46 protein-coding genes are annotated in these 43,258 nt (G+C 72.9%); 20 read left to right on the top strand and 26 right to left on the bottom strand.

What is annotated here, in order from left to right:
* Window positions 1-620: 620 nt before the first annotated feature.
* The gene (locus ABT369_RS54585) at window positions 621-1,712 is read right to left on the bottom strand and encodes a sensor histidine kinase (RefSeq protein WP_350626086.1); all 1,092 of its coding nucleotides are present in this window, start codon (window positions 1,710-1,712) and stop codon (window positions 621-623) included.
* Window positions 1,713-1,732: 20 nt separating this feature from the next.
* On the bottom strand, window positions 1,733-2,395 hold the full coding sequence (locus tag ABT369_RS54580) for a response regulator transcription factor (RefSeq protein WP_350626084.1): 663 nt from the start codon (window positions 2,393-2,395) through the stop codon (window positions 1,733-1,735).
* Between the two features lie 85 nt (window positions 2,396-2,480).
* Here ABT369_RS54580 and ABT369_RS54575 point away from each other — a divergent pair, with 85 nt between their 5' ends.
* Genes ABT369_RS54575 through ABT369_RS54565 form a run of 3 tightly spaced genes read left to right on the top strand, consistent with a single transcriptional unit; the run spans window position 2,481 to window position 5,667 of the window.
* Window positions 2,481-3,413, top strand: coding sequence for an ATP-binding cassette domain-containing protein (locus ABT369_RS54575; RefSeq protein ID WP_350626082.1), 933 nt, complete (start codon window positions 2,481-2,483; stop codon window positions 3,411-3,413).
* Window positions 3,410-4,942: an ABC transporter permease subunit gene (locus tag ABT369_RS54570; RefSeq protein WP_350626080.1), complete on the top strand. Its 1,533-nt coding sequence runs from the start codon at window positions 3,410-3,412 to the stop codon at window positions 4,940-4,942. Before ABT369_RS54575 ends, ABT369_RS54570 begins: the two co-directional genes overlap by 4 nt.
* Complete coding sequence (locus ABT369_RS54565) at window positions 4,939-5,667, top strand: ABC transporter permease (RefSeq protein ID WP_350626078.1); 729 nt, start codon at window positions 4,939-4,941, stop codon at window positions 5,665-5,667. The genes ABT369_RS54570 and ABT369_RS54565 overlap by 4 nt, the downstream gene beginning before the upstream one ends.
* Before the next feature lie 174 nt (window positions 5,668-5,841).
* Here the strand turns inward: ABT369_RS54565 and ABT369_RS54560 are convergent, their stop codons facing one another.
* On the bottom strand, window positions 5,842-6,753 hold the full coding sequence (locus ABT369_RS54560; RefSeq protein WP_502891952.1) for an alpha/beta hydrolase: 912 nt from the start codon (window positions 6,751-6,753) through the stop codon (window positions 5,842-5,844).
* 16 nt (window positions 6,754-6,769) lie between these two features.
* Between ABT369_RS54560 and ABT369_RS54555 the strand changes: the two genes are divergently transcribed.
* Window positions 6,770-7,114, top strand: a complete 345-nt coding sequence (locus tag ABT369_RS54555; RefSeq protein WP_350626074.1) for a winged helix-turn-helix transcriptional regulator — start codon at window positions 6,770-6,772, stop codon at window positions 7,112-7,114.
* Between the two features lie 70 nt (window positions 7,115-7,184).
* A complete protein-coding gene (locus ABT369_RS54550) occupies window positions 7,185-9,626 on the top strand; it encodes a glycoside hydrolase family 3 N-terminal domain-containing protein (RefSeq protein WP_350626072.1) in 2,442 nt (813 codons plus the stop codon).
* A gap of 201 nt (window positions 9,627-9,827) precedes the next feature.
* Here ABT369_RS54550 and ABT369_RS54545 read toward each other — a convergent pair whose 3' ends face one another.
* Window positions 9,828-9,977: a hypothetical protein gene (locus ABT369_RS54545; RefSeq protein ID WP_350626070.1), complete on the bottom strand. Its 150-nt coding sequence runs from the start codon at window positions 9,975-9,977 to the stop codon at window positions 9,828-9,830.
* Entirely contained in the window at window positions 9,944-10,363 is a 420-nt protein-coding gene (locus ABT369_RS54540) for a hypothetical protein (protein ID WP_350626068.1), read from the bottom strand. The genes ABT369_RS54545 and ABT369_RS54540 overlap by 34 nt, the downstream gene beginning before the upstream one ends.
* 122 nt (window positions 10,364-10,485) lie before the next feature.
* Between ABT369_RS54540 and ABT369_RS54535 the strand changes: the two genes are divergently transcribed.
* On the top strand, window positions 10,486-11,136 hold the full coding sequence (locus ABT369_RS54535; protein ID WP_350626066.1) for a TetR/AcrR family transcriptional regulator: 651 nt from the start codon (window positions 10,486-10,488) through the stop codon (window positions 11,134-11,136).
* Between the two features lie 152 nt (window positions 11,137-11,288).
* On the opposite strand, the gene ABT369_RS54530 is transcribed toward ABT369_RS54535, so the two are convergent.
* Both ABT369_RS54530 and ABT369_RS54525 read right to left on the bottom strand, forming a co-directional pair.
* Window positions 11,289-12,104, bottom strand: a complete 816-nt coding sequence (locus ABT369_RS54530) for a tyrosine-protein phosphatase (protein ID WP_350626064.1) — start codon at window positions 12,102-12,104, stop codon at window positions 11,289-11,291.
* A 63-nt stretch (window positions 12,105-12,167) separates the two neighbouring features.
* The gene (locus tag ABT369_RS54525; protein ID WP_350626062.1) at window positions 12,168-12,605 is read right to left on the bottom strand and encodes a VOC family protein; all 438 of its coding nucleotides are present in this window, start codon (window positions 12,603-12,605) and stop codon (window positions 12,168-12,170) included.
* 62 nt (window positions 12,606-12,667) lie between these two features.
* On the opposite strand from ABT369_RS54525, the gene ABT369_RS54520 reads away from it, so the two are divergent.
* Window positions 12,668-13,057: a VOC family protein gene (locus tag ABT369_RS54520; RefSeq protein WP_350626096.1), complete on the top strand. Its 390-nt coding sequence runs from the start codon at window positions 12,668-12,670 to the stop codon at window positions 13,055-13,057.
* A gap of 37 nt (window positions 13,058-13,094) precedes the next feature.
* Here the strand turns inward: ABT369_RS54520 and ABT369_RS54515 are convergent, their stop codons facing one another.
* From ABT369_RS54515 to ABT369_RS54495, 5 genes are read right to left on the bottom strand one after another with little or no spacing between them, the layout of a single operon-like run.
* Complete coding sequence (locus ABT369_RS54515; protein ID WP_350626060.1) at window positions 13,095-14,792, bottom strand: CBM35 domain-containing protein; 1,698 nt, start codon at window positions 14,790-14,792, stop codon at window positions 13,095-13,097.
* Between the two features lie 17 nt (window positions 14,793-14,809).
* A complete protein-coding gene (locus tag ABT369_RS54510) occupies window positions 14,810-16,627 on the bottom strand; it encodes a glycoside hydrolase family 127 protein (RefSeq protein ID WP_350626058.1) in 1,818 nt (605 codons plus the stop codon).
* A gap of 15 nt (window positions 16,628-16,642) precedes the next feature.
* Complete coding sequence (locus ABT369_RS54505) at window positions 16,643-17,446, bottom strand: carbohydrate ABC transporter permease (protein ID WP_350626056.1); 804 nt, start codon at window positions 17,444-17,446, stop codon at window positions 16,643-16,645.
* On the bottom strand, window positions 17,443-18,318 hold the full coding sequence (locus ABT369_RS54500; RefSeq protein WP_350626054.1) for a carbohydrate ABC transporter permease: 876 nt from the start codon (window positions 18,316-18,318) through the stop codon (window positions 17,443-17,445). Before ABT369_RS54500 ends, ABT369_RS54505 begins: the two co-directional genes overlap by 4 nt.
* Complete coding sequence (locus ABT369_RS54495; RefSeq protein WP_350626052.1) at window positions 18,319-19,542, bottom strand: sugar ABC transporter substrate-binding protein; 1,224 nt, start codon at window positions 19,540-19,542, stop codon at window positions 18,319-18,321. It lies immediately after the preceding gene.
* A 182-nt stretch (window positions 19,543-19,724) separates the two neighbouring features.
* Here ABT369_RS54495 and ABT369_RS54490 point away from each other — a divergent pair, with 182 nt between their 5' ends.
* Window positions 19,725-20,717 (top strand): LacI family DNA-binding transcriptional regulator, encoded by a 993-nt coding sequence (locus ABT369_RS54490; protein ID WP_350626050.1) that lies wholly within the window; start codon window positions 19,725-19,727, stop codon window positions 20,715-20,717.
* Here the strand turns inward: ABT369_RS54490 and ABT369_RS54485 are convergent.
* The 4 genes from ABT369_RS54485 to ABT369_RS54470 form a co-directional block, all read right to left on the bottom strand.
* Complete coding sequence (locus tag ABT369_RS54485; RefSeq protein ID WP_350626048.1) at window positions 20,667-22,193, bottom strand: WD40 repeat domain-containing protein; 1,527 nt, start codon at window positions 22,191-22,193, stop codon at window positions 20,667-20,669. The two genes, ABT369_RS54490 and ABT369_RS54485, sit on opposite strands and share 51 nt — an antisense overlap.
* Window positions 22,190-22,708, bottom strand: a complete 519-nt coding sequence (locus tag ABT369_RS54480) for a SigE family RNA polymerase sigma factor (RefSeq protein ID WP_350626094.1) — start codon at window positions 22,706-22,708, stop codon at window positions 22,190-22,192. Before ABT369_RS54480 ends, ABT369_RS54485 begins: the two co-directional genes overlap by 4 nt.
* A 72-nt stretch (window positions 22,709-22,780) precedes the next feature.
* Window positions 22,781-23,551, bottom strand: a complete 771-nt coding sequence (map, locus tag ABT369_RS54475; RefSeq protein ID WP_350626046.1) for a type I methionyl aminopeptidase — start codon at window positions 23,549-23,551, stop codon at window positions 22,781-22,783.
* A 43-nt stretch (window positions 23,552-23,594) separates the two neighbouring features.
* Entirely contained in the window at window positions 23,595-23,747 is a 153-nt protein-coding gene (locus ABT369_RS54470) for a hypothetical protein (RefSeq protein WP_350626044.1), read from the bottom strand.
* A gap of 81 nt (window positions 23,748-23,828) precedes the next feature.
* On the opposite strand from ABT369_RS54470, the gene ABT369_RS54465 reads away from it, so the two are divergent.
* Complete coding sequence (locus ABT369_RS54465; RefSeq protein WP_350626042.1) at window positions 23,829-24,554, top strand: laminin G domain-containing protein; 726 nt, start codon at window positions 23,829-23,831, stop codon at window positions 24,552-24,554.
* Window positions 24,555-24,564: 10 nt separating this feature from the next.
* The gene (locus ABT369_RS54460) at window positions 24,565-25,320 is read left to right on the top strand and encodes an arylamine N-acetyltransferase family protein (protein WP_350626040.1); all 756 of its coding nucleotides are present in this window, start codon (window positions 24,565-24,567) and stop codon (window positions 25,318-25,320) included.
* Here ABT369_RS54460 and ABT369_RS54455 read toward each other — a convergent pair.
* Together ABT369_RS54455 and ABT369_RS54450 are read right to left on the bottom strand one after the other, a co-directional pair.
* Window positions 25,286-25,972 (bottom strand): response regulator, encoded by a 687-nt coding sequence (locus ABT369_RS54455; RefSeq protein WP_350626038.1) that lies wholly within the window; start codon window positions 25,970-25,972, stop codon window positions 25,286-25,288. The two genes, ABT369_RS54460 and ABT369_RS54455, sit on opposite strands and share 35 nt — an antisense overlap.
* A complete protein-coding gene (locus tag ABT369_RS54450; RefSeq protein ID WP_350626036.1) occupies window positions 25,969-27,243 on the bottom strand; it encodes a sensor histidine kinase in 1,275 nt (424 codons plus the stop codon). Before ABT369_RS54450 ends, ABT369_RS54455 begins: the two co-directional genes overlap by 4 nt.
* Before the next feature lie 152 nt (window positions 27,244-27,395).
* Between ABT369_RS54450 and ABT369_RS54445 the strand changes: the two genes are divergently transcribed.
* From ABT369_RS54445 to ABT369_RS54420, 6 genes are read left to right on the top strand one after another with little or no spacing between them, the layout of a single operon-like run.
* Window positions 27,396-28,082 (top strand): ABC transporter ATP-binding protein, encoded by a 687-nt coding sequence (locus tag ABT369_RS54445; RefSeq protein ID WP_350626034.1) that lies wholly within the window; start codon window positions 27,396-27,398, stop codon window positions 28,080-28,082.
* Window positions 28,079-30,448, top strand: a complete 2,370-nt coding sequence (locus tag ABT369_RS54440; protein ID WP_350626032.1) for an ABC transporter permease — start codon at window positions 28,079-28,081, stop codon at window positions 30,446-30,448. Before ABT369_RS54445 ends, ABT369_RS54440 begins: the two co-directional genes overlap by 4 nt.
* 11 nt (window positions 30,449-30,459) lie before the next feature.
* Window positions 30,460-31,110 (top strand): hypothetical protein, encoded by a 651-nt coding sequence (locus ABT369_RS54435; RefSeq protein ID WP_350626030.1) that lies wholly within the window; start codon window positions 30,460-30,462, stop codon window positions 31,108-31,110.
* A 5-nt stretch (window positions 31,111-31,115) separates the two neighbouring features.
* On the top strand, window positions 31,116-33,248 hold the full coding sequence (locus ABT369_RS54430; RefSeq protein WP_350626028.1) for a DUF4132 domain-containing protein: 2,133 nt from the start codon (window positions 31,116-31,118) through the stop codon (window positions 33,246-33,248).
* A 34-nt stretch (window positions 33,249-33,282) separates the two neighbouring features.
* Window positions 33,283-34,056, top strand: coding sequence for an ArsR/SmtB family transcription factor (locus ABT369_RS54425; RefSeq protein ID WP_350626026.1), 774 nt, complete (start codon window positions 33,283-33,285; stop codon window positions 34,054-34,056).
* Window positions 34,049-34,492, top strand: coding sequence for a DinB family protein (locus ABT369_RS54420; protein ID WP_350626024.1), 444 nt, complete (start codon window positions 34,049-34,051; stop codon window positions 34,490-34,492). The genes ABT369_RS54425 and ABT369_RS54420 overlap by 8 nt, the downstream gene beginning before the upstream one ends.
* Here ABT369_RS54420 and ABT369_RS54415 read toward each other — a convergent pair.
* Window positions 34,489-34,767 carry an SCO0607 family lipoprotein gene (locus ABT369_RS54415; RefSeq protein ID WP_350626022.1) on the bottom strand — a complete coding sequence of 93 codons (279 nt, stop codon included), beginning with the start codon at window positions 34,765-34,767 and terminating at the stop codon, window positions 34,489-34,491. The two genes, ABT369_RS54420 and ABT369_RS54415, sit on opposite strands and share 4 nt — an antisense overlap.
* Before the next feature lie 19 nt (window positions 34,768-34,786).
* Between ABT369_RS54415 and ABT369_RS54410 the strand changes: the two genes are divergently transcribed.
* Window positions 34,787-36,376, top strand: a complete 1,590-nt coding sequence (locus tag ABT369_RS54410) for a HEAT repeat domain-containing protein (RefSeq protein WP_350626020.1) — start codon at window positions 34,787-34,789, stop codon at window positions 36,374-36,376.
* 163 nt (window positions 36,377-36,539) lie between these two features.
* On the opposite strand, the gene ABT369_RS54405 is transcribed toward ABT369_RS54410, so the two are convergent.
* Window positions 36,540-36,854 (bottom strand): hypothetical protein, encoded by a 315-nt coding sequence (locus ABT369_RS54405; RefSeq protein WP_350626018.1) that lies wholly within the window; start codon window positions 36,852-36,854, stop codon window positions 36,540-36,542.
* Between the two features lie 19 nt (window positions 36,855-36,873).
* The gene (locus ABT369_RS54400) at window positions 36,874-37,584 is read right to left on the bottom strand and encodes an HD domain-containing protein (RefSeq protein ID WP_350626017.1); all 711 of its coding nucleotides are present in this window, start codon (window positions 37,582-37,584) and stop codon (window positions 36,874-36,876) included.
* A gap of 33 nt (window positions 37,585-37,617) precedes the next feature.
* Between ABT369_RS54400 and ABT369_RS54395 the strand changes: the two genes are divergently transcribed.
* Complete coding sequence (locus ABT369_RS54395) at window positions 37,618-38,427, top strand: expansin EXLX1 family cellulose-binding protein (RefSeq protein ID WP_350626015.1); 810 nt, start codon at window positions 37,618-37,620, stop codon at window positions 38,425-38,427.
* Here ABT369_RS54395 and ABT369_RS54390 read toward each other — a convergent pair.
* The 4 genes from ABT369_RS54390 to ABT369_RS54375 form a co-directional block, all read right to left on the bottom strand.
* Window positions 38,424-38,774 (bottom strand): hypothetical protein, encoded by a 351-nt coding sequence (locus ABT369_RS54390; RefSeq protein WP_350626013.1) that lies wholly within the window; start codon window positions 38,772-38,774, stop codon window positions 38,424-38,426. The two genes, ABT369_RS54395 and ABT369_RS54390, sit on opposite strands and share 4 nt — an antisense overlap.
* Window positions 38,775-38,780: 6 nt before the next feature.
* Window positions 38,781-39,194, bottom strand: a complete 414-nt coding sequence (locus ABT369_RS54385; protein WP_350626011.1) for a TetR/AcrR family transcriptional regulator — start codon at window positions 39,192-39,194, stop codon at window positions 38,781-38,783.
* 773 nt (window positions 39,195-39,967) lie between these two features.
* On the bottom strand, window positions 39,968-40,438 hold the full coding sequence (locus ABT369_RS54380; RefSeq protein ID WP_350626009.1) for a DUF427 domain-containing protein: 471 nt from the start codon (window positions 40,436-40,438) through the stop codon (window positions 39,968-39,970).
* 147 nt (window positions 40,439-40,585) lie between these two features.
* Window positions 40,586-40,723 carry a hypothetical protein gene (locus ABT369_RS54375; RefSeq protein ID WP_350626007.1) on the bottom strand — a complete coding sequence of 46 codons (138 nt, stop codon included), beginning with the start codon at window positions 40,721-40,723 and terminating at the stop codon, window positions 40,586-40,588.
* A gap of 168 nt (window positions 40,724-40,891) precedes the next feature.
* On the opposite strand from ABT369_RS54375, the gene ABT369_RS54370 reads away from it, so the two are divergent.
* Both ABT369_RS54370 and ABT369_RS54365 read left to right on the top strand, forming a co-directional pair.
* Window positions 40,892-41,887, top strand: coding sequence for a TetR/AcrR family transcriptional regulator (locus ABT369_RS54370; protein WP_350626005.1), 996 nt, complete (start codon window positions 40,892-40,894; stop codon window positions 41,885-41,887).
* A complete protein-coding gene (locus tag ABT369_RS54365) occupies window positions 41,884-42,537 on the top strand; it encodes a lysophospholipid acyltransferase family protein (protein ID WP_350626003.1) in 654 nt (217 codons plus the stop codon). The genes ABT369_RS54370 and ABT369_RS54365 overlap by 4 nt, the downstream gene beginning before the upstream one ends.
* 199 nt (window positions 42,538-42,736) lie before the next feature.
* Here the strand turns inward: ABT369_RS54365 and ABT369_RS54360 are convergent, their stop codons facing one another.
* Window positions 42,737-43,156, bottom strand: a complete 420-nt coding sequence (locus ABT369_RS54360; RefSeq protein ID WP_350626001.1) for a DUF1810 domain-containing protein — start codon at window positions 43,154-43,156, stop codon at window positions 42,737-42,739.
* Window positions 43,157-43,258 lie beyond the last annotated feature (102 nt).

The following is a 43,258-nucleotide window of genomic DNA, read 5'->3' as shown; positions in this document are numbered from 1 at the left end:
GCACCTGGCGGGGTACGTGACGCCCGCGTGAGCGGCGCCACTGGCGCGGTCGTCTTCGAGGGCACTCCGGCCGATCTGGTCAAGGCCCGCTCCACGCTTACGGGCGAGCACCTGGCGGGGTACGTGACGCCCGCGTGAGCGGCGCCACTGGCGCGGTCGTCTTCGGGGGCACTCCGACCGATCTGGTCAAGGCCCGCTCCACGCTCACGGGCGAGCACCTGGCGGGATACGTGACGCCCGCGTGAGCGCCACCGCCGCCCGGGATCGCCGAAGGGTGGAGCGGCGCCTCGAGGTGCTGCGCCTGCCCGTCGTGCCAATGCGGCGGGCCGCGAGCCCGAGGCGTTCGGCGTCGGGCCCGACGGCCGCGCGCTCGCGGTGCGGGCGCACGACGAGCCCGGGCGGCGGCTCATCACCGTCCACGACGGCTGGTCCGGCCGGACAGCCTTGAGATCGGCCGCCTGAGCCTGCTGGCCGGCAGAGGCGACCTGCACACGTTCGAGCGCGGCGCCTGCTTCTCGATCGGACTGGACGACCTCACATGAGCGCGACGGTGACTCGGAGGCCCTCGCCGGGCAGTGCGGTCGCGGTGGCGTCTGGTTGGTCGATCGGGCTGGGCGGGCTCATGGGAACGTGACGGTGACTTGGAGGCCGCCGCCGGGTGGTGCGGTCGCGGTCAGGTCGGCGTGGTGGGCGTTCGCGATGGCCCGGACGATGGCCAGTCCGAGGCCGTAGCCGTCCTTCGTGGTGCGAACGCGCTGGGCGCCGAGGCGCTGGAACGGCTGGAAGAGGCGGTCCAGCTCATCCTCCGGCACGACGGGGCCCGTGTTCTGCACGCTCAGCGTCGCGCGGCGGCCGGTCACGCCGGTCGTGACCGTCACCGTGCCGCCCGGCACGTTGTGCTTCGCGGCGTTGTCGACGAGGTTCGCGACCAGGCTCTCCACCAGGTCCGCGGCGCCCTTCGCCGGGGCCGCGTCCAGGCTCGTGGTCAGCGTCAGACCCTCGAGCGGGCGGTCGGCCAGGACGCGGCGGGCCACCTCGGCCAGGTCCAGCGGCAGCGCGTCCTCCACGCCCTGCTCGCCCGTCGCCAGGGTCAGCAGCGAGTCGATCAGCCTCGCCTGGGACTCGCCGAGCGTCAGCACCTCGCGGGCGGCCGCACGCAGGTCGGCGGGGGAGGCCTCGGGATCGGCGAGGGTCACCTGGAGCAGGGCGCGCTGGGCGGTCAGCGGTGTGCGCAGCTCGTGCGAGGCGTTCGCGACGAAACGGCGCTGGGCCGCGAAGGACGCCTCGAGGCGGGCGAACAGGTCGTCGAGGGTCTCGGCCAGCTCGGCGAACTCGTCGCTGCGGCCCATCTCGCCGAGCCGGCGATGCAGGTTCGTGGCGGAGATGTCCCGGGCGGTGTCGATCATGATTCGCAGCGGGCGCAGGAAGAGGCCGGAGACCTGCCAGCCGAGGACGACTGCGATGACCAGCATGGAGAACATCGAGAACACCACGAGCTTGATGAACGCGGGAGTCTGCTCCGACTCGATGCCGCCCAGCGGGGCCTGACCATCGCCGACCGGCGACGACACCCTCGTCCCGAGCAGCGGGATGAGCAGGAGCACGAGGCCGGACACCAGGAAGGGACCCGCGTAGAGGAACGTCAGCTGGCGGCGGACCGTCCAGCGCCAGTTCATGCGCCAGTTCGTAAGCCAGTTCATCAGCCAGTTCATGAGCCACTCTATGCGCCACCTCATGCCGGACCGACCCGATAGCCGGCCTCGCGCACGGTGTGGATGACGGGCGGGTCGCCCAGGCGCCCCCGCAGCCGCCGGACCGTCGTCTTCACCGCGGTCGTGAACGGGTCGGCAGCCTCGTCCCAGACGCGCTCGAGCAGCTCCTCCGCGGACACCGGGCGGCCGCCCGCGGCCATCAGGCACTCCAGCACACCGAACTCCTTCGGGCTCAGCTCCAGCCGCCGCCCGTCGCGGGTGGCGGCGTGCCGGGCCGGGTCCAGGGTCAGGTCGCCGACGGTCAGCACCGGCGGCAGCGCCGTGGTCGGGCGGCGGGCGAGGGCGCGGATGCGGGCCACGAGCTCGTCGAAGTCGAACGGCTTGGGCAGGTAGTCGTCGGCGCCGAGGCCGAGGCCCTGGATGCGGTCGCGGACGGTGCCCGCGGCGGTGAGCATCAGCACCCGGCTGGCCTGATGGCGCTCGACGATGTGCCGGCACACCGTGTCGCCGGCGACGCCGGGCAGGTCGCGGTCGAGGATGACGACGTCATACCGCGTCACCGCCAGCTTCTCCAGCGCCTCCGCCCCGTCGAGGACCACGTCCACGGCCAGGCCCTCGCGGCGCAGGCCGGTGCCGATGGTCCGGGCCAGGATCTCGAAGTCTTCCACGACGAGCACGCGCATGCGTCCACGATGCCAGGCCGCCGGTGTCAACGCGGTGACAGCCGACGACACCGGGCTGCCACCGCCCGCCGCGTAGAACCGAACCATGCATGACGCCACCATCACCGTCGACGGGCTGCGCAAGCGGTTCGGCCCCACCCTGGCCCTCGACGGCATGACCTTCACCGTGCGGCCCGGGCGCGTCACCGGGTTCGTCGGGCCGAACGGGGCCGGGAAGTCGACCACCATGCGGGTGATCCTCGGGCTCGACGCGGCCGAGGAGGGACGCGCGCTCGTCGGCGGGCGGCCGTATCGGGGCCTTGCCCGGCCCCTGTGCCACCTCGGCTCGCTGCTGGACGCCGCTGCCCTGCAGCCGGGCCGGACCGCCCGCAACCATCTGCTCTGGCTCGCCCACTCGCAGGGCCTGCCGGGCCGCCGCGCCGACGAGGTGCTGGAACTGGCCGGCCTCGGCGGCGTCGGACGGCGGCGGGCCGGCGGCTTCAGCCTCGGCATGCGCCAGCGCCTCGGGATCGCCGCGGCGCTGCTCGGCGACCCGCCCGCGCTGATGCTCGACGAGCCGTTCAACGGGATGGACCCCGAGGGCATCATCTGGATGCGCACATTCCTGCGCGACCTGGCCCGCGAGGGCCGGGCGGTGCTCGTCTCCAGCCACCTCATGAGTGAGCTGCAGGGGACCGCGGACCACGTGGTCGTGGTCGGCCGCGGGCGCGTCATCGCCGACGCCGCAGTGGCCGAGCTGCTGGCCGGGGCCGCCAACGGGAGGATCGTCGTGCGCTCCTCCGCGATCGACCGGGCTTCGGCCGTACTGCGTGAGCACGCCGAATCCGTCCTGCCCAACGGCGACGGCACGCTCACGGTCACCGGAGCGGCCGCCGAGGAGGTCATCGCGCGGCTGACCGCGGCGGGCGTGCCGTTCTCCGAGGTCTCCGCGCACCGCGCCACGCTCGAGGACGCCTACCTCGACCTGACCCGCGACGCGGTCGAGTTCCGCGCCGCCGCCCCCGGGGAGGCACGATGACCTTCGCACGCGTCCTGCACGCCGAGTGGACGAAGCTGCGCACCGTGCGCGGCTGGGTGCTCGGCCTGCTCGCCGGGGCCGCGGTCATCCTCGCGCTCGGCCTCACGCCCAGCCGCGGCGGCTCCTGCGACGTCTCCGACTGCACCCCGGCGCACGGGCCCGAGGGGCAGGCGGTCGCCGACCAGTTCACCTACGTGCACCGCACCCTCACCGGCGACGGCAGCATCACCGCCCGGGTCGCGGACCTCACCGGGCGGCTGCCGGCGTTCGACGGCGCGCAGACGCGCGACGGGCTCGCGCCGTGGGCCAAGGCCGGCCTGATGATCAAGGACGGCACGAAGGCCGGTTCCGCGTACGCGGCGGTGATGCTGACCGGCGAGCACGGGGTGCGGCTGCAGTGGAACTACGTGCACGACGAGGGCGTCGACGCCGGCGCGAAGGTCAAGCCGCAGCCGGTGTGGCTGCGCCTGACCCGCGCCGGTGACACCGTCACGGCCGAGAAGTCCGCCGACGGCACGGCGTGGGTGGCGGTCGGCTCGGCCCGGCTGCCGGGGCTGCCGGCGACCGTCACGGCCGGGATGTTCGCGACCTCGCCGCAATACTCCGAGCAGGTCAACGAGTCCGTCGTGCTCTCCGGCGTCTCCGGCGCGCCGAGCACCGCCACCGGCACGTTCGAGCATCCGGTGACGACCGGCACCTTCTCGGCGGACTGGGAGGGCCCGCCCGGCGGTGCGGCGCCGGAGCCGGCCGGAACCGGTGCGCCGGACGGCGCGCGGGCTCGTTCGGAGGGGCCGCAGACGGGCGCCGCGCCGACCGCGGACGGCTGGACGGTGACCGGCTCCGGGGACATCGCGCCCGCCGTCTCGGGCGCGGCCGGGGGCAGCGTGACGATCAGCCAGACGCTCGTCGGGACCTTCCTCGGGCTGATGTTCGTGGTGGTGGTCGGGGCGGTGTTCGTCGCGGGGGAGTACCGTCGCGGCCTGATCCGCACCTCGCTCGCGGCCGCCCCGCGCCGGCTGCACCTGCTCACCGCCAAGGCCCTCGTGCTCGGCGGCGCCGTGTTCGGGCTCGGGCTGGCCGCGGCCGCGGTCGTGGTCGCCTTCGGCCCGCGGGTGCTGCGCGGCAACGGGGCCGCGGTCGCGTACGCCTCGGCGGCGACACAGGTGCGGGTCGTGGCCGGCACCGCGCTGCTGCTGGCCCTGTGCGCGGCGCTCGCGGCCGGGTTCGGGGCGCTGCTGCGCAAGGGCGTCACCGCGGTCACCGTCTCGATCGTCGTGATCGTGCTGCCGTATCTGCTGTCGGTCACGGTGCTGCCGCTGCGCGCGAGCGACTGGCTGCTTCGGGTGACACCGGCCGCGGCGTTCGCGCTGCAGCAGAGCGAGCCGCGCTGGGACCAGGTCGACAACATCTACTCGCCCGCGGACGGGTACTTCCCGCTGCCGGCGTGGGGCGGGCTGGCCGTCCTCGCCGTGTGGGTCGCGGTAGTGCTCGGCGGCGCGGGGTACCGGCTGCGGCGGAGGGACGCATGAGGACCGCCCTGCACGCCGAGTGGACGAAGCTGCGCACGTCGCCTGGCAGCTGGTGGCTGCTGGTGGGGGTCGCGGCGGCCACGATCGCGCTGAGCGCCCTCGCCGCCGTGGCGGTGTCGTGCCGGGCCGGCTGCACCGCCGACCTGCCGAAGGTCTCGCTGACCGGGGTGCAGCTCGGGCAGGCCGTGGTCGCGATCCTGGCGGCGCTGGTGATCGGCAACGAGTACACCACCGGCATGATGCGGGTCAGTCTCGCCGCCGTGCCCGGGCGCACCCGGCTGCTGGCGGCCAAGGCGCTGGTGCTGCTCGCGACCACCTCGGTCGCGGCGGTCGCCGGCGTCGCCGGGTCGGTGCTGGCGGGCCGGGCGCTGCTGCCCGCGCACGCGTTCGTGTGGCGGCCGGTGGTCGGGTCGGTGCTGTATCTCGAGCTCGTCGCGCTGCTCGGGCTCGGCCTGGCCGCGGCGGTGCGCAGTCCGGCGGGCGCGGCCGGGATCGTGCTGGCGCTGCTGTACGCGTGGCCGATCGTCGCCCGCGCGGTGACCGACAAGGCGTGGTCGCGGCGGCTCGACCAGCTCGGCCCGGGGACCGCCGGCACCGCGGTGCAGGCCACGAAGGACCTGGCTTCGCTGCCGATCGGGCCCTGGGCCGGGCTCGGGGTGCTGGGGCTGTGGGCGCTGGGCGCGCTGGTGCTCGGCTGGCTGCTCCTGGTGCGCCGCGATGCGTAGGCCGCATTCTGCGATGGCGCCGGCGCGATCGACCGGGGCGGGGCGTAACGGTGCTTGGCTGGCTGCTCCTGGTGCGCCGCGATGCGTAAGGCCGCCCCGTCCTGCCGCTCATGCCGCCCGCGCGCACCCCGCGAAGGCCCCGCTACGAAAGGCCCGGATACGACATGACAGGGCCTAAAGGTGCTCGGCGAAGAAGTCGGCGGTCGTCTTCGCCGCGTGGGCGACCTGGGGCTCGTTGTCGTACAGGTCGATGTGCCGCTCGCAGTCGAGCCACTCGATGCGCTTCGGACCCGCAGCCCGCTCGAACAGGCGGGCGGCGAGGTCCGGGGAGCAGTAGGCGTCGACCTTGCCGTGCACGACCAGCAGCGGGGTGCGGCCCAGCAGCGGCGCGGCGCCGAGTGCGTCGAACGTCATCAGGCTGTGCAGCGAGCCGCGGGTCACCCGGTTCTCCCACGTCGGGGCGGCTGAGCGGGCGGTGCCGTAGTAGGCCCACGGCTCGTCGCCGCCCATGGCCGCCTCCCCGCCGTCCTCCGCCACGGCCGGGATGAGCTCGTCGTAGCGCTCGACGAAGGTGCGCAGGGCGGCGCGGTAGCCGTCGGAGAGCTCGGGGCTGTTGTAGCCGCCCGCGATCCCGGCGACCGCCCGCACGCGCGGGTCCTGGGCCGCCGCCCGCACCGCGTAGCCGCCGCCGAGACACACGCCCAGCAGCCCGATGCGGTCCGGGTCGACGGCCGGGTGGGCGGCGAGCGCGGAGACCGCGGCGCGCAGGTCGGCGAGCTTGCCCTGGGTGTCCTCGTGACCTCGCCGGCCGCCGCTGGCCCCGAAGCCGCGGTGGTCGAAGGCGAGCGTGACGAACCCGGCCTCGGCGAGCCGCTGCGCGTACGTGCCCGCGACCTGCTCCTTGACCCCGGTGAACGGGCCGGTGACCGCGAGGGCCGGAAGCGCGCGGCCGCCGCGGGGGATGCGCAGGTGCCCGCTGAGCGCTATGCCTTCACTGACAAATGCAAGTGCTTCAAGGTGTACTGCCATGGGGCGACGATAGGCTTGCCGGCGGTACCGATGAAGAAGGCACTTTGCGGTGCCCATGCCGGCCGGAGGACCGATGGCGCTGGTGATCCCCGACGTCCTCGACGAGACGTGCGCGACGCGGCAGGCCCTCGAGCGGCTCGCCGCCAAGTGGCGCGTCCTGCTCATCTACGCCCTGGCCGCGGGGCCGCAGCGGCACGCGGAGCTGCGCCGGCGCGTCCCCGGCATCACGCAGAAGGTGCTGACCGAGACCTTGCGCGGCATGGAGGCCGACGGGCTGGTCGAGCGGCGGGTGCTCAGGGAGGCCGCGCCGCAGCACGTGGAATACGCCCTCAGCCCGCTCGGCAAGACGCTCGAGGGGCCGCTGCAGGCCATCTGCGACTGGGCGTCGATGAATGTTACACCGTCACCATCGCCCTGAGCTGCACGTTCAGGTCCCCGTCCCATCGACCGGCGGAAAACTGTCGTACCCCCAGCCTAAGGTCCGGGGCATGCGCCGCCCCGCCCTCATCGCCGCCCTCGCCGCCGCCTCGGCCGCCGCCGCCACGCTCGTCGGCGTGCTGCCGGCCGCGGCCGCCGAGCCTTATCTCGACCCGAGCCTGCCCGTCGCGCAGCGGGTCGCGGACCTGATGTCGCGGATGAGCCTCGACGAGAAGCTCGGGCAGATGACCCAGGCCGAGCGCGGCTCCGCGTCCGCCGCCGACGTCACCAACTACCGGCTCGGCTCGATCCTGTCCGGCGGCGGCTCCGCTCCCTCGCCGAACACCGCGAGCGCCTGGGCCGACATGACCGACGCCTTCCAGCGCGGCGCCCTCGCCACCCCGCTGAAGATCCCGATCCTCTACGGGTCGGACGCGGTGCACGGGCACAACAACGTCGTCGGCGCGACGATCTTCCCGCACAACATCGGCCTCGGCGCCACCCGCGACCCCGCGCTGGCCCAGCAGGTCGGCCGGGCCACGGCCGACGAGGTCAAGGGCACCGGGGTGCACTGGACGTTCTCGCCCTGCGTGTGCGTGGCCCGCAACGACCGCTGGGGCCGCACCTACGAGTCGTTCGGGGAGAAGCCCGAGCTGCCCGTGTCGATGGCGACGATCATCGACGGATACCAGTCCGGCGGCGTGCTCGCGACGGCCAAGCACTACGTCGGCGACGGCGGCACCACCGGCGGCGTCGACCAGGGCGACACCCAGATCTCCGAGGCCGAGCTGCGGGCCGTGCACCTGCCGCCGTTCCAGGAGGCGATCCGCCGGCACGTGGCCTCGGTGATGGTCTCGTTCTCCTCGTTCAACGGGCAGAAGCTGCACGGCAACGACTACCTGCTCAACGGCGTGCTGAAGGGCGAGCTGGGCTTCGACGGGTTCGTCGTGTCCGACTGGAACGGCATCGACCAGATCGAGGGCGGCGAGGGCTTCACCGCCTCCGAGGTCCGCCGGGCGGTCAACGCGGGCATCGACATGGTGATGGTGACGAGCGCGTGGAAGCAGTTCATCGACGTCCTGCGCGGCGAGGTCCAGGCCGGGCGGGTCACCACGGCCCGCATCGACGACGCGGTGCGCCGGATCCTCACGAAGAAGTTCGAGTTCGGGCTCTTCGAGCACCCGTTCGCCGACCGGACGCTGACCGGCACCGTCGGCAACGCCGCGCACCGCACCGTCGCCCGGCAGGCCGTGCGCGAGTCGCAGGTGCTGCTCAAGAACACCGGGGTGCTGCCGCTGGCCAGGAGCGGCAAGATCTTCGTGGCCGGCAAGAGCGCCGACAACATCGGGCTGCAGAGCGGTGGCTGGACGGTCAGCTGGCAGGGCGCGTCCGGCAACACGACGCCGGGCACCACGATCCTGCAGGGCATTCGCGCCTCGGCCGGGTCGTCGGCGACGGTGACGTACAACGCGTCGGGATCCGGCATCGACCGCAGCTACAACGTCGCCGTCGCGGTGATCGGGGAGACGCCCTACGCCGAGGGCCAGGGCGACCGCCCGAACTCGCTCGGTCTCGACGCGACCGACCTCGCGACCCTCAACACCCTCAAGGCCTCCGGCGTGCCCGTGGTGGTCGTGCTGGTCTCCGGCCGCCCGCTGGACATCGCCGCGCAGCTGCCGGACTGGAGCGGCCTGGTCGCCGCGTGGCTGCCCGGCACCGAGGGCGCCGGCGTGGCCGACGTGCTCTTCGGCGACTACGCCCCGACGGGCAAGCTGCCGATGACGTGGATGCAGTCGGCGTCGCAGGAGCCGATCAACGACGGCGACGGCAAGACCCCGCTGTTCGCCTACGGCTACGGCCTGACGTATGCCACGACGCCGCCGCCGAGCGCGCCGGGCCAGCCGGGCACCCCCACGGTCTCGGCCGTGACCAGCACCTCGGCCACGCTGACGTGGACCGCCCCGGCGACGGGCACGGCCGCGGCGTCCTACCGCGTCTACCGCGGCGACACGCTGCTGGCCACGGTCGCGTCGACCGCCTACCAGCTGACCGGCCTGACCCCGACCACGACCACGTCCTACACCGTGGTGGCGGTCGACTCGGCGGGCCGCACGGGCCCGGCCTCGGCCGCGGCGACGGTGACCACCCCGCCGGCCACGACCACGCCGCCGCCGACGAGCACGCCGCCGCCGTCGGCCGCGTGCGCCGTGACGTACTCCGTGAACGACTGGGGCGGCGGCTTCACCGGCACCGTGTCGGTGAAGAACGCGGGCAGCTCCACGATCAACGGCTGGACGCTGGGCTTCACGTTCCCGGGCAACCAGAAGGTGTCCCAGGGCTGGTCGGCCACGTGGACGCAGTCGGGCGCGGCGGTGACCGCGAAGAGCGAGGCGTGGAACGGCACGCTGGCCCCGGGCGCGTCGCAGTCGGCCGGCTTCAACGCGACCTATACCGGCGCCAACCCGCGCCCGGCGTCCTTCACCGTGAACGGCGCCGCCTGCACCGTCTCGTAGGCTCGCGGCTCGTGGGCTCGCGGCTCGTGGGCTCGCGGCTCGTGGGCGCTCGGATCGGGGAGCTCGCCGACCGAGCGCCATGGGCGGCGCTGGAGTTCGCCGACTGCGGGCGGGTGACCCGCTGGGCCCGAAGCGGCCTTCGACGCCTATTCGCACCTCTGGCGTCTGGTCGGCGACGGGTCCGGTCCGCGATGGACGTCGTCACCGCTGCGTGCTGCTGGCTGGCGGGAGCGCCGCGAGGATCGCGGTGTTCAGCTCGCCGTTGTTGTTCGCCGCACCGGCGGCGCCGGTGAGATTGGCCGACAGCAACCGCGTCATCACCGTGCTGAACAGCGCGAACCCGAGCGCCACACCGAGCTGCTGATTGAACCGCGGCGACGTGATTGGCCGGCGGTCAGGCCGCGGCCGACCTGCAGGTAGCCGCCGATGTAGCACAGGCCGCCCGCGATACCCATCCCGGTGGACAACGACACCGGCATCATCACTCGCAGTACCGGATGGCGCAGCAACCGCAACGGCAGCAACGGATCCGCCGCGGTCAGCACTCGCCAGACGAACCCGCCGAGCAGGAGCAGGCCGCCGGCGCCGAGCAGGATGATCGTGCCGGAGCTCCACGGGTACTTCTTGCCGCCCCAGTCGGCCACCAGCAGTAGCCCGGCCGCGGCGCCCGCGATCAACACGGCGCCATAGAGCGCTTTCGCGCTGCCTCCCCCGGCTCCGCCGCCTCCGCCGCTCATGGGTTCCCTCCAGATCGGTGTTCCGCCATGAACAGAGGGATGGGGCGAAACTTATGATCGGGCAATAAGTAGGAGAAATCTATTTTTGTGATCGGTTAAGGCCGGTTGGTAGGATGCTGCGCATGGCTGAGGTGATGGGGCTCCGCGAGCGCAAGAAGCAGCGCACGCGCGAGGCCATCTCCAGGGCGGCCATCACGCTGTTCCTCCAGAACGGATACGACCAGGTCTCGGTCGCCCAGGTGGCGCAGGCCGCGGAAGTGTCCAAGATGACGGTGTTCCACTACTTCCCGGCCAAGGAGGATCTGGTCCTCTATCAGAGCCGGGACCACTTCGAGGAGACCGCGAAGATCGTCCGGACCCGGCCGCCGGGGCAGTCCCCGCTGGGCGCGCTGCGCGCGCACTTCCTGGCCGGCCTCGCCGAGCGCGACGCCTCCACCGGGCTGTGCAACGACGAGGACTATCTGGTGTTCCAGCGGATGATCCACTCCACGCAGAATCTCAGGCTGGGCATGACCGTGCAGCTGTGGCGCAGTGAGGAGAGCCTGGCCTCGGCGATCGCCGAGGCCATCGGCGCGGATCCCGGCGGCATCGTGCCGCGGGTTGCCGCCCGGCAGGTGCTGGTCGTCCAGCAGACCCTCGTCGGCGACAACCTGCGGCGGATCCTCGCCGGCGAGAACCCCGACGACATCTACGAAAGTGCCACCGCCGCGGCCAGGACAGCGTTCGACCTCCTGGAGAAGGGCCTCTCCATCTGCGGTCTCGCGACGGGCTGACCCCGGCCTGGAGGTTCACAGTGGACAACGGCCATGATCCGGCCCCTGGGACGCGGTTTCCTATAGCTCGCGGGCCGCCGAACACGCCCATGCGACGGGTCCGTGGGCCGATGTCGATCGAGGCCCAGAAGCCCTTCCGTGCGCGGCTGAACTCAGACGAGCAGGCGCGCCTTGATGGCGGCGATGTCGGCGTCGGTGAGCATGAGGCCGCTGTGCAGGTACGCGTTGAAGCCGCCGTAGATGTGGTTCATCTCGGCGAAGGCGGCCCGCAGCCAGGCCACCTGCACCGCGTCCGAGCGGCCCAGGTAGGTGTTGCTCAGCAGGAAGTCGGCCTCGACCGTCGCCATCGGCACGCCCAGCAGGGTCAGCAGCACCGCCGTGGCCCAGCCGGTGCGGTCCTTGCCGGCCGAGCAGTGGTACACCACCCCGCCCGAGGTGTTGGTCGCGACCGCGCGCAGCGTGTCGCGGAAGGCGTAGTCGGCGCCGACGAAGTTCACCATGAACGGGTAGCCGATCGACTGGCCGAGGTCGGAGGAGCCCGAGAGCAGCCCGGCCGCGATCGCCGCCGCCAGGGTCAGCGCCGCGTTGTCGTGGAAGCGGATGCCGTGGCTGAGCGAGGCGACGTCGGCGACCTGGTAGGCAACCCCGGCCGGGGCGTGGTCCGGCTCGTCGGAGCGCTCGACCGCGTTGCGCAGGTCGACGTCGCGGGTGATCCCGTGGGCGACGACGGCCTGCCACTCGGCGGCGGTGAGATTGGCCAGCTTGTTGGAGCGGAACACCACGCCGGTGCGCACGGTGCGCCCGTCGGCGGTGGCGTAGCCGCCCACGTCGCGGAAGTTGGTGGCGTTGGCCAGGCCGAGCGACCGTTCCCAGGTCGCCGCGGGCGCGGCCTGTGCCGGCGTGGCGATGGCGGCGCCGGCCAGCAGCGCCGCCGCGAGGGCCAGGGAGGCCCGGCGAGTGATCGTCATGGACCTGACCCTCGACCTTGGCAGTGACGGGCGTCTATCGCCGGGGGTACGGGCGGATGACGTTCACACGACGCAGAGCTCGTTGCCCTCCGGGTCGAGGAGCACGACATGGTCGGGGCGGCCCTCGAGGTCGAACACGGCCTGCTCGGTCGCGCCGGCCGCGATCAGCCGGTCGGCCTTCGCCCGGACCTTGGGCCAGCGCTCCTCCCACTGGGTCGCCCGGCCGCCGCCGACCTGCACGTCGAGGTGGATGCGGTTCTTCGCGGTCTTCGGCTCCGGCACCTTCAGGAACGAGATCCGCGGGCCGGCGCCGCTCGGGTCCTCGATCGCGGCGCCGTCGTCCCACTCGTCCTCGGGCACCTCGAAGCGGATCAGCCACTGCTCCCAGCTGTCGAACCCGGCGGGCGGGGCGGCCGGGACGTAGCCGAGGGCCTCGCACCAGAAGGCGGCCAGCGCGCCCGGCGCGGCGCAGTCGAACGTCAGGGTGAACGGCGTCGTCATACATCGGAAGTGTGCCGGGCTTGATAGGCAAGCCGCGACTTGCCTATGCTGTCGGGGTGACGATCCGAATCAACCTGGCGAGCGTGTTCGTGACCGACCAGGCCGCGGCCCTGCGCTTCTACACCGAAATCCTCGGCTTCGTGAAGAAGACCGACATCCCCATGGGCGGCGGCGTCAGCTGGCTCACCGTCGTCTCCGCCGACCAGCCCGACGGCGTCGAGCTGGTCCTCGAGCCGTCCGGGCACCCGGCCGTCGCGCCGTTCCGCGAGGCCCTCGTCAGCGACGGCATCCCGTGGACGTCCTTCGCGGTCGAGGACGTCCAGGCCGAATACGACCGGCTGGTCGCCGCCGGCGTGGTGTTCACCCAGCCGCCGACCGACATGGGGCCCGTGACCACCGCGGTGTTCGACGACACCTGCGGCAACCTGATCCAGATCGCGGCCCAGAAGTGAACGGGCGCTCCGGTGGGGAGCCGGAGCGCCCGGCACCTCACGACAGCGTGATCGCGTCCAGCTCGGCGTAGCCGGTGCCGCCCGCGAAGGACGGCGCACCCTTCGCGAGGCGGATGGTGTTGTACCCCGCGTTGAGCGAGACCGACACGTTCACGGACGCGCCGAAGGAGCCCCACGCGCCCGTCGCCGGGTAGCTGACGGTCGACCAGCCGCCGCCGTTGTACGCCAGGCCCTGTGTCGCGGTCGCGCCCGTCCCGTTCGCGTAGCGGATGTTCATCGTGTACGACCGGGTCTGCGGGACGTTGACGATGAAGTCCACGAACGCGTCGTTGCGGCTGTTGGCCGAGCCGTCGATCTGCCCGACGTAGCCACCCGCCGACGCCGAGGAGGACGAGAACCGGTTGGCGTTGACGACCGCCGCGTTCTCGGCCTCGTACCGCTGCTGCCAGGTCGCGATCCCCGACGTGGGCGTGATGAGCAGCTGGTAGGCCGCCCACGCGTCCATCCCGCTCACCGGCACGCTGATCGCGCCGCCGGAGACGGTGTATGTGGCGGTGGACACCGTCGTCGGCGCGCTCTGGTTGGTGGTGCGGCCGGTGGTGCCCGTGCGCGAGAGCGTCACCCGCACCTGGGAGCCGAGCGCGCCCAGGCCGGTGACGCGCACGGTGTTGGCGCCGCTGTCGCCGCCGAAGACGACGTTGACGAACTTGCGGGTCGGGTCGTAGGCGGCGACCCCCTCCAGCCAGGAGCCCGGCACCGTCTGCACGATGTTGCCGGCCATGTCGCCGTACCACTTGTAGGCCCAGTAGGACGCCGTCGGCGCGTTGTTGTAGAGCAGCCCGTTGAGCGTGCCGGCCTCGTACCAGTACGCGCGCTCGGCGTCGCGGATGCCGTAGCGCTCGAAGACCGCCATGTAGCGCACGGCCACGCTCGGGATGTCGACCTGGCTCGGCGAGGCGTACTCGTTGATCGAGATCGGCCGCGGGGAGATGCCCAGCGACGACTCGATCGCCCGGTAGTCGGCCACGTGCGCGCCGACGTTGAGGTAGCTGTCGTTGTCCAGCTCGTGCCAGACGATCACGTCCGGCACCGTGTTCGTGTTCTTCGCGTTGGTGAGGAAGTCCACCATCCAGCCGTGGTTGTAGATCGAGTGGCTCGGCCCGACGATGGGGGTCACCGAGTCCAGCGACCGCACGAGCTGGAAGGTGCGGGTCCAGCCGGCGTTGAACGAGCCCGCCGAGGCGGTGTTCCACGTCCAGTCGGGCTCGTTCCACAGCTCGTAGCCGTCGACGTTGGTCACGCCGGTCGCGTTGACCCGCGCCTGCACCATGGTGCGGACCTTCGACTCCCAGTCCGCCCAGCTCACCCAGCGGTACGGGAAGTTCGGGTAGATGTCCGGCAGCCGGTAGAACTGCCGCGCGCCGGCGCTGGTCACCTTGCCCGCGACCTGCAGGCCGTCGCAGCAGGGCTGGGTGGCGCCGTTGCCGAGCTGCTGCCCGCCGGGCGGGGGCTGGGTGAAGTGGTTCATCCGCAGCGGGTACAGCTGGGCCAGCGGCGGCTTGGTGCCGGTGTCGACGCCGTAGAGACCGCCCGACGCCACCTGGGTGACGGGCCGCACGACGGTGCCGACGTTGACGGTGAGGGTGTTGCCGGCCGCGTGGGCCGGGCCGGCGAAGACGCCGGTGGTGACGAGAGTGGTCAGGATCGCCGTGGCGGCGGCTGTTCGGATGCGCACTGCATCACCTCGGGGTGTTATGGGATGAGCGGAATCCAGACCCGCATGGGTCCGGGGCCGCGGTTGGCCCACAGGAAATAGGGGATGAAGGCCGCAAAGTCCCGAACGGACAGCGCGACCGGGGCGAGCGGGTGGTCGCGCCTGAGCTCGATCGGGGCCTCGGGGTCGAGGTAGAGGTCTTCGAAGTAGCGGCCGGGCACGTCGGCGTGCTCGAGGCAGTAGACGATCGGGCCGCGGGCGAGGGCGGCGGTGCCCCGGACGGCGTCGACCCGCGGATGAGGGCGCACGAGCCGGGGCGGCATGGGCAGGACGAGCTCGACCCGATCGCCGGCTTTCCAGACGCGTTCGAGACGGATCCACCCATCCTCCACAAAGGACAGTGGCGCGCCGTTGACGGTCACGCGGGCGTCGGTGCACCACGAGGGCACGCGCAGGGTGAGCGTCCAGGGGTCGCCGGTGGCCTCCGTGAACGTCAGTGCGACGGTCTCGTCCCAGGGGTACTCGGTGGCCGCGGAGATCGTGTGGCCGCCGGCGGTGTAGGTGCCGGGGGAGTACAGGTGCAGCTGCAGGCCTTGGTCGCCGCCGGTGGCCGCGTAGGTGTGCAGCGACGCCATCAGCCGCGCGAGGTTCGGCGGGCAGCAGGCGCAGCGGTACCACGGCAGCCGGGCGCCCGGGGCGTCCTCGTCCGAGCCGTCGTGCCCGGTGCGCAGCTGCAGCGGGTTGGAGTAGAAGAACGCGGTGCCGGACTGCGACGTGCTGCCGGCGATGCCGTTGAACAGCAGCCGCTCCATCTCGTCGGCGTAGCGGGCCCGGCCGGTGGCCAGCAGCAGCCGCCAGGCCCAGTGCAAGGAGCCGATCGCGGCGCACGTCTCGGCGTAGGCGCGGTCCGGCGGCAGCTCGTACGGGTCGCCGAAGGCCTCGTCGCGGTGCCGGGAGCCCTGCCCGCCGGTGAGGTAGGTCTTGGACTCCAGCGCCGAGTCCCATAGGCGCTCGGCGGCCCGCAGCAGCTCGCTGTCGCCGGTCTCGACGGCCACGTCGACGGCGCCGGCGAGGAGGTACACCTGCCGCACGACGTGCCCGGTGACATCGGGGGCGTCGCGCACCGGCACGTGGTCCTGGTAGTAGGCGCGCTGGCCGAACCGGCTCTCCGGGCCCAGCAGCCCGTGGCCGCGGCGCTGCACGAGCAGGGCGGCGAGGTCCAGGTAGGGCCGGTGCCCGGTGACGCGGAACAGCTCGACGAGCGCGGTCTCGATCTCGGGGTGGCCGTCCACCGCCTCCTCGCCGCCGGCCCCGAAGCGCTCGACGAGCAGGTCGGCGAAGCGGCGCGCGACCCCGAGCAGCTGCTGGGCCGCCGGGTCGTCCGGGGCGCAGCGGGCCCCGGCGACCGCCGCCTGCACGAGGTGGCCGGCGGTGTACATCTCGTGGCTGGACGGCAGCTCGGCCCACTGGCGGTGCCGCTCGCCGGCCTGGAAGTACGACACCAGGTACCCGTCGGGGTCCTGGACCTTCGCCAGCAGCTGCGCGGTCTCGGCCACGAACGCCGCGAACCCGCCGTCCCACAGCGCGGCCTCGAGCGTCTTGTGCACATCGGTGTCGGCGAACCAGTAGCCCCGGTGCGGGCCGTCGAAGTCGCCCGTGACCCGGCGCAGGTTGTCGAGGTTGCCGTGCGCGTGCAGCTGCTCGACGCAGTGCGGCAGCGTGGCCGCGCGGTTGCGCTCCTGCCAGCCGCCGAGCAGGCCGCCGCGGTCGAACCGGACGGCATCGGCGGGCAGGGGGCGCAGCGCGCTGATCGCCCGGTCGGTGGGCACGGCGGGGCCGAGGGAGGTGTTGTGCATGCGGGGTCCTTGTTCTCAGTCTTTGACCGCGCCGGCGGTCACGCCGGCGGCCACGTACCGCTGGGCCACGATGAGCAGCAGCGTCGCGGGGATGGAGGCGACCACCGCGGTGGCCATGATGGCGTTCCACTGCTGGTTGTTGTTGCCGATGTAGTGGTAGATGCCGAGGGTGATCGGCTGCTGGGTGCCGCCGCCGTCCAGGGTGGTGGCGAACACGAAGTCCGACCACGCCCACAGGAACGCGAACAGGCTCACGGTGACCACGGCGTTGCGGCTCACCGGCAGAATCACCGACCAGAAGGTGCGCCACGGGCCCGCGCCGTCGACCCGGGCCGCGGCGGTCAGCTCCGCCGGGATGCCGGACATGAACGCGGTGAAGATCAGCACGCCGAACGGCACCGCGATCGTCGAGTCGGCCAGGATCAGCCCGGCCGTGCTGTTGAGCACCCCGAGGCGCAGGTAGATGGCGTAGAAGCCCATCGCCATGATGATGCTCGGGATCATCTGGGCGACCAGCAGCACGAAGCTGAGCACGCGGGCGCCGGGCGGGCGCAGCCGGGCCAGCGAGTAGCCGGCCGGTGCCGACACGGCGACCGTGAGGGCCACGGTGCCGAGGCCGATGAGCAGGCTGTTGCCCAGATACGGCAGCTGCTGGTCGAGGACCGCGCGGTACCCCTCGAGGGTGCCGTGCAGCGGGAACAGGTGCGGCGGGTCGTCGCGCATGTCGGTGTCCCGGGTCAGGGACACGTTCACCATCCAGTAGACGGGGAACAGCATGACGGCGGTGAGCAGTACGCCGATCGCGGTCTTGAATCTCATCGCTGGGTCCTGATGTAGACGAGGCCGAAGACCATCGCGACGACGATGAGCAGGTTGCCCACGGCCGCGCCCGGGCCGAACGCGGGCAGCAGGTTGCCGAAGCCGAGCCGGTAGGACCAGGTCGCCAGGGTGGTGGACGCGTCCGCCGGCCCGCCCTTGGTCATGATCCAGATGATGTCGAAGACCTTGAGCGTGTAGATGAGCCCGAGCAGCAGCGTGATCGCCGAGACCGGCCGCAGCAGCGGGAAGGTGATGCGCCAGAACGTGCTCCAGGGCCGGGACCCGTCCAGCGCGGCGGCCTCGTAGATCTCGGCCGGCATCGCCTGCAGGCCGCTGTAGACCACGACCAGGTTGAACGGGATGCCGATCCAGATGTTGGCGAGCGTCACCGAGGCGAGCGACCAGGCCGGCGACGTGAGCCAGTTGACCGGGTCGGCGCCGGTCAGGCGCAGGGCCGCGTTGACGATGCCCGAGTCGCTGTTGAGCATCCACGACCACGTCGACGCCGAGACGATCAGGGGCAGCAGCCACGGCACCAGGAACAGCGCGCGCAGCGTCGCCGACAGCGGGAAGTGCTGGTGGAAGAAGAGGGCCAGGGCCATGCCGATGGAGAACTGGAACAGCAGCGAGACGCCGGTGAACGCCGCGGTGTGCCAGACCGCCGGCCAGAACACAGGGTCGCCGAGCACGGTGGCGTAGTTGCCGAGCCCGATGAACGGCGCGTCGCCGCGCACGAAGGAGCGCACGGTGTAGTCGCGCAGGCTCAGGTCGAGGTTGCGGTACAGCGGGTAGGCGTAGAAGGCGAGCAGGTAGACCGCGACGGGCGTCAGAAACGCCCACGCGGCCCACCGCCCGTCGCGGGTCCGGTGCATCTACTTGGCGGCCGCGGCCATGGCGTCGGCCGGGGACTTCGAGCCGCTCAGGGCCGCCTGCACGGCGGTCCACATCGGCTGGGAGATCTTCGGGTACTTCGTGCCGAGGTTGTCGCTGGTGCGGCCCTTGGCGGCCTTGACCGCCTCGACCCAGACCTTCAGCTCGGCGTTCGCGGCGACCTGCTTGGCCTGCACGGCGTCGGTCGCCGCGATGTAGGACAGCGTCGTGTCGGTGGTGAGCGCGTTCTCGGTGCTGCTGAGGCACGCGATGAGCTTCTGGGTGGTGGTGTACCGCGCCGCGTCCTTCTGCACCGGCGCCGTCACGAACTCGCCGCCCGTCGGGGCGGGCGCGGTGCCGCCGGCCTTCGCGGGAATCGGGATGATGCCGTACTCGAAGCCGGTCTTCTTCGCGTTGCCCAGCTGCCACGTGCCGTTCTCGGCGAACGCGAACTGGCCGGTCGCGAACTCCTGCCAGCTCGTCGTCTGCGTGTTGCCGATGACCGAGTTGGGCGCGTAGCCGTTCTTGAGCCAGTCCGTCCACAGTTGCAGCGAGGACACGCCCTCGGGCGAGTCGAGCTTGGTGAGGTTCGCGCCGGCGCCCCAGAACCAGGGCAGGAACTGGAAACTGCCCTCCTCGGTACCGATGGCGGAGAACGTGATGCCCTTCTTGCCGGTCGCCTTCACCTTGCCCAGCGCGGCTGTCAGCGACGCCCAGTCCTTCACCGCCGCCGGGTCGACGCCGGCCGCGGTGAGCACCGCCTTGTTGTAGTACAGCGCGAGGGTGTTGGCGCCGATCGGGATGCCGTAGGTCTTGCCGCCGATCTGCCCGGCCGCGAGGAGGTTCGGCTCGACGGCGGCGGTGTCGACCTTCATCTCCTCGGTGGTGGTGAGCACGCCGGCGTCGGCGAGGGTCGACACCACCGGGTTGTCGACGATGAGCACGTCGGGGGAGTTGCTCTGCTGGGCGGCGAGCAGCGCCTTGTTCGTCAGGTCGCTCGTGTCGTAGGCGGTGCGCTTGACGGTGACGCCGGCGTCGGTGCCGCACTTCTGCAGCAGCTTGACCCAGTCGGCGCTGTCGTCGAACTGCGGGTAGGGGTCCCAGATCGTGTAGGTGCCGCCGGCGGCCGACCCGGTGTCGGGGGTGCCGCTCGTGGTCGAGCAGGCGGCCAGGACGCAGGCGGACAATGCGAGAGCGGCCGCGGCTCGGGATACGGAAACTGTCATGGCGGTTTTCCTCGGTGGGGTGTTAGGAAAGTCGCGGAAAACGATTGCCTTGAAGTTAGGAGGGGCTTGTCGGGCTGTCAAGGCGCCGTTACAGTCACACCGCAAGGAAACTCGGAAACTTTCACGGCAACGTTTTGGGGGCTGTTCTGAGCAACGTCGTCCGGCCGGCCACGATCAGCGAGGTGGCGGCCCTAGCCGGGGTCTCGACCGGGACCGCCTCCAAGGCGCTCAACGGCCGCGGCTCGCTGCGCGCCGAGACCCGCCTGCGCGTGCAGCAGGCCGCCGACCAGCTCGGCTTCATCGCCAACGCCGCCGCCCGGGGCCTGCAGACCGGGCGCACCTACACCGTCGGCATGATCACGACCGACAGCATCGGCCGGTTCAGCATCCCGCTCATGATCGGCGCGGAGGACGCCCTCGGCGCCGGGCAGGTCTCGGTGCTGCTGTGCGACGCCCGCGACGACTCGATCCGGGAGCAGTACTATCTGCGCACCCTGCTGAGCCGCAAGGTCGACGGCATCATCGTCACCGGCCGGCGCACCCAGGCCCGCCCGCCGATCGCGGCCGGGCTGCCGGTGCCGGTCGTCTACGCGTTCATCAGCTCGTCGAATCCCGCGGACTGCTCGGTCGTACCGGACGAGGCCGACGGTGCCCGCCGCGCCGTGCGGCACCTGCTGGCCATCGGCCGCCGTCGCATCGCGCACGTCACGGGCCCCGAGCACCACCACTCGGCCCGCGTGCGGGCGGCCGCGACCGCGGAGACGCTCGCCGCGCACGACCTGGACCTGGCCACCCCGACCCTGCACGGCGAGTGGAGCGAGGCGTGGGGCCGCCAGGCCGCCGGCATCCTCCTGTCGACGGGCACGGGCCTGGGCGCGCCCATCGACGCGGTCTTCTGCGGCAGCGACCAGATCGCCCGCGGCGTGGCCGAGGCGCTGCGCGAGGCCGGCCGCTCCATCCCCGGCGACGTGGCCCTCGTCGGCTTCGACAACTGGGACGTGATGGTGGAGGCCAGCCGGCCCCAGCTGACCAGCGTGGACATGGACCTGGAGGGCATCGGCCGCACCGCCGCCGAGCTCCTCCTGGCCGCGATCAACGGCGAGCCGATCGCGGGCCAGCGCGCCCTACCGTGCCGGCTGGTCCCGCGCGCCTCGACCGAGGTGGCCGGGCACTGACCGCCGGCGGCGCACGGCTCGCACGATCAGCCCGGCGACCAGGAGCAGCAGGACCGTCGGCGTGAGCGTCACCCAGTAGAGCCAGGACGCGGCCGGGAACGCCGCCGGGTCCGGGGACGGGCCGCCGAACCGGCCGTCGAGCAGCAGGTCGTGCGCGACGTCGATGTCCCAGACGTCCACGCCGTCCGGCTGGATCAGGCGGGTCGTGCCGCCGCCACGGTGCAGTGCGAGCAGGTCGGCCGCCGAGACGGTCCGGTACGCGACCGGGAGGTCGTACGTCGCCGAGCCGGTGCCGTCGTCCTCCTGGTCCCGGTACGCGACCACCACCGCGGTCCCGTCGCGCTGCCAGCCGGCCACGCGCGCCGCCGCCCCGGAGATCGGATCGAACCGGGGCAGGAACGCGAGATCACCGGTGGCGACGTCGAGCGTCGAGAGCTGCCAGAACCGCCGGTTCCGCACGCTGTTCGTGCAGCCTTCGGTGCAGCCTTGCAGGTCGAACAGGGCGATGCGGGCGCCGTCGGGCGTGAACGCGCCGGCGCCGGCCAGGCGCTGGGTGGCCGACTGGAGCGTGCTCAGCGTGCGCGAGCTGCCGTCGGACGTGTCCACGAGGATCAGCTCGCGGTCCCGCTGCACGACCAGGTGGCGGCCGTCGGGGGCGAACGCGGCCGAGTTGATCGGCTCGAACACCGCCCCGCCGAGGTCGATGAGCTTCCGCGTGGCGCCCGTGGCCAGGTCGAGCAGCCACAGCGAGCCGCCCGCGTAGCCGTACTGGGCCTCATTGCCGTCGTACGGCGGTGTCAGCCCGTCCATGATCGGCTGGGAGGCCGGCTGCTTCCACAGCAGCAGCGCCGTGCCGTCGGGCTTCCAGGCGACCGGGACGTCGGCGGGCAGGTCCGTGAAGTGCCGCGCCCGGCCGGTGACGAGGTCGACGACGCTCAGCCGGCCCGAGTCGCGGCCCGGCCCCAGGTGGACCTCGACCGAGTCCGGGCCGGCCACGAGGCGGCCGTCGGGCGAGAGCATCACGTCCTGGCCCACCTGCAGGTACGTGTCCGCGTACCGCAGCATCCGGTACGACCCGTCCCGGCCCACCGCGGCGATCTTGGACCCGTACGTCCCGGGCAGGTCCACCGAGCCGAGGCCGGCCCGGTGACCGGAGCCGCTGAGCAGCACCGCCGCCGGGCCCGGCGGGGACTGGGCGACCGGCGCCTGCCACACCCACGGGTCGAACACCCGGCCCGGCACCGCCCCGCCGGCGGGCGCACCGGCCGGCACCGGCGGGCCGGACGTGAACGTCAGCGCGACCGGCAGCGCCAGCGCCACGGCCAGCACAGCGGCGACGGCGGCGCCGATCCGGCTCCGGTGGCGGCGGCGCCCGCGGCGCCAGAGGTCCTCCGGCACGCGGGACGCGGGCATGCGGTCGGCCTCGTCCGCCATCACCAGCCTCAGCCGGGGCTGCTCCGGCTCGGTCCGCGTCATCGTCCGACCTCCGTCCGGGAGAAGTCCAGCTCGACGAGTTCGGGGGCGAAGCGGCGCAGCCGGGCCAGCGCGTCACGGGTCTGGCTCTTGACCGTCCCGACGCGGCAGCCGAGCAGGTCGGCGGTCTCCTGCTCGGTGCGGTCCTCGTAGAAGCGCAGCACGAGGACCGCCCGCTGCCCGGGGGCCAGCCGGGCCAGCGCCCGGCGCAGCGTCAGGCCGTCGGCGACGGTCGCGGTCGAGTCGGGGATCGGCCGGTCCGCCGGCTCGGGCACCAGCTCCGGCCGCCGCCGTCCGCGCCGCCAGAAGGAGACGTGCTGGTGGTACAGGGCGCGCCGCACGTACGGGTCCGGGTCGCCGCCGGCCGCGATGCGCGACCAGCGGCCGACCAGGCCCAGCAGCGTCTCCTGCACCAGGTCCTCGGCCAGATGCGCGTCGCCGGTCAGCAGGTACGCGATCCGCGACAACGCCGCGGTCCGCTCCCGCACGTACCGTGCGAAGGACTCCTCCGCGTCCACCGCCACCTCCTCACCATCTGACACGCCCGCCGCGGGGTGTCAGGAGGGGTGCCGGCCGGAAGTCCGGCCGTCTCAGGCGGGCCGGCGGGTCAGGACCTGGGCGCCCGAGGGCGTGATGGCCACGGTGTGCTCGGAGTGGGCGGTGCGGGAGCCGTCGGCGGAGCGGATCGTCCAGCCGTCGTCGTCGTACTTGATCCGGTCCGTCGACTGGCACAGCCACGGCTCGATGGCGATCGTCAGGCCCGGCTCGAGCTTCATGCCCCGCTTGGCGCGGCCGTTGTTGGCCACGTGCGGGGCCTCGTGCATGGTCCGGCCGATGCCGTGGCCGCCGAACTCGTTGTTGACGCGGTAGCCGTAGGAGTGGGCGACCTCGCCGATCGCGGCGGAGATGTCGCCGAGCCGCCCGCCGGGCTGGGCCGCCTTGATCGCGGCCTCCAGCGCGACCTCGGTGGCCTCGATCAGCTTCTGGTCGGCCGGGTCCGGGGTGCCCACGATGCACGAGAGTGCGGAGTCGGCGACCCAGCCGTTGATGCCGACCGCCATGTCGATGCTGAGCAGGTCGCCGTCGCGCAGCACGTAGTCGTGCGGCAGCCCGTGCAGCACCGCGTCGTTGACCGACAGGCACAGCACGTTGCGGAACGGGCCGCGGCCGAACGAGGGAGCATAGTCCCAGTAGCAGGACTCGGCGCCGCGCTCCTTGATCCGGCGGCGGGCGTGGTGCTCGATGTCCATCAGGTTGACGCCGACCGCGGCGACACCGCTCAGCTCGGCGAGCAGTTCGCCGACGAACTGGCCGGTCACCGCCATCCGGCCGATCTCCTCGGCGGACTTGAGCTCGATCACGACAGTTTCCCTCTCCCGGTGCGGTATTTCTGTACTGGTATTTTTATACCATGCGCTCGTCCTCGGCCGGCGGGCGGGTGCCGCGCTCGCCGCCGGCCAGCGGCGTCGGGGCCGTGATCGAGCGCCACGCGTCCCAGCGTGCCACGGCCGCGACCGGCGCGATCGGCGCCTCCGGCACGTCTCCATGATCGGGCATTGCGCGACTCGCTCAATGTCCGCATCAGAGGATGTTTCGGGCAATTAGGATGAACCGCATCACGATCGAGCGGGGGAATCCATGCGCAGTCGAGGGCGGTACGCCGTCGCCGTCACCTTCAGTACCGCGGCGACCCTCGTGGCCACCGCCGCGGGAGCCGGCGCCGTCACCGAGGCGTCAGCGGGGCACGTCGTCGCCCGCTACGACATGGACGAGGGCCCGGGCGCGCGCACGATGGCCGACAGCTCCGGCCACGGCCTCGACGGCACCGTCGGCTCCGAGGTGCAGACGGGCGTCGCGGTCCAGGGCGCGACCGGCTACCGCTTCACCCGCCTCGACCCCGACACCCCGCCGACCCGCCCCCGCCACCTCGCGACCGTGAACAGCGCGGCCGACCTCAACCCCGGCAACCGGGACTTCGCGGTGACCGTCCGGCTGCGCACGCAGTACCACTTCGGCAACATCGTGCAGAAGGGCCAGGCGACCGTCGAGGGCGGGAACTTCAAGCTGCAGATCCCCAGCGGCATCGTGCAGTGCCTCTTCCGCGGCGACCGCGGCTCGCTGATCGTCTCCTCGAAGAGCCGGCTCAACGACGGGGACTGGCACACCGTGCGCTGCGAGCGCACCCGGGACGGGCTGGCGCTGGTCGTCGACGGCCGCACCGAGGCGCGCAAGTCCGGCTGGACCGGCTACATCGCCAACGGCTGGCCGCTGTCGGTCGGCGGGAAGACCAACTGCGACCAGGTCGACGTCGGCTGCGACTACTACGCGGGTGACCTCGACTACGTCCAGCTCGAGGCGCGTTAATGTCCCTGGGGTGGACGACTACCTGACGCGGATCGGCGCCGCCCGGCCCGCCGCGGCGGATCTGGCGGCGCTGCGCACCCTGCAACGGGCGCACCTGGGCACCGTACCGTTCGAGAACCTCAGCATCGGCCTGGGCGAACCCGTCCGGCTCGACGACGAGGGCCTGCTCGACAAGATCGTGACCCGGCGCCGCGGCGGCTTCTGCTACGAGGTCAACGGGGCGTTCGCGCTGCTGCTGCGCGAGCTCGGCTACGAGGTCACCATGCACTCGGCCCGCACCTGGAACGGGGAGCGGTTCGGCTTCCCGTTCGACCACCTCGCGCTGCGCGTGGTCCTCGACGGCGTGCCGTGGCTGGTCGACGTCGGCTACGGCCGGTTCGCGCACCACCCGCTGCGGCTGGACACCACCGAGCCGCAGCAGGACCCCGGCGGGGAGTACTCGGTCGTCCCGCACGGCGACGAGCTCGACATCATGGGGCCGGGCGGGCCCGAGTACCGGTTCGACACCCGCGTCTCCGCCATGGGCGACTTCAAGCCGACGTGCTGGTACCAGCAGACCAGCCCGGACTCGTTCTTCACCACGCGGCTCACCTGCTCGCGGCTCACCGAGGACGGCCGGATCACCCTCGCCGGGGACAAGCTGATCCGCACCACCGCCGAGGGGCGCGACGAGCGGCAGCTCACCGAGGCCGAGGCGATGGAGTCGTACCGCACCGACTTCGGCATCGCCCTCAACCGCCTGCCGGCCCCGAGGTTCCCGGCGTGACGAGCCCGGTCTCGTAGGCCACCACGATCGCCTGGGCGCGGTCGCGCAGGCCGAGCTTGGAGAGGATTCGGGCCACGTGCGTCTTCACCGTGGCGTCCGACAGGAACAGGCTCCCGGCCAGCTCGGCGTTGCTCAGCCCGCGGGCCAGCAGCGTCAGCACCTCGATCTCGCGCGGCGTCAGCGCCGACAGGTCGCGGTGCAGGGTGGCGGTGCGGGCGTCGCGGGCCGCGTACCGCTCGATGAGCCGGCGCGTGATCGCCGGGGCGAGCAGCGCGTCCCCGGCCCGCACCAGCCGCACGGCCGCCACGAGCTGCTCGGGGCTCACGTCCTTGAGCAGGAACCCGGACGCGCCGGCGGACAGGGCCGCGTACACGTACCGGTCCAGGTCGAACGTGGTGAGGATGACGACCCGGGGCGCGGCGGCCGGCTCGCCCCCGAGGATGCGCCGGGTCGCCTCGAGGCCGTCCATCTCGGGCATGCGCACGTCCATGAGCACCACGTCGGGCCGGGTGCGCCGGACCGCCTCGACCGCCTCGGCCCCGTTGGCGGCCTCGGCGACCACGTCGATGCCGTCGGCGGTGAGGATCATCCGGAACCCGGTGCGCACCAGGGCCTGATCGTCGGCGATGACCACGCGCAGCGGTGCCGTCAAGAGGAAGCTCCCAGGGGAATCTCGGCCACGACCCGGAACCCGCCCGTCGGGCGCGGGGCGGCGGTGAGCGTACCGCCGTGGACGGCGAGGCGTTCGCGCAGCCCGGCCAGGCCCCGCCCGCTGCCGCGGGCCCCCGGCACCGGCTCGCCCCCGGTGTCGGCCACGTCGACGCGCAGCGTCCGCCCGTCGGCCGTCACGACGACGTCGACCCCGGCGCCGGCCGCGTGCTTGACCGCGTTGGTGAGCGCCTCCTGCACGACCCGGTACGCGGCCAGCCCGACCCCGGCCGGCACCCCGGGCGCGGCGACGGCGAGGGTGACCGGCACCCCGGTCTCGCGGACCCGGGCGACGAGGGTCTCCAGCTGATCCAGGCCCGGCTGCGGGGCGAGGTCCTCGCCGTCGGCGTCGACGGTGAGCAGCCCGATGACCTGCCGCAGCTCGGTCAGCGCGGCCCGGCCCCCGGACTCGACCGCCAGCAGCGCCTCCTTCGCCTGGTCCGGCCGCGCGTCCATGACCTTGCGGGCCGCGCCGGCCTGCACGACCATCACGCTCACGTTGTGCGTGACGACGTCGTGCAGCTCGCGGGCGAGCCGGGCCCGTTCGCGGTCCACGGCCAGCCGGGCCGCGACCTCCTGCTCGCGTTCGGCGTTGCCGGCCCGCACCCGCCAGGTGTGCAGGGCGTTCGCGGCGAGCCCGACCGAGGCGAGCATCAGGAAGAGGACCAGGCCCTGCGGCACGTCCGGCAGGTTCTCCTGCAGGTTGCTGACGGCGAACGCGCCCGCCACCACGACGCTGGCCAGGGCGAGGTTGCGGTAGCGGGAGTACATCGGGGCGCTGTAGGCGGCGACGACGGCCGCGACCACGGTCCACGTGGGATTGGCGTCCATCCGGAACACGCGGAACGCGCAGACGGCGATGACGAGGAACGACGCGAGCGGCCAGCGGCGCCGGGTGGCCAGCGGCAGGGCGGTGAGCGCGGCCACGACCAGCAGCGCCCCGGCCGGCTGCTGGTCCGGCGGCGGGAGCGTGAACACGGGCGCGTCGGGCGGCTGCGGGACCCGGTCGAACGGGCCGTACACGATGATCGGTCCCGGCCCTTCCTCGTGGAGGGGTTCGGAGGCGCCGTTGACCGCGCCTACGGTGAGCACCAGCGCGAGGATGATGTCGGCGGCCCACGCCCAGGGCGTCAGGCGGGTCTGGCCCGGGGTGACCACCCGCAGCCAGGCCACCGCGGCCCGCCATCCGCGTCGAGACAGTTCCCGCAGCTCCACCCGCCCAGTCTGGCCCACGGGCGGGCCGGGGCGCGTCGGGACCGGTGCGTACATCGCAATGATGACGCCCGCGGCCGTACGCCGTGATGCCGACCCGAAACCCGCACGGCGGCCGACGTGGTCGTGCCCGATTGCGCCCTAGCGTTCGCGGCATGACCGAATCGGGTGTGCTCATCGCGTTCGACGATGTGACGAAGCAGTACGAGGGCGGGACCGCCGCCCTGGACGGGCTCAGCCTGCGGGTGCGGCGCGGGGAGGCCCTCGCGGTGCTGGGGCCGTCCGGCAGCGGCAAGTCGACGCTGCTCAACCTCATCGCGGGGCTGGACCGGCCGACGAGCGGCACGGTGACCGTGGACGGGGTGCGGGTCGACCGGCTGTCGGAGGCGGCTTCGGCGCAGTACCGCCGCACCCGCATCGGCATGGTCTTCCAGTTCTTCAACCTGCTCGACGACCTCACCGTGCTCGACAACGTCCTGCTGCCCGCCCAGCTGTCCGGCACGGCCCGGGGCCCGGCGCTCAAGCGCGGGCAGGAGCTGCTGGAGTACCTCGGCGTCGCCCGCCACGCGAAGGCCTTCCCGGGCCGGCTCTCCGGCGGCGAGCGGCAGCGGGTCGCGGTCGCCCGGGCCCTCATGAACCGGCCGCCGCTGCTGCTGGCCGACGAGCCGACCGGCGCCCTGGACACCGCCTCCGGGCAGGAGGTCCGCCGGCTGCTCACCGAGCTCAACCGCGACGGGCAGACCCTGCTGCTCGTCACCCACGACCTCGCGCTGGCCGAGGCCTGCGCGACCCGCACCATCTCGCTCGTCGACGGCCGGCTCGCCACGGGGGTGGCGGCATGAGCGGGGGTCTCGGCCGTGTGGTGCGCTCCGGTGTCGGCCGCCGCCGGGTGCAGACCGTGGTCATGGCGCTGACGACGCTGCTCGCGGTGACCGCGTCCGTCCTCGCCGTCGGGCTGCTCGTCGCCTCCTCGGCGCCGTTCGCCGACGCGTTCGAGCGCCAGCACGGCGCCCACCTCACCGCCCAGTTCGACGCGGCCAAGGTGACCGCCGACCAACTCGCCGCCACGCGGCAGGCGGACGGGGTGACCGAGGCCGCCGGGCCCTTCCCGACGGTCGAGCTTGCCCCGACGATCGTCAAGAGCGCCCAGAACGTCCCGGTGGGGATCGATCTGCCCGCGGCCACCATCGTCGGGCGCCCCGATCTCGGCACCGGCCTCGACCGCCTCGAGCTCACCGCCGGCCGCTACGCCACCGGTCCCGGCGAGATCGTCTGGGCCGGCTCCGAGGCGCCGTTCTCGGTCGGCGACCAGCTGCGCTACGAGGACGCGCCGGGCGCCCCGACGCTGACCATCGTCGGCCTGGCCCGCTCGGTCGGCCGGACCAGTGCCGCGTGGGCACTCCCGGCGACGGTCACGGCGTTGACGCCGACCGGCAAGGGCGGGTTCCAGATGGTGTACCGCCTCGCGAAGTCGGCCACCGACGCCGACGTCACCGCCGGGAGGAACACGATCGCGGCCACCGTGCCCGACGGCGCGATGCAGGGCGCCGCCTCCTACCTGACGGTCAAGTTCAACACCGAGAAGGTGGCCGCGACCTTCGCCCCGTTCGTCACCGCGTTCGGCGTGCTCGGCCTGGTGATGTCGGTGCTCATCATCGGCATCGTGGTCAGCGGGGCGGTCGGCTCGGCCACCCGGCGCATCGGCATCCTCAAGGCGCTGGGCTACAGCCCGGTCCAGGTCGTGCGCGCCTACGTCATGCAGGCGCTCATCCCGGCCGCGATCGGAGCGCTCATCGGCGTGCCGCTGGGCAACCTCGCGGCGGTGCCGATCCTCAACGACGAGGGCGAGGCGTTCGGCACCGGCGTGCACACGGTCGACTGGTGGGTGTCCGTGGCCGTCCCGCTCGCGGCCCTGGCCGCGGTCGCGCTCACCGCGTTCGTGCCGGCGCTGCGGGCCGGGCGGCTGCGCACGGTCGACGCCCTCGCGGTCGGCCGCACCCCGTCGCTCGGCCGCGGCCGGCGGGCCCGGCACGTGCTGGGCCGGCTGCCGCTGCCCCGCCCGATGAGCCTGGGCCTGGCCAACCCGTTCACCCGCCCCGGCCGCTCGGCGACGATCGCCGCGGCGGTCGCCCTGGGCGCGCTCGGCGTGACCTTCGGCGTCGGGCTGGCGATGTCCGTCGGCGCGGTGCAGACCGCCCTGAACAAGCGCACGGCCGGCGACGTCGAGGTGTACGCGGGACGCCCGCCCACGCCCGGCGAGCCGAAGTCCGGGTCGGTCCGAGAGCCGGACCTGGCCGCGATCGAGGCGGCGATCCGGGCGCAGCCGGGCACCGGCAAGTACTTCGCGAGCTCGTACGCCGAGGCGACCGTCGCCGGGCTCACCGGCACCACCGAGATCGTCGAGTTCGAGGGCGACTCGTCCTGGGCCGCCTACGAGATGATCGCGGGCCGCTGGTTCGCCGCACCCGGCGAGGTGGTCGTGCCCAGCGCGTTCCTCGACGCGGCCGGGGTCAAGGTCGGCGACACGCTGACGGTGAGCGGCAACGGCCGGTCCACGAAGGTCACCATCGTCGGCGAGGCCCTCGACCTCAGCTCGGACGGCCGCCGGCTCATCGCCGACGCGCGCACGTTCGACGGGCTGGACCTGCCGGGCACGCGGGGCGGGAAGCAGTTCGAGATCCTGGTGAAGGACGGGACGGATCTGGCGCAGTACACGAAGGGGCTCGAGGCCGCCCTGGGCGACAACGGCCACGCCGAGGTGAACGTGGCCGAGATCAGCGACACCGTGGTCGCCATGGACACCCTCGCCGGGACGCTCACCCTGATGCTCGTCGCCGTGGCCGGCCTCGGCGTGCTCAACACGGTGGTGCTGGACACCCGGGAGCGGGTGCACGAGCTGGGCGTGTTCAAGGCGCTCGGGATGGGGCCGCGGCAGACCGTGGCGATGGTGCTCACCTCCGTCGCCGGGATCGGCCTGGTCGCGGGGATCGTCGGGGTGCCGGCCGGGATCGCGCTGCACGACTGGGTCCTGCCGCGGATGGCCACGGCCGCCGGGACGCGCTTCCCGCAGCACATCATCGAGGTGTACTCCCCGAGCGTCCTCACCCCGCTGGCGTTCGGCGGCCTCGTCATCGCCCTGGCCGGCGCCCTGCTCCCGGCGGGCTGGGCGGCCCGCACCAGCACCGCGCGGGCCCTGCGCACCGAGTAAGGTTCCCGGGCGTGGAGTTGCAGCGCAGACGCCGGTCCCTCGGCTTTGCTCTTCTCGTCGTCGTGTTCGGCCTGCTCGCCCTGGCCTGCGCCTGGGGTTCCGACAGCGGCGCCCGCCTGATCCTCGCGATCGGCGGGCTCGCCGCGCTCGTCCTCGGCGCGACGCTGGTCCGCGACGAGTTCCGCCCGTTCCGCTTCGCGATCGGCGCCGACGGCATCACCACGCGGGACGGCCTCGTCCCCTGGTCCGCGATCGACACGGTGACGCTGGACGAGCCCGTGCCGCCCGCGACCTCGGGCCCGCACCTGATCCTCGAGCCCGGCGGGCGCGTCGTGCTCAAGCTGCAGGACGTGCGGCAGTCGCAGGCCGACATCGCCGCCGCCCTCCAGCAGCACGGCGGCACCCGCTTCGACAACCGCATCGCCCGCCGCGGCGAGCGGCCGGGCTTCGCCACGGTGCTGCGCGGCTACGAGCCCGGCCGCATCGACCGGCTGATCCGCCGCGCCCAGGACGCCCTGCTCGACGGCGACCCGGCCGAGCGGGCCGCGGCCCGGGCGGCCCTCGAGGAGCCGGACCTGGTGGTCGTGCCGCGCGGCTACGAGCGCACCGACGTCGAGTCCTACCTGCGCAAGCTGGCCACCCGGCTGGGCCCGTCGCGATGACCGTCATGGCGTGGCTCGACGGGGAGCGGGAGGCATGGCGGGCGCGGGCCGCGGCGCTGGACCACGGGCTCGAGGAGCCCGACTGGGACCGGGCCGCCACCGGCGCGAACACGCTCGGCAGCCTGACCGCGCCGCAGGCGACCTGGCTGATCGCGAAGGGGCCCGACGCCTCGGCCCGGGCGCTGATCGGCAAGGAGTCCTACCTGCGGCTGCGCCAGCGCATCGACGTGGGCCGGGTCGCGGTCGCGCGCTTCGAGCTGGACGCGCTGGCGTTCGCCGCCGGGCTGGCCGGCACCAGCCCCGACGAGCTCGGCATGCTGATGCTGCCGTTCCGGGGCCCGGAGCCGGCCGCCCTGGTCGCGGGCTGGCTGCGGCACCTCGGGTCGGCGCGGCTGTGGGCCCGGCTGTGGCTGGAGCGGCACCCCGAGGCCGCGGCGCGGGCGCTGATCCCGGCGGCGGCCGGGCGCGCGGGCAAGCCGCGGCAGAACGCCGAGGACGCGCTGCGGTACCTCGCCGCGGCCGGGCACGAGCCGCTCGTCGTCAAGACCGCCGGCGAGCTCGGGGCGGCCGCGCTCGCCGCGATCTCGACCCTCCTCGCCACCGGCCCGGCGCCGGCCACCCGGGCGAAGCCGCCGGCGTGGGCGCAGCCGGAGCTGCTGCCGCCGGTCCGCTCGGCCGCGGGCGCGCCGCTGCCGCCGGACGAGGTCGCCCGGCTGGTCGGCGCGCTGGCCCGCTCGCGCCTGGCCGAGCCGCCCGAACCGGCGCCGGGCGACCTCGCCCCGCCCGGCAGCGCCGTGCCGCTCGTCGTCGAGGGGACGGCGGCCGCGCAGCCGATGGTGGTCCCGGCCGACCCGGAGCTGGAGGAGCTGATCGCGGGCTGCGACCGGGCGAGCCTGGCGGCCTTCGGGCGGGCGCTGCTGCAGGCGTGGCTGGCGGCCGAGATGCCGGCGTCGGACGCGTGGGCGATCCTGGCGCAGGCCCACGTCGGCGACGACGCGACCTGGGCCGAGCTGGCGCCGCTGGTGCGGTCGTGGCCGGCGAAGAGCCGATACCTGCGAGCGATCGACGGCCACGCGGTGCTGGCCACCGTGGGCACCGACGCGACGCTGCGGCACGAGCTGGCGATCGAGCACGTGATGTCGGGCGGTTCGATGAACGAGCGGGCCGTGGCCTACCTGACGCAGGCCGCCGCCCGGCGCGGGCTGTCGCGCACCCAGCTGGCGGACCGGCTGACGGTGACCCACGGGCTGGACGCCGGGATCACCTTGGACTACGGGCCGCGGGCGTTCACGGTCGTCGCCGACGAGCACCTGACCCTCTTCGCCGTCGACGCCGGCGGGCGCCGGCTCGCGAAGCCGCCCAAGCCGGGGGTCAAGGACACGAACCCGGAGCCGTACGAGCGGTTCCAGCGGCTGAGGAAGGAGGTGCGGGCGACCGCGGTCGTGCAGATCGCCCGCCTGGAGCGCGACATGCTCGAGCACCGGCTCCGGCCGGCCCGCGACCTGCCGGCCGTCCTGCTGCCGCACCCGGTGCTGGGCCCGCTCGCGCGGCGGCTGCTGTGGGGCGAGTACGGCCCGGACCGCCGCCTCCTGCGGGCGCTGCGGATCGCCGAGGACGGCAGCCTCGCCGACCTCGACGACACGACCGCGACCGTCGGCGGCCACGCCGAGCTCGGCATCGTGCACCCCGCAGAGCTCGGCGCGGACCTGGGCGACTGGGCCCACCTCTTCGCCGACTACGAGATCATGCAGCCGTTCCCGCAGGTGAACCGGCCGGTGATGACGCTGACCGAGGCGCAGCGCGCGGCGACCAGCCTGCCCGGCGGCCTCGGACCGGTGCCGTCGAGCCGGATCTCGGCACTGGCGGCCGGGTCGTGGTACGGCAACGACCACGACCACGGGGCCCGCCGCCACACCCAGCTCTCGCGCGGGCTGCCCGGCGGGCTGCGGCTGGTGGTCGAGCTGGACCCGGGGGTGCCGACGTTGTACGGCGCCACCGTGCCCGACGAGCAGCGGATTTCCGAGATCTGGGTCGACGACGCCTGGTCGGACCACTGGCAGCGCGCGCGGCGCATTCCGCTGGGCACCGCGGACCCGGCCGGCCTGTCGGAGCTGCTGGTGGAGCTGTACGGGTCTTGACATTAGGCAGGTAATAGCCTGCATAATGGGTCGCATGGAGCTCGTGTTCAAGGCGCTGGCCGACGAGACCCGCCGATCCGTGCTCGACCGGCTCCGCGAACGCAACGGGCAGACCCTGCGGGAGCTGTGCGAGCACCTCGACATGGCCCGCCAGTCCGCGACCCAGCACATCGACGTCCTCGTGCGCGCCAACCTCGTCACCGTCGTGCGGCGGGGCCGGGAGCGGCTGCACTACCTCAACCCGGCCCCGATCCACGAGATCGAGGCGCGCTGGATCTCCGGCTTCGACCGGCCCCGCCTCGACGCGCTGAGCGCGATCCGGCGGCAGGCAGAACAGGAGTACGCCATGACGACCGTGCCCACCTACGTGTACGTCACCTACATCCACGCGACCGCCGAGCAGGTGTGGCGGGCGCTCACCGACGCCGACCTCACCGCGCGGTACTGGGGCCACGCCAACGTCTCCGACTGGCAGCCCGGCTCGCCGTGGGAGCATCGCCGCACCGACGGCTCGGGCGTCGCCGACGTCGTGGGCAAGGTCCTCGAGGCCGAGCCCCCGACCCGGCTCGCGATCACCTTCGAGGACTCGCCGCACGAGGACCGGGAGCCCTCGACGGTCACCTTCCTCGTCGAGCCGCACCAGGACATCGTCCGGCTCACCGTCACCCACGAGCGGCTGGCGAACCTCGACATGTTCAACGGCATCTCGCGCGGCTGGCCGGCCGTGCTGGCCAACCTGAAGTCGCTGCTGGAGACCGGCTCGGTGCTGCCGCAGTCGCCGTGGGAGATGGAGTCCAGCGATGCCTGAGGCCGGTCTGCGCGAGGCCTACGCCGTGTTGCTCGACGCCACGCCCCGCTCGTCTCCACCGCCGCCGGGGGAGTGGGACACCGGGCAGATCCTCGCCCACGTCTCGCTGGTCACCGCGGCGACCATCGGCGCCGTGAGCTCGGTCGCCGCCGGGGCGGTCTCGACGTACGACAACCGCCTCGCCCAGGACCCGTGGACCCTGGCCCGGGTCGCCAGGCTGGCCGGCGGGGTGGACGGCCTGCGGGCGCGCATCCGCACCCAGGCCGAGGCGTTGTGCCTGCTCGCCGGGGCGCTGAGCGAGGCCGAGCTGGCGGTGCCGCTGCCGTCCCTGCTCACCTCGAACGGCGAGTGCCTCGTCGACGGGCCGCTCACCGTGCGCGACATCCTCGCCGGGCTCGCGGCGAACGAGCTGCCGGGGCACACCGCGCAGCTCTAGGACACGATGACGCCGTGTTCGTCCACGACCTTGGTCTGCCAGTAGCGGTACCACTCGTCGTCGACGTACACCGGCTCCTTCCCGGCGGGGTAGCGCACGTATCCGGCCGGCGGCTGCTGGTCCTTCGGCACGCACGCGGCGCCTGTCCGATTCCCGACCGCCTTCACCGGGTACTCCTGCGACCGGCAGACCCGCTCGCGCATGTCGCAGCCGGTGGCGGGCAGGAGGGCGAGGATCATCACGGCCGCGGCGCAGCGGGTGCGGACCTGGTGCATCCCACTATGGTGTACCACGATGGCGCTGAATGACCGGCTGCGCGACGCGCTGCACGATCCGAACGCCGTGGTGCGGCTCGACGCGGCGCGCACGGCCGCCGGCACCGGTGACCACCGGCTGGTCGAGCCGCTGCTCGAGGTGGCGTTGCGCGACACGGCCGAGGTGCGGGTGGCGGGCGGCCTCGGCGAGACCTACGAGCACGTCGGCGACGCGGCCGCGGTGGCCCTGGGCGAGATCCTCGCGCGCCGGGGCGGCATCGACCCGCGGGTCGCCTTCGCCGCCGAGGACCTCGGCTGCGACGACGACCGCGTCGCCACCCTGCTGTACTACCTCGGCCCCCGCTACGAGCCGCTGCGCCAGCGCCTCGAGCACCACGAGGAGCCCCGGGTCCGGCTGCGGGCGGCCCGGGCCGTGCTGTCCATCAACCGCACCGCCGCCTTCGCCGCCAAGCTGCTGGGCGACCCGTCGCCGCTGCTGCGCCTGGAGGGCCTCCAGGTCCCGGCGCACCTGCGCGACGACGCCGTCTGCCTGCGGCTCATGCGCATCGACCCCGACCCGCGCGTGCGCGCCGAGGCCGCCACGCTGCTGCGGTTCACCAGCACCGGCGTCGAGCCGTTCGCCGCGGCCGCCCGCTCCGAGCCCGACCCCGGCGTGCGGGCCGCGCTCGTGGCCTGCCTCGCCCACCGCCGCCGCGACCCCGAGGCCGTGCGGGCCATCGCCGGGCTGCTCGGCGATCCCGGCGTGCCCGTCCGGCGCGCGGCCGCCGAGGCGCTGCGGGACGCCACCGACCCGGTCGCGGGGGCGGCGATCGGGCTGCGGGTGCTGGCCGAGCCCGACGAGGACGTGCTGGGAGCGCTGCTGCGGTACCGCGGCCTGCTCGAGGACGCACCGGAGCTGCGCCCGCTCATCGAGCGCCTGCATCGGTACGCCAACTTCGACGACGACCGCCGCACGCTCGGCGCGCTGCTCAACGCCCGCCGGCGCGCCGCCACCGCGGCCCGGTTCACCGGCGACGGCCGGCTGCTGCGCGCGATCCTGCGGCAGGCCGCCGACGCGCTCGGCTCGACCACCCTGCGCGACTGGCTCGACGATCCGGGCCGCCCGCTGCCCATCGGCCCGCCCGAGGTCGAGGAGTGCGTCCAGGCCTGGACGTCGCTGGACCCCGAGCGCGTCCTGACCGCGGGGGAGCACGCCGCCTACGCCGCGGCCCTCGCCGACCCCGCGCACGCCGCGCCCGACCCGGTCCGCGGCCCGACCACCGCCGCGCGCCGGGCCCTGGAGCTCACCCGGGTCGCGCACGTCCTCACGGCCCGGCTGCTCGCGGCGGGGGCCGAGCCGCCGCCGGCCGCGCCAATCCAGCGGCTGGTGCTGCCCGGCGAGGACTCCATCGAGGCGCTGCGCTCGGTGCTGTCGATCGAGGAGTGCCGGCGTGCCCGGAACGTGACCTGGCTGCGGCTGCTCATGCGGCCGGCCGACGAGACGTGGTACCTCGAGGCCCTGCGCGCCGCCCACCCGAATTCCCCGCCGGCCGAGGACGATCCGAGCGACTGGCACCTGGACCTCGCGGTCACGGCGGCCGAGGGCCGGCGCAGCACCGGCTACCACTGATCCCGGCTCAATTGCGTTTCATCGCGCCTGCGTCCCTTGACCTCGCGGTCGCGGCCGGAGGGCCGGTGAAGCACCGGCTGTCACTGACCCTCGTGGTCTACAGGGGACGGTCCACGATGGACGTTGCGGCGGCTGGGGGAGCTGCTGCTGCTCGCCGAGTTGGTCAGTCGGCCGGGCGGGGCATGAACGGGCTCAGCCGCTGCACCGTCGCGGCGAGCGCCTCCCCGAAGTGCGGGTCGGTCCAGACCGCGTCCTCGAGGGCCTGGATGACCCGCCGCCGCGTGCCCACGGTCGGCGTCGGCGACGACTCGGACTCCCGCTCCAGCGTGCGCAGCGCCGGGTCGTCCTCGAGCTTCGCCCGCACGAGCCCGGCCAGCCCGCGCAGCTGCTCCTCGATCGCGGGCGCGGCCTCCTGCGCCTGGCCCCGGTCGAACAGGTGCGAGGCCATCCAGCCGACCGCGAGTTCCACCATCGTCACAGTGAATACCTTCGCACATTCACCGCCCGTCAAGAATGGCCGCGAACCGCTCCTCGGCGAGGTCCAGCTGACGGAAGATGTGTTGCTTCACGGGTCGTGACAGAGGTGTGTCGGGCCGCCCGACGAGTTCGCGCAGCACCGGGACCATGGGGCGGTACTTCGTCGCCGACCGCTCGACCTTCGGCCCCGTGGTGTGGATCACACCGACGCCGTTGTCGGTGAAGTCGGAGACCTTGATGACCCGCGCCCACGGCTCCCGATCGAGGCTGGCCCTGACGTGCTCCCGGTACTGCTCGTGCTTGTCGTATGACGGGTCGTACTCGGGGTTGGTGACCGCCGCGACGAGCCCGGCGACCCGCTCACCGAACCGGCCGGCGAGCGCCGCGACCGCCTGCTCGGCCGTCGCGCCCGGTTGGCCGGCCAGCTCCCCGGGGTGGTCCTCGACGGTGTCGTGCAGGACGGCCGCAGCGATCACGTCCACGTCGGACACCTCGTAGTGGTGCATGACGCGGATCGCGACGCGCAGCAGGTGGTTCACGTACGGCTCCCGCACCCGCCGGTCGTCGCGGTGCAGCTCGCCGGCGAGCTCGAGCGCCGCGGCGAGCCGGTCGCGGTCGGGCGGGGCGAAGCGCTCGATCTCGATGCGGTACCGCTCGCGCAGCCCCGGCTCGCCATAGATCTCCGTGATCGCGTGCATCGGCATGGTGCCGAGGTACGACGGGAAACTCATGGATATGAAATACCAGACGGTACGATCCCGGACGTGAACCGCCGTCACCTTCGCTGGATCGTGCCCGCCGCCACCGTCGTCATCGCCTCCGTGGTGGCCGTCGTGCTCGTGACCCAGGTCGGTGGCAGCGCCGCGTGTGCGGCGGGTGGCTCCGCGTCGTACTACACCGCCGGCCGCAACGGCATGTGCAACCTCGGCACGCCCGCGGACGGGGCCTACGCGGCGGTGGGGCGGGCCGAGTACGCGGGCGGGAAGGGCTGCGGCACCCTGCTCGACGTCACCGGCCCGAACGGCACCACCCGCGTGCAGGTGGTGGACCTGTGCCCGGGCTGCCCGACCGGGAAGATCGACCTCGGCAAGGGCTCGTTCGCGAAGATCGGGGCGCTCAGCGCCGGGATCATCCCCGTCACCTACACCACCGTGCGCGACCCGCAGGTGGGCCCGCTACGGGTGAAGGTCAAGGGCGGCAAGGGCTACTCGTCGCTGAGCGTGGTCGTCGACAACCACGGCAATCCGCTGTCCACTGTGGAGCTGCAGCAGGGCGACTCGTTCGTCGCCCTGCGCCACGGCGAGGACAACACCTGGACGGGCCCGTCCGGTCTCAACGGCCCGGTGACGCTGCGGATTTCCGATGTGTACGGCCACCAGGCGCTGGTCTCCGGCCTGGCCCTCGGCCAGAGCGACTTCCAGCAGACCACGCAGCCGCTGTACGGCGGCCCGTCGCCATCCCCGTCGCCATCCCCGTCGCCGGCCCCGTCCCTGTCGCTGTCCGCGTCGGCCGAGCCCGCTGTCTCCCTGGTCCCGGCCGAGCTCGGCACCACCGCGCCGCCCGTCAAGTGCTAGCGGACTGAGCTCTCCACCAGCGCCACCACGGCCCGGGGGTCCTCGACCTCGATGACGAGCCGCGCGTACCGCTCGTCGGCGAGCTCGATGACCACGGCCTTGCGCGGGTCGTGCACGTCCCAGAACACCTTCTCCCCGTCGAGGTGGAAGGTGCCGGCGGTGATGACGTTGGGGATGTGCGCGCCGGGCGCGCGGATGCCCTTGGGCTCGCGGGCGATGCCGGGGTCGGCGGTAGCGCCGCGCACGTTGGCGAGCGGGATCGCGAGCCGGCTCTTGAGGGCCCAGAGCTTGTCGAGCCCCTCGATCTCCACGACGAGGTTGCCGTTGTCGACGGTCACGATGGCCATGTTTGTCTACTCCCCGGTGTTGATGCGGGCCCGCAGGCGCAGGCCCAGCAGTTGGTTGGCCGCATCCGGCCCCAGCACGTCGTCGAGGCGCGCGAGGGCCGAGCCGACGAGCGCGCCGACCTCCCGGTCGTGCGGCGCCTGCTCGGCCGCGGCCAGGAGCAGCAGGTCGAGCGTGTCGTTCTCCTGAAGTTGTGCGGTGTCGCTGCTCAGGGCCGGCTCGAGCTTGTGCCGCAGGTACCAGCGCAGCACCGTCAGGTACAGGCCGCGCTTGCTGCCGAACGTCTTGTAGAGGCTGTTGCGGTGGACCCCGAGCCCGGTGACGAGGTCGTCGACCGACAGGCCGTCGTAGGCCCGCGCGGAGAACAACGCCACCGCCTGACGGGTAACCGCTTCCTCGTCAAACCCCCGAGGTCTACCCATGCCATGAACGCTACCTCGTTTGGGAACGACCAGTCAAGAACGTTTGTTCTCAAACGCGGCGCGCGACCTCGGTCGGGTTCGTCGACGCCAGCGGGGTGGGCCGCGGCCTGCGGCTTCCACCTTCTGCCGCTGATCCGCCGACTCCTTCTTCCGCCGCCGGTGGCCTGCCGACTCCCTCTTGCCGCCGCTGGTCCGCCGACTCCCTCTTGCCGCCGCTGGCCCGCCGACTCCCTCTTGCCGCCGCTGGCCCGCCCGGCTACTTCTTGCTGCTGTCGGTCCGCGCGTTCTTGGTGTTGTTGCTTCGCGCGGCCCGAGGCGTTGCGCCGACCCTCCCATGCCGGACTTATCGGCACCTGGGATGTTTGCCGGATTGCGCTCGGCCTGACGCGGGCATCAGGGGCATTTCAGCGCCACGTCAGGATGGGTTGGCAATCTCTTCTTCAGCACCGCGATACGCCCCGCCCGGTTAACCGGCCAGCTGCCCAAATCCAACGGGACCGGCCGGGGCGTGTCGCGGTGATTACTCTTGCTGCACCCGCTTGATCGCCTGGCGCCGAACACTGTACGCGCTGGCCGCCTGCTCCTGTTCCGTCTCCTGTTTCGGGTCGGCGGCGCGATCCGGGCGCGAACGAGTACGGCGACTACTCTCCGCATTTGCTGGCCGCCGCTGTTGCTGGCCGCCGCGGTGCCGACCGCCGCCGTTGCAGGCCGCCAAGGTGTCGGCCGCCGTCGTTGCTGGCCGCCGCGGTGCCGACCGCCGCCGTTGCCGACCGTTACCAGCCGAGCGTGCCGGGACCACCCTTGATCGGCCCAGTGATGTCAGACGTCAGCCAGCCACCGTAGAAGTCACCGGGCTGGGGCGTGACCCGCTCGCCGTCAACGGTGCACTCGTCGAGCAGCCCCGGGTAGAACGCCAGATAGCCCGTGAGGATCTCGAACCCGGGACTCGGCCGCTCGTACGACCACGCCACATCCGGCACCGTGATCCCCCCGACGGTGAGATCCCAATATCCAGCAACGCCTTTGAACTCGCAGAACGTACGACGGCGCGACGGACTGAGGGCGGCTTGAATATCGGCAGGCGGGATGTAGTAAACCGGCGGATGCGAGGTCTCGAGAACCCGCACAGCGTTGGTCGAGTCGAACACCACCACGCCGGCATGACGAGCCGCAATGCGCCGCGGCGTGCGCTCAGCCCGCGGCGGCCGCGGGTAATCCCACACGGACTCGGTGGCTCGCTCCATGCACCCAGTCTGTCACCGCAACCGCAGCACCCCCCACGCTCGCCTTGCCGCCCGCGCGCACCTCGTCCTGGCGCGCTCGCCTCGTCCTTGTGTGCCCGTCTTGCTGTCCGCGCTCAGCTTCTTCTTGCGCGCTGCCATGCTGCCTGGTTAAGCCTTTCCGTCGCCGTCGCCGTCGCCGTCGCCGTCGCCGTCGCCGTCGCCGTCGCCGTCGCCGTCGCCGTCGCCGTCGCCGTCGCCGTCGCCGTCGCCGTCGCCGTCGCCGGTGGGGGAGTCTGGAAGCTTCACGGCGTTGCTGCTGGTGGGCCGAATTGCCGGATTATCGAATTACCGGTAATCGCAAACTCAGTAATTCGCTACCGATTACAGAGCGTGTCCGTGCGTCGTGTGCGGTGATCGTCGGCCGTGCGTCAGGCCAAGTAGACAGTGTCTACTTGCGTCGTGTAGACACTGTCTATGCACGATGACGAGGGCCTTCGTGACCGCCTGGTGCGGGCCGGGGTCGAGCTGGTGGCGCAGGAGGGCTCGGCGGCCGTATCGCTGCGTGAGATCGCTCGCCGGGCCGGTGTATCCCATGGTGCACCGCGACGGCACTTCCCGACGCATGTGGGGTTGCTGTCCGCGATCGCTCGGCAGGGATTTGCCGACCTGACCGCCCGGCTCCGTGCGGTTCCCGAGACGGGCTCCCCCCGAGATCGCCTCGGCGGCCTCGCGCACGCGTATGTGGGGTTCGCGCAGGAGAACCGTGGCATGTATGAGCTGATGTTCCGTCACGACCTGCTCCGCTCGGATCACCTCGGCCTTCGGGAGACGAGCCTGCCGCTGTTCGAGACGTTGGCGGCTCTGCTGATCTCGGTCTGGAACGACGGCACCGCATCGGCCGCGAACCGCTCGGTCGCCATCACGCCTGCTGCCGGCTGGGTGCGAAGTCCGCAGCGTGTGGTCGCGAACGGCTCGAGCGCAGATGGTGCCGATCCGAATGCGGACGGTACGCGCGGCTCCGCGCCGAGTGCAGGTGGCGTTTCGGACGCTGGCGGTTCGGGCTCCGCTGCGGAGGGTGAGCTGCGGCCTGCTTCGGCAACGGCGGCGGTGGGTGAGCTGCGGGCTGGTGGTGAGCTGCGGGCTTGTGCGGCAACGGTGGCGAGTGAGCTGCGGGCTGGTGGTGAGCTGCGGGCTTGTGCGGCAACGGTGGCGGATGAGCTGCGGGCTGGTGGTGAGATGCGGCCTGATGCGGCAATGGCGGCGGGACGTGAGCTGCGGGCTGGTGCGGCGGTGGCGGCGGGACGTGAGCTGCGGGCTGGTGCGGCGACGGCGGCGGGTGTGCTGTGGGCGAACCTGCACGGCATTGTGCAGCTGTGGCTGTGGGGCAGCCTTCCGCTCGCCACGGGGCAGACCGACATCGCCGTGCTGGTTGACGCGGCCCTCGACGCGCATGTCGGGGGTGCGCCGTGACGCCGATCTTGTACGTGCTGACCCGTGCCACCGTTGGCCGCGCGCTCCGCATCGGGTGGCGGCCCGAGGTGCACGGTCTGCAACACATCCCGGCCGGCGGTGCGATCCTGGCCGGCAATCACCTGAGCGTTGCTGATCAGCTGTTTCTCGGGGCCGTGGTACCGCGGCACATCGCTTTTTGGGCCAAGGCCGAGTATTTCCGTGGTCGTCGGCTCGCCGGGGTGTTCGTGCGCGGGCTCGGGGCGATCCCGGTCGAGCGGGCCGGTGGGCGGGCCGTGCTCACCGCGTTCGACGCCGCGGTGCCCGTGCTGCGCGCGGGCGGGCTGGTCGCGGTGTTCCCTGAGGGGACCCGGTCGCCGGACGGCCGCCTGTACCGCGGGCGCACCGGCGCCGTCCGCCTCGCCCGGCAGGCCGGGGTGCCGATCGTGCCGTTCGGCGTCGTTGGCACCGACATCATCCAGCCGATTGAGGCTCGCTGGCCGCGGCGGGTGCCGGGTGCCCGGGTCGTGTACCGCTTCGGCGCCCCGATCGACGTCGCCGACGGGACGCCACGGGCCGCCACGGACGAGGTGATGGGCCGTATTCGGGAGCTCAGCGGGCAGGAGTACGTTCCGACCTACGCCCCGATGCTCCGCCTGGGCCAGGTCTGAGGCCTCGCGGAACAAGCCTGACCGAATTCGCGCAAGTCACCGTCGCCCGTGTTCAGCACCGGCACGGGCAGCGTTCTGATCCCCCGGGCGGAGCGTCCTGGCCCGTTGCGAATAGGCCTGCTCCGCGTTGGGTGCGGGCGGCGCCGCGCCGGGTCAAGAGGCGGCGCCGCGCCAGGTCAAGAGGCGGCGCGGCGCCGGGTTACAGGCGGCGAACGGTCTCTACGTCCTCGGTGCCGGAGAAGTAGCGGTCCAGGACTCGGGCGAAACGGTTCTCGGCCGGGTCGGCGTGGGCGAACAGCGTCATCGACGAGCGTAGCTTCATGGCGTCGATCTCGCCGAAGATGTCCACGGCGGTGTGCTCGCCGTCGCCGAGCAGCGCGTCGGCGCATTCGAACAGGCGCGGGCCGAGAATCGGATGCTGCAGATAGGCCCTGGCTTCGTCGAGGGAGGCGATCGCGTACCGCTGCGCCATCGAGCTGCGACCGAGGCCCTGGATCTGCGGGAAAATGAACCACATCCAGTGGCTGCGCTTGTTGCCGTCCTTGAGCTCGCCGATGGTGTGGTCGTACACGTGCTCCTGAGCATCGACGAACCGGGACAGCTGGTATGGATCCTCCATGAATCCAGCCTAGGTGACTGGTGTTAAACGATGGTCTGACCCTCCGGGTCAGACCATCGTTTTGTATCTATTCGGGGTAGTGTGTCCGGGTGGTGTTGGGTA

The organism is Dactylosporangium sp. NPDC000244 (assembly GCF_040300725.1).
Classification (GTDB): Bacteria; Actinomycetota; Actinomycetes; order Mycobacteriales; family Micromonosporaceae; genus Dactylosporangium.
The sequence above is the reverse complement of the archived record's forward strand: the minus strand, read 5'-3'. Positions and strand labels throughout refer to the sequence as shown.

What these genes read in the sequence shown, in the direction of transcription:
- ABT369_RS54400 (WP_350626017.1), bottom strand. Translation starts at nt 37,584, where the DNA reads ATGAGTTTCCCGTCGTACCTCGGCACCATGCCGATGCACGCGATCACG.
- ABT369_RS54390 (WP_350626013.1), bottom strand. Translation starts at nt 38,774, where the DNA reads ATGGCCATCGTGACCGTCGACAACGGCAACCTCGTCGTGGAGATCGAG.
- ABT369_RS54360 (WP_350626001.1), bottom strand. Translation starts at nt 43,156, where the DNA reads ATGGAGGATCCATACCAGCTGTCCCGGTTCGTCGATGCTCAGGAGCAC.
- ABT369_RS54560 (WP_502891952.1), bottom strand. Translation starts at nt 6,753, where the DNA reads ATGGGCACCGCAAAGTGCCTTCTTCATCGGTACCGCCGGCAAGCCTAT.
- ABT369_RS54540 (WP_350626068.1), bottom strand. Translation starts at nt 10,363, where the DNA reads ATGAGCGGCGGAGGCGGCGGAGCCGGGGGAGGCAGCGCGAAAGCGCTC.
- ABT369_RS54440 (WP_350626032.1), top strand. Translation starts at nt 28,079, where the DNA reads ATGAGCGGGGGTCTCGGCCGTGTGGTGCGCTCCGGTGTCGGCCGCCGC.
- ABT369_RS54385 (WP_350626011.1), bottom strand. Translation starts at nt 39,194, where the DNA reads ATGGGTAGACCTCGGGGGTTTGACGAGGAAGCGGTTACCCGTCAGGCG.
- ABT369_RS54525 (WP_350626062.1), bottom strand. Translation starts at nt 12,605, where the DNA reads ATGACGACGCCGTTCACCCTGACGTTCGACTGCGCCGCGCCGGGCGCG.
- ABT369_RS54410 (WP_350626020.1), top strand. Translation starts at nt 34,787, where the DNA reads ATGGCGCTGAATGACCGGCTGCGCGACGCGCTGCACGATCCGAACGCC.
- ABT369_RS54530 (WP_350626064.1), bottom strand. Translation starts at nt 12,104, where the DNA reads ATGACGATCACTCGCCGGGCCTCCCTGGCCCTCGCGGCGGCGCTGCTG.
- ABT369_RS54510 (WP_350626058.1), bottom strand. Translation starts at nt 16,627, where the DNA reads ATGCACAACACCTCCCTCGGCCCCGCCGTGCCCACCGACCGGGCGATC.
- ABT369_RS54555 (WP_350626074.1), top strand. Translation starts at nt 6,770, where the DNA reads ATGGCGCTGGTGATCCCCGACGTCCTCGACGAGACGTGCGCGACGCGG.
- ABT369_RS54380 (WP_350626009.1), bottom strand. Translation starts at nt 40,438, where the DNA reads ATGGAGCGAGCCACCGAGTCCGTGTGGGATTACCCGCGGCCGCCGCGG.
- ABT369_RS54415 (WP_350626022.1), bottom strand. Translation starts at nt 34,767, where the DNA reads ATGCACCAGGTCCGCACCCGCTGCGCCGCGGCCGTGATGATCCTCGCC.
- ABT369_RS54370 (WP_350626005.1), top strand. Translation starts at nt 40,892, where the DNA reads ATGCACGATGACGAGGGCCTTCGTGACCGCCTGGTGCGGGCCGGGGTC.
- ABT369_RS54505 (WP_350626056.1), bottom strand. Translation starts at nt 17,446, where the DNA reads ATGAGATTCAAGACCGCGATCGGCGTACTGCTCACCGCCGTCATGCTG.
- ABT369_RS54420 (WP_350626024.1), top strand. Translation starts at nt 34,049, where the DNA reads ATGCCTGAGGCCGGTCTGCGCGAGGCCTACGCCGTGTTGCTCGACGCC.
- ABT369_RS54470 (WP_350626044.1), bottom strand. Translation starts at nt 23,747, where the DNA reads ATGCCCGATCATGGAGACGTGCCGGAGGCGCCGATCGCGCCGGTCGCG.
- ABT369_RS54570 (WP_350626080.1), top strand. Translation starts at nt 3,410, where the DNA reads ATGACCTTCGCACGCGTCCTGCACGCCGAGTGGACGAAGCTGCGCACC.
- ABT369_RS54565 (WP_350626078.1), top strand. Translation starts at nt 4,939, where the DNA reads ATGAGGACCGCCCTGCACGCCGAGTGGACGAAGCTGCGCACGTCGCCT.
- ABT369_RS54500 (WP_350626054.1), bottom strand. Translation starts at nt 18,318, where the DNA reads ATGCACCGGACCCGCGACGGGCGGTGGGCCGCGTGGGCGTTTCTGACG.
- ABT369_RS54485 (WP_350626048.1), bottom strand. Translation starts at nt 22,193, where the DNA reads ATGACGCGGACCGAGCCGGAGCAGCCCCGGCTGAGGCTGGTGATGGCG.
- ABT369_RS54535 (WP_350626066.1), top strand. Translation starts at nt 10,486, where the DNA reads ATGGCTGAGGTGATGGGGCTCCGCGAGCGCAAGAAGCAGCGCACGCGC.
- ABT369_RS54550 (WP_350626072.1), top strand. Translation starts at nt 7,185, where the DNA reads ATGCGCCGCCCCGCCCTCATCGCCGCCCTCGCCGCCGCCTCGGCCGCC.
- ABT369_RS54445 (WP_350626034.1), top strand. Translation starts at nt 27,396, where the DNA reads ATGACCGAATCGGGTGTGCTCATCGCGTTCGACGATGTGACGAAGCAG.
- ABT369_RS54585 (WP_350626086.1), bottom strand. Translation starts at nt 1,712, where the DNA reads ATGAACTGGCTGATGAACTGGCTTACGAACTGGCGCATGAACTGGCGC.
- ABT369_RS54575 (WP_350626082.1), top strand. Translation starts at nt 2,481, where the DNA reads ATGCATGACGCCACCATCACCGTCGACGGGCTGCGCAAGCGGTTCGGC.
- ABT369_RS54430 (WP_350626028.1), top strand. Translation starts at nt 31,116, where the DNA reads ATGGCGTGGCTCGACGGGGAGCGGGAGGCATGGCGGGCGCGGGCCGCG.
- ABT369_RS54495 (WP_350626052.1), bottom strand. Translation starts at nt 19,542, where the DNA reads ATGACAGTTTCCGTATCCCGAGCCGCGGCCGCTCTCGCATTGTCCGCC.
- ABT369_RS54580 (WP_350626084.1), bottom strand. Translation starts at nt 2,395, where the DNA reads ATGCGCGTGCTCGTCGTGGAAGACTTCGAGATCCTGGCCCGGACCATC.
- ABT369_RS54425 (WP_350626026.1), top strand. Translation starts at nt 33,283, where the DNA reads ATGGAGCTCGTGTTCAAGGCGCTGGCCGACGAGACCCGCCGATCCGTG.
- ABT369_RS54465 (WP_350626042.1), top strand. Translation starts at nt 23,829, where the DNA reads ATGCGCAGTCGAGGGCGGTACGCCGTCGCCGTCACCTTCAGTACCGCG.